This is a genomic window from Streptomyces cavernicola, assembly GCF_029968035.1.
In the GTDB taxonomy this organism is placed as follows: Bacteria; Actinomycetota; Actinomycetes; order Streptomycetales; family Streptomycetaceae; genus Streptomyces; species Streptomyces cavernicola.
Genome location: NZ_JASCIQ010000023.1, coordinates 55,955 through 113,625, shown reverse-complemented (window position 1 = coordinate 113,625; position 57,671 = coordinate 55,955). Strand labels below are relative to the sequence as shown.

Here is a 57,671-nt window from a genome sequence, read left to right as displayed (position 1 = left end):
CGCCTGCGGCTCGACGGCCAGGTCGTGGCCGCCGACGCGGAGCGGTCCCGAGCCGGGGTCGGCGGAGATGAGGGTGGAGAGGATCTTCACCGCGGTGGTCTTGCCCGCGCCGTTGGGGCCGAGCAGGGCGAAGACCGATCCGGCCGGGATGCGCAGGTCGATCCCGTCGAGGACGAGCTTCTCGCCGTACGACTTGCGCAGCGCGATGGCGGAGACGGCGGGCGGCGGCCCGTCGTCGTCGCCTGGTGACCTGGTCGCGGGCATGGCTGAGGTGGGCATGAGGTCTCCCGTTGGTGTTCTCGAAGACGTGCGGGGGCTGTGGACGGGGCAGTGCCGGGCGGGCGGGTCGCGGTGTCAGGAGGCCTTGGCGCGGAGGACGTCGATGTTGCCGTGCCGGGTGCGGGCGCGGACCGTGACGGTCTCCTCGTCGCCGTCGGGGGCGCCGGACTCGGCAAGCATGTTGCGCACCTGTCCGGAGCCGGAGCCGGCGTCGAGCCAGGCGGCGGTGCCCTTGCGGATGCCGACCTCGATGGCGCCGTGCGCGGTCTCCAACTCGACGGTGCCGCGGGCCACTTCGGCGACGCGCAGGGTGCCGTGGGCGGTGGTGGCGGTGACGGAGGCCTCGGCGCGCGTGATGTCGATGTCGCCGTTGGCGCCGCTCACGGTGAGGTCGCCGGTGGCCGCGCCGACGGCCGTGGTGCCGTGCGAGTTCTTCAGGACGGCCGGGCCGTCAACGAGGCCGACGCGCATGCTGCCGGAGCTGGTGCTGATCTCGGCCGGGCCCTCGACCCGGTCCACGGTGATGGAGCCGTGCGAAGCGGTCAGGTGCAGCGGGCCGGTCGCATCGAGGCGGACGTCGCCGGCCGCGGTCTTCACGCGGACGTCCCCGAGCCGGCCCTCGCCGAGTACCTGGGCCCAGGCGCCGGTCATGTCGACGCGCGATCCCGTGGGGAGTTCGACGCTCACGTCGACGGTGCCGGTCCGGCCGAACATGTTGCCCTTCGGCGTCTTCACGGTGAGGGTGCCGCCGGTGTATGTGACCTGGGTCTGGTCGGCGGCGCGGACGTCGAGGTCCTTCTTCGGGTCGCGCGGCAGCACCTCCACGACGGTGTCGGCGCGGTCGCCCGCCGTGAACCGGATGGACCCGGCGGCGACGTAGGCGGTGACGGAGATGGGTGCGGGAGTGTCGAAAGCAGACATGGCTGTGCCGTCCTCTTGAGTCGTCGGAGCGTCCCTGCAGGTGGGACGTGATGGGTGTGCGTGCGTGGGTGGTGCGTGTACGTGTGCGTGTCGGTGGAGCTGTTGTGCGGGGGCGGGTGCGGCTAGCGGACCCAGCCCTCGTGGCGCTGCCCTGCGGGGCGGGTCGGGTCCGTCGTACGCGGCCGGGGCTGGTGCTTCCCGTCCGCGCCGTCCACGCCTGCCGGGCCGACTGCGGCCGAAACCGCCCGTACCAGCCAGGAGTTGACGGAGAGCCCCGCACGGCCCGCGGCTTCTTCGACCCGCCCCTTGAGGCGGGCCGGCAGCCGCAGGTTGATGCGCGCGGTGCCCCCTTCGTCCCCGTCGGCCGTGACGGCTGTGACGGCTGTGACGGCTGTGACGGCCGGAACCGCGAGCGGCTCGGGAGCCGGCACGCCGGACTCGTCGCCGTACGGCAGCGCCACCACGAATTCGGGGTCGAGTCCGCGCAGTCGTACGTCCACCGAGCCGGGGGCGAGTTCACGGGTGATCTCGTCCGTGGCGGCGGTCAGCGCGTCGAGCAGGGTCAGCCGGGCGGCCGACTCCAGCTGTGCGCTCAGCCGCTCGGCGAGCTCCCGAGCACCGCTCCCGCCGGCTTCGGCGGCCACCGCGAGCTCGCGGCGGAAGGTGTCGACGTACGGGGTGAGGTTCATGACGTCACTATGGCATCACTCTGGCACCACACGCAAGCCTTCATGGCACCGAGCTTGACATCCTCACCCGTCAAAGGGGCTTGAGCTGCAGGAATGCGCAGAAATCAGTTCGCGCCGCGGTGACATCAGCGGCGGGAACGCGTCCGCCCGAGAGGACCCAGGCGCCAGAATGCACCACGTGGCACCACATGACGCCACGCGGCGCCACGTGACGTCACTTTCGACATCACGCACAAGGAATCGCGCCCACATCCCCGCCTGAAGCCCGGACGGCGCACGGAAGTTGAGCCCTTCCGCGGCCGGCCCGCTCGCCACATCACCCACCCCCGCGTCAATCCGGGCGAAGCGCACTCGTGGCTGAAATTGACGGCCCCGGCCGGCCCCGCGGGCGCCGATCCCCGGTGCCCCAGCCGTGTGCGCGGCGGCAGGACGCGGCACGTGGCCCATCGCCCTCGGCGCACAACCGCGCGCCCCCGCGTCGAACCCGACTGAATATCGCCGGTACCTGCGCAAACACCCGGCGACCATGATCATCGGATCGAGTTAACCCCTCGGCTCGCCATGGCCCGGCGGGCGGATCGAGCACTAGCGTTCCCACCGATCTCGACACCCCCTCTCGTACTCGCACCCCCCTCCCCCTCTGCTCCCCTTCTCTGCTCCCCCTCTGCTTCTTCGTCTCGCCTCCGTCTCGCCCCGGGCGCTCGCCTGCGCCCAACTCTGTTCTGAACAAGGAGAGTTCGTCCGATGACTGTCGAATCCAGCTCGGAAACGCGCGTTGAGCCACCTCGGCAAAGCAGCCTGGGTACGGCGGCTGCCCGCAACCTCGCCACCACGACGAAGTCCGCGCCGCAGATGCAGGAGATCACCTCCCGCTGGCTGCTGCGGATGCTCCCCTGGGTGGAGACCAAGGGCGGCGCCTACCGCGTGAACCGCCGCCTCAGCTACACCGTCGGCGACGGACGGGTGGAGTTCGTCCAGGACGGCTCCGACGTCCGGGTCATCCCCCGCGAGCTCGGCGAACTGGGGCTGCTCCGCGGCTTCGACGACGTGGACGTGCTGACGGCCATCGCCGACCGGTGCGTGCAGCGCGACTTCGGCAGCGGCGAGACCCTGGTCGTCCGCGGCGCCCCCGCCGACCAGCTGCACCTGATCGCGCACGGCCGCGTCAGCCAGACCTCCGAGGGCAGTTACGGCGACGAGGTCGCCCTCGACGTACTCGCCGACGGCGACCGGTTCGGCGAGCACGCGCTGCTCGACGACGACGCCCGGTGGGAGCACACCGCGATCGCCGAGACCTCCGGCACGCTCCTCACCCTGTCCCGCGCCGACTTCGCCGCCGTACTGTCCTCCGCGCCCCAACTCCAGGCGCACATCGACGAGTTCAGGTCCCGTTCCGACCGGGCGCAGAACCACCGCGGCGAGGCGGAGATCGCCATGTCCGCCGGCCACGTCGGCGAGCACGAACTGCCCGGCGCGTTCGTCGACTACGAGCTGAAGCCGCGCGAGTACGAGCTCTCGGTGGCCCAGACGATCCTGCGCGTCCACACCAGGGTGGCCGACCTCTACAACCACCCGATGAACCAGACGGAGGAGCAACTCCGGCTCACCGTCGAGGCGTTGCGGGAGCGCCAGGAGCACGAGCTGGTCAACAACCGGGAGTTCGGCCTCCTCCACAACGCCGACTTCAAGCAGCGCTTCCAGACCCACTCCGGTCCGCCCACCCCGGACGACCTGGACGAGCTGCTCAGCCGCCGCCGGGGCTCCAAGTTCTTCCTCGCGCACCCCAGGACGATCGCGGCGATCGGGCGCGGCTTCAACGCGCGCGGGCTCTACCCGGACCACGTCGACCTCGGCGGCCAGTCGGTCCCGGCCTGGCGGGGCGTGCCGATCCTGCCGTGCAACAAGATCCCGATCACCAAGGAGCGGACCAGCTCCATCCTCTGCATGCGTACCGGCGAGGACAACCAGGGCGTCATCGGCCTGCACCAGACCGGTCTCCCGGACGAGTTCGAGCCGGGTCTGTCGGTCCGGTTCATGGGCATCAACGAGCAGGCCATCACGTCCTACCTCGTCAGCACGTACTACTCCGCCGCGATCCTCGTGCCGGACGCGGTCGGCGTCCTGGAGAACGTGCAGATCGGCCACTGGCCCAGGTAACGGACCGGGCCCTGGAGGCGCAGTGCCGCGGTCGGCCCTTCCGGACCGGCCGCGCCTGCCCCCCCCCAGGGCCCGCCGCCCAATTCACCAAGGAGCTACGGATGCCTGCGCCTGAGCCGACACCTCCCTCGTCGAGCGTGCCAGCCGCCGCGTCGAACTTCGGGGCGCAACTGCTCACCGACGCGGCGGTCCGCGTCCACGACGTCAGGGCCGTCGCCGGCCGTCCCCCTCATGTGCCTTCGCTGCCCGCCCAACTGAGAGCGGCTCCCGGGGCTCACGCCCACCCTGAGACGCCAGCGCCGCCCGCGCCCGTGCCGGACGTGTCGCCCGCGGATGCGGCACCCGCCGTACCGACCGCCGCACCGGTGGACGCCGTACCGACCACTGCGGTGGTGCCCGACGCGTCGCCCGCTGCGGTGCCTGACGTATCGCCCGTCGATGCGGCCGCGTCGCTCGCGGCGGCCGCGGCCGGCACCGGTCTCGCGCAGCTGTTGCGCGGGCCGAACGGCCTGGGCACGGAGGGCCTGCGCCTGACCCCGCGGGTCCTGCCGCCCGCGGTGCCGGAACCCGCGGTGCGGCCCGCGGAGGGCAGGCCCGTGCCGGGGCTCTACTTCCACCCGGTGCCCGAGCCCGATCCGGCTCGGGTCGAGGAGGTCAGCAGCCGCATCAAGTCCTGGGCCATGGACGAGGTCTCGCTCTATCCGGACGACTGGGAGGAGGAGTTCGACGGCTTCTCCGTGGGCCGCTACATGGTGGCCTGCCACCCGGACGCGCCCACCGTCGACCACCTCATGCTCGCCACCCGCCTGATGGTGGCGGAGAACGCGGTGGACGACTGCTACTGCGAGGACCACGGCGGCTCGCCCGAAGGCCTCGGCGAGCGTCTGCTGCTCGCGCACACCGCGCTCGACCCGCTGTACACGACGCAGGAGTACCAGCCGCAGTGGGCCGAGTCGCTGCACTCGGACGCGCCCCGGCGCGCGTACCGCTCCGCGATGGAGTACTTCGTACAGGCGAGCACCCCCTCCCAGGCGGACCGGTACCGGCACGACATGGCGCGGCTGCACCTCGGCTACCTCGCCGAGGCGGCCTGGGCGCAGGAGGACAAGGTCCCGGAGGTGTGGGAGTACCTGGCGATGCGCCAGTTCAACAACTTCCGCCCCTGCCCGACCATCACCGACACCGTGGGCGGCTACGAACTGCCGGCGGACCTGCACGCCCAGGCCGCGATGCAGAAGGTCATCGCGCTCGCCGGCAACGCGACGACCATCGTGAACGACCTGTACTCGTACACGAAGGAACTCCGCACGCCGGGGCTGCACTTGAACCTGCCCGTGGTGATCGCCGAGCGGGAGGGCCTGTCCGAGCAGGACGGCTATCTGAAGGCGGTCGAGGTCCACAACGAGCTCATGCACGCCTTCGAGACCGAGGCCGCGTCCCTGGCCGCGGCCTGCCCCGTGCCGAGCGTGCTGCGTTTCCTGCGGGGCGTGGCCGCGTGGGTCGACGGCAACCACTACTGGCACCAGACCAACACATACCGCTACAGCCTGCCCGACTTCTGGTAAGAGAACTTCCCGTAAAAGAAATGGATTCATCTGTGACCAGCACGGAACTCACCGCCACCGCCACCGCCAAGCCGCTCATCCCGGGCCCGGCGACGCCCTATCAGGGGGACATCGCCCGCTACTGGGACGGTGAGGCCCGGCCGGTGAACCTGCGTCTCGGCGATGTGGACGGGCTCTACCACCACCACTACGGCATCGGCGCCGTCGACCACGCAGCCCTCGGGGACGCCGAGGACAGCGAGAGCGAGAAGAAGCTGATCGCCGAGCTGCACCGGCTCGAGTCGGCGCAGGCCGAGCTCCTCCTCGGGCACCTCGGGGACATCGGCCGCGGCGACACCCTGGTGGACGCCGGCTGCGGTCGCGGCGGCTCGATGGTCATGGCGCACCAGCGGTTCGGCGCGAAGGTCGAGGGCGTCACGCTCTCCGCCAAGCAGGCCGACTTCGCCAACAACCGCGCCCGTGAGCTCGGCATCGACGACCACGTCCGCGCCCAGGTCTGCAACATGCTGGCCATGCCGTTCGAGACGGGCCGGGCCGCGGCCTCGTGGAACAACGAGTCGACGATGTACGTCGACCTGCACGACCTGTTCGCCGAGCACTCCCGCGTCCTGGAGGTCGGCGGCCGCTATGTGACCATCACGGGCTGCTGGAACCCGCGGTACGGCCAGCCCTCGAAGTGGGTCTCGCAGATCAACGCGCACTTCGAGTGCAACATCCACTCGCGCCGCGAGTACCTGCGCGCCATGGCCGACAACCGCCTGGTGCCGCAGGCCGTCATCGACCTCACGCCCGACACCCTCCCCTACTGGGAGCTGCGCGCCACGTCGTCGCTCGTCACGGGCATCGAGGAGGCGTTCATCAACTCGTACAAGGACGGGTCCTTCCAGTACGTGCTCATCGCCGCGGACCGCGTCTGATCCCGGCGGTAAGCCCTGAGGCGGGGCGTGTGCGAGCCGACTCGGCCGCACACGCCCCGCTGCGTGTGTTCGCCCTGTGCGCTCTCCGTGCGACGTGGCCGTCCGGGCCGGTACGGCGGGTCGGGGTCGGGGTTGCTCGGTTTCGGGGTAACTTTCCTCCCGCTATGTCGACTTAGAGATTCCGTGCCCGTTTCTCGACGTCGGCGACCACCACCGATGCGTACGGAGCCGGAAGCATGAACCGCACGAACCCCACCACGGTGACCGGGAAGTCACGGCCGAAGGCCGCCTTGGCGGTAGGCCTGGCCACCGCCGCCGGGCTCGGCCTGCTCGTGTCGTCGCCCCAGACGGCGAACGCGGCGCTGAGCGGGAGCGAAGGAACCGAGCGTTCCTCGGCGACGCCGTATGTGGTGCAGCGCTCCGGCGAGGAGACGCCCGACGCCCGCGCGGGCGCCCAACGCCGCCCGGAGCGCCTGGTGTTGACGGAGTTCACCAGCATCAGCGGGGTGGACTGGGCGCGGTGGGACGCCCGGGACGCCGTCGGCTCGGGCCTGGTCACCGGCAGCTGGTGTCTCTCCACCTGCCAGGACAAACCGTTGAAGGCGACCCTCCGGCTGTCCGATCCGCGGACCGTCGACGGCAAGCGGGTCTACTCGGCCTTCACGCTGACACTGTCCGACCGGACCGGGACGTACGACTCGGAGGATCTGCGGGGCAAGCGGCCGCTCGCCACGCGCTGAGCCGGGAGCGCACGGCGGTTTCTCTTCGACTGCGGTCAAGTGCCGTTCAGCGATGGGAAATTGCCGTGCGCTGTGCTGTCATGCCGTCCCACGGCCGGTTCCGGTCCCTCACGGAGGCTGACGGCCGGTTCCGGTCCTCACGGAGGCTGATGCTCATGTCTAAGCCCACCCCGCACCAGGCGCCCGACGCCCTCGCCCCGGCCAGGCTCGGCCCGTTGACCTTGCGGAACCGGGTGGTGAAGGCCGCGACGTTCGAGGGCATGACGCCCGACGCGCTGGTCACCGACGAGCTGATCGCGTACCATCGGCGTCCGGCTGCCGGCGGGGTCGGCATGACGACGGTGGCGTACTGCGCGGTGGCACCCGAGGGCCGTACCGAGCGGCGGCAGCTCTGGATGCGGCCGGAGGCGGTGCCGGGTCTTCGCCGGCTGACCGAGGCCGTGCACGCCGAGGGTTCGGCCGTGTCCGCGCAGATCGGGCATGCCGGCCCGGTCGCCGACGCGCGCTCCAACGGGCTGCCGGCACTGTCGCCCGGCCGCCTGTTCAACCCGCTCAGCATGCGGATGACGCGGGCCGCGAGCGAGCAGGACATCGACCGCGTCACCCGGGCCCACGCCGCCGCGGCGCGATTCGCCGTCGAGTCCGGATTCGACGCCGTGGAGATCCACTTCGGCCACAACTACCTGGCCAGTTCCTTCCTCAGCCCGAAGCTCAACCGTCGTACGGACGGCTACGGCGGCAGTGCGGCCAACCGCGCGAAGGTCGCCCGGGGCATCGCCCGAGCGGTACGCGACGAGGTGGGCGACCGGATCGCGATCACCGCCAAGCTGAACATGGAGGACGGGGTTCCGGGTGGGCTCGGCGTGGAGGAGAGCATCCGGTTCGCCCGCCTGCTGCAGGACGACGGCTCGGTGGACGCCCTCGAACTCACTGCGGGGAGTTCGTTGTTGAACCCGATGTACCTCTTCCGCGGGGACGCTCCGGTGCGGGAGTTCGCGGCGCAGTTCCCGCAGCCGCAGCGGCTCGGCATCCGGCTGTTGGGCCGCCAGGTGCTGCGCAGCTACCCGTACGAGGAGGCGTACCTCCTGGACTCCGCGCGGCGTTTCCGCGCCGCGCTCGATCTGCCGTTGATTCTGCTCGGCGGGATCACGCGCCGCGCGACGATGGACCGGGCGATGGCCGAGGGCTTCGACTTCGTGGCCATGGGCCGGGCGCTGCTGCGCGAGCCGGACCTGGTCGCCCGGATCACGGCCGACCGGGACACCGAGTCGCGGTGCATCCACTGCAACCGCTGCATGCCCACGATCTATACGGGCACCCACTGCCCGCTGATCCCCTGAGCCTCCGCACGGGCCGACGGCGCGCAGTCACAGGTACTTGATCAGCTCGAACGCCACCCACACCGCCAGCGCGGCGCCGGCGAGGACGACAACGGCCTGTGCGATCCGGCGCGTTGAGCGACTCATGTCCACAGCCTCCGGCCTTGCGTACGGGCGCACTCCCGCGCCCTTCGTCTCCACCATGTACCCACTCGCACGCCTACCGACGCGGCACCGGGGGCTGGGGCCGGTAGGACGGAAGGGGCTGTTCCACCGCGTCCTGGGCTGCTTGCCGGGCCAGTTGGTCGGAGGCGAGATCCGCGACTCCCCCGTCCTCGCCCTGCCCGCTCACGCAGGGAGGAGCCGAACTACGCCCACCCACGGGAAGTCGCCCGTCCTGTGCGTCGCCCGAACACGCCAGCGCCCTGCGGGCACAGAAACCGGGGCCTGGTCCGGCGGATCTTCCTGGCCCGCGTCCGGGGCCGGGGCCGGTACGGCGAGGTCCGCTCCGGCCACGGCTGAGTCCAGGAGAACCGCCGGTCCGTCGGTCTCCCAGACTCCGCAGTCCTCCCAGTCGGTTGCGGGGTCCTCCAGGACGGCCCTCGCGCTCTCGATCAGCTCGGCGTCCGAGTCAGCTGCGAGCCACCGCACGAAGACGTTCAGCTCGGCGAGGTAGCAGGTTGTGGCCGGCTCGTCGGCCAGCACCAACACCGAGACTCCGGCGTCGAGTTCGACGACCCCGGCCCAGCCCTCCACGTCGCACGCTCGGTCGTAGTCGTCGGGAACGTCACTCCCTCCGACGGTGATCCCGCCCTCCGTGCAGCCACCCCACCGGTCGACGGCGGAGGCCGGGACGGCGACCAACGGGCCGCCCATCGACTGCACCCAGTGGAGGTCGGCGTGGAGGTTTCGGGAACTGTTGCGGGATGCCGTCATGCGATCAGTCTGCCCGCGCCCACCGACAACGGCCGCAGCCCCACACCCTCAACCCCGCACACCCGTGCCCCCGTTCACAGGTTCGGTGGACATGGGGTTCGTAGTCGTCGCGGGCATGATCAAAGGGAGGCATCATGCGCTAACTCGCCCTGAATCATGGAAAGTTACGCCTTCGTGTGCCGTGACTTGTCGAGCGGGCCGCAGTAAGACCTTGTTCCAACCCCCCACGAAAGTGAGGCACCTCACATGCGTGTGACTGTCCTGCCCGCACAGGCGCATCGGGAAGTTCCCCAGAACACCGACGTATCCGATGTCTCCCGGCGGAGATTCATCGCAGGAACCGGTTCCCTTCTGGGCGCCGCGGCGTTAGGCGCCGGCTCCGTGCTCGGCGGGCCGCTGGGTGGGCCGCTGAGTGGTCGTGCTCACGCCGCCGCGCCCCGGTCCGCCGCGCGTCGTGTTCTCGCCGACGGGGACTCCGTACCCGTGCTCGTCATCGGCACCGGGTACGGCGGGTCCGTCGCCGCGCTGCGGCTCGCCGAGGCCGGGGTCGACGTGCACATGGCCGAGATGGGCCAGTCCTGGGACACCCCGGGCCCCGACGGGAACGTCTTCGCCAACACCACTGAGCCGGACTACCGCTCGTTCTGGTTGCGCACCCGCACCAAGCAGCCGTTGAGCAACTTCCTCGGCTTCCCGCTCGACAAGGACGTCCCCCTGCACACCGGCATCCTCGACGCGGAGGACTTCGCCGGGATCACCGTCTACCAGGGCCGGGGCGTCGGCGGCGGCTCCCTCGTCAACGGCGGCATGGCCGTCACGCCACGCCGCGAGAACTTCCCTTCCGTGCTGCCGAGCGTCGACGCGAACGAGATGTACTCCGTCTACTACCCGCGCGCCAACAGCGGGTTGGGCACCGCCGACGTCGACCCCGCCTGGTGGGAGTCCGCGGACTGCTACCAGTACGCGCGCGTGGGCCGTAAGCACGCGGAGCGCTCCGGTTTCCCCTTCGTGTTCGTGCCGAACGTCTACGACTGGGCGTACATGAAGCAGGAGGCCGAAGGCAGCGTGCCGAGGTCCGCGCTCGCCGGGGAGGTGCTCTACGGCAACAACCACGGCAAGAAGACGCTGCGCCAGACCTATCTGGCCCGCGCCGAAGCCACCGGGCGCGTCACCGTCTCACCGCTGCACCGGGTCACCGACGTACGTCCCGCCGAGGGCGGCGGCTACACCGTCAGCCTCGACCAGCTCACCAGCACCGGCACCGTCGCCGCCACCAAGACCGTCACCGCCGCCAGGGTGTTCTTCGCCGCGGGCAGCGTCGGCACCAGCAAACTCCTCACCCGGCTCAAGGCCACCGGCGCGCTCCCCCGGCTCAACTCCGAGATCGGCAAGGGCTGGGGCGACAACGGCAACGTCATGTGCGGCCGCGCCAACCACATGTGGGACCCGACCGGGAAGCTCCAGTCGGCCATGCCCACGGCCGGGATCGACAACTGGTCGGCGGGCGGCGCCTTCGCCGAGGTCGCGCCGCTGCCCACCGGCATCGAGACGTACGCCTCGTTCTACCTGTCCATCACCCGCACCCCGCACCGCGCCGCGTTCACCTGGAACGCCGCCGCGAACCGCGTCGACCTCGACTGGCAGCGGTCCTGGAAGCAGACCTCCATCGACGCCGCGCGCACCATCTTCGACAAGATCAACGCCAAGGAGGGCACGATCTACCGCACCGACCTGTTCGGCGCGAACAAGATCTGGGGCGACCACCTCACGTACCACCCGCTCGGCGGCGCCGTCCTCGACCAGGCCACCGACAACTACGGCCGCCTGCACGGGCATTCGGGCCTGTACGTCATCGACGGCGCGCTGATTCCGGGCTGCGCCACGGTCAACCCGTTCGTCACGATCACGGCGCTCGCCGAGCGCAACATCGAGCGGATCATCACGGCCGATCTGCGCCGCTGATCCGGCAGCCTTCTGTATGAGTTCTGCCGGGCTGCCCCTCAACTCCCTTCAGTGGCCCGGCAGTACGCACACCGAGTCGATGCCGAGCACATGGTTGAGGCGGCCGAACGCCAGCCACGAGCCGATGCACATGCTCAGCTCCACGATCTCCGCCTGGCTGTACCGCGCCGTCATCCGGGACCAGAACTCCTCGTCCAGACCGTGGTGGTCGAGCGCGTACCGCTCCGCGTACTCGGCCGCGAGCCGGGTGCGGGCGTCGAAGGCGTCCGTGGTGCGCCACTCGGTCACGGCGTCGAGGAAGCCGTCCTCGACCTTCTCGCCGTCCCGGTCCGTGCGCCAGTCCAGGCAGAACAGACAGCCGTTGACCTGCGCCACCCGCAGCCGCGCGGCCTCGAACTCGCGCAGCCCCAGGGTGGTGTGGGCGTACACCGCGAGCGAGAAGTCCGCCGCGGCGGCCCCGATGCCGGGCACCATCTCGCCCCACACGTACGAGATCGGTTCCTTGCCCGCAGGAATGTCGATCCTCATCGCTGCTTCCTTCCCATTCGGCCGGCCGCGGGGCGCAGCGGTACGTCGAGTGCGTCGTACAGTCCGGGTTCCGCGTCCACCAGCCAGTCCACGGCGTTGACGAGTCGGCCGACCGCGGTGGCGTTGCCGCCCGCCGAGCGGTTCTCGCCCTCGTCGCTCGCCTCCACCGTCACCTCGATGCGGGGTCTGCCCTCCACGATCACGCGGTGCGCCCCGTCCCCGCCGCCCGGCACGGTGGGCCAGTCCGGGGCGCAGTCGGCGTGGATACGGGTGACGTGCTCGATGACGAGCAGCGGCTCACCGTCGACCAGTCCCTGCACCTCGAAGCGCACCGCGCCCTGCGTGCCGGCGGCGAACTCGCCCATCGTGCGGGTGGTCACCGTCGCGTCGAGCGGGCGGCGCTCCAACTCCTCGCGGATCTCGTCGAGTTGGACGCCGAGCGCCCGCGCGAGCAGGCGTAGCTGTCCGCCCCACACCATCGTCGGCACGCCGGGGGCCAGCATCAGCGGCGCGTACTCCATGGGGTGTCCCATGCCGACGAGGTGGCGTACGGACTCCTCCTGGTCGTACGTGGAGTAGTCGAAGATCTCCTGGCAGCGCACCGCGTCGACGGTGGTGCCGAGGCCGCTCACAAGGAGGGGCAGTACGTCGTTGCCCCAGCCGGGGTCGACGCCGGAGGCGAACAGGGAGCCGCCGCCCTCGGCGACCGCGGCGAGCACCGGGTCGCGGAACTCGGGCGGCGCGCCGCGCCAGTCGTACAGCGGGTACAGGGCGGGGGTCACGACGACCGCGCCGGTCCGCACCGCCCGCACCACGTCGGCGAGGGCCTCGTCGGGGCGGAGGTCGCCGGAGGCCGCGTACACCACGGCGCGCGGTCGGGCGGCGAGCACGGCGTCCACGTCGGTGGTGGCGTGGACGCCCAACTGCCGTCCTGTGTCGGCGAGTTCACCGGCGTCCCGTCCGGTCTTCGCCGGGTCGTGCACGAGCACCGCCGCGAGGTCGAGGGCCGGGTGTGCGGCCACGGCCCGGATCGCGGCGCGTCCGACGTTGCCGGTTCCCCACACTGCCGTCGCAATCATGCGCGGAGGGTAGCGGCGCGGGGCGGAGGTTCCCAGAGGCGTGCGCCGGCCGGTCGAGGCGCTCCTTCAGGCGCGTGCGGCGATACAGCGCCGCGGCCGCCGCCACCGAGGCCGGCAGGGCGAGGAGCCACGAACTGAACAGGAGGACGAGCAGGGTGAAGAGCGTGGCGAGGAGGGCCGCCCACCACAGCGGTCGGCGCCGCGGCAGGAGGGCGACCGCCGCTGCCGTGCCTGCGGCGGTGACGGTGGCGAGGAACGCCGAGGTGATCCGCATCAGCAGGTCGAGTTCTGTGCCCGCTGCCGCGACCGCCGCGAGCAGCGCCCCGGTGAGCACCGCCTGGACGAGGAGGCTGCGGCGTGGCACCTCGCCGGCGGCGCTGCCCTGGGCGAACCAGTCGGGCAGGGCGCCGTCCCGCCCCAGCGCGCCGCCGAGCCGGGCCGCGCCGGCGATGAACGTGTTGACGGCGCCGAAGGTGAGGCACACCGCGGCCGCGGCGGTCACGGCTCGGGCGCCGGGGCCCACGCCTTGCTCGATGAGGAGCATCAGGGGGACGCCGGACCGGTCGGACGCGTCGCCGAGCACGCCGACGGTGACGGTGGCCAGGGACAGGTAGAGGACGCCGACGACGGACAGGGCGATGACGGTGGTGGTCCGCAGATGCCGCTGCGGGTGCCGGAACTCGGCCGAGAGGTGGCTGGCGGCCTCCCAGCCGCTGAAGGCGTAGAACAGCACGACGGCGGCCGTGCCGACGGAGGTCCAGCCCTGCGGCATGAACGGCGAGAAGTTGCCCGGCGACAGGGCCGGCGCGGCGGTGCCGACGGCGATGACCATGAGCAGTACGAGCACCCCGCACAGCAGCACCTGTATCCGCCCCGAGAGGTGGAGCCCCACATGGTTGGCGGCGAAGGCGGCGGCGAGGAGGAGGAGGGCGGCGGCGAGCAGCGCGACGGCCCTGCCCAGGCCGAGGGCCTCGGCGACGTACTGTCCGCCGATCATCGCGCCCGACAAGGTGCCCACGGGGACGGCCGCGTAGAACCACCATCCGACGCAGGCGGCGGCGCGTGCGCCGAAGGCGCGGGCCACGAAGGTCGCGACGCCGCCGCCGTCCGGGAACCGGGCGCCGAGCGCGGCGAACGACAGCGCCACGGGGACGCTGAGGAGCAGCAGCGCCGCCCAGGCGATCAGCGAGGCGGGGCCGGCCTCGGCGGCTGCGAGCGCGGGCAGGGCGAGCACTCCGGGGCCCAGGACCCCGCCGATGTAGAGGGCCGTCCCCTCGATCGGACCGAGTTTCGTTCTCCGCATGCCGTTCCCCTCCTGGCGGCGCACGCCGACGGATGTTCGCCAAATCGCCCTCGACGCTAGGTTGTTGGGCGACTTGTAGGCTCGGCTGCCGAATCAATGTCGGAGGATGAGGGGAGCGGCACGTCGTGGACGAACTTGATTCGGCGATCGTGGCCAGGCTGCAGGCGGATGCACGACAGACCAACCGGGAGCTGGCCCGTTCGCTGGGGATCGCGCCGTCGACCTGTCTGGAGCGCGTACGGCTGCTGCGCAAGCGGGGCGTGATCAACGAGTACACGGTGGAGGTGGACCTGCCGTCCCTGAACCGGAACGTGCAGGCCCTGGTCGCGCTCCAGGTACGGCCGTTGAACCGGCAGGTGATCGAAGAGGTGCGGCGTTCGATGGACGCGCTGCCCGAGGTGATAGCCGTCTACGTGCTGACCGGCGGCGACGACTTCATCATCCATGTCGCCGTCCCGGACGTGGATCAGCTGCACAGCTTCCTGATCGACCGGCTCAGCGACCGGCGCGAGATCGTCAGCTTCCGCAGCTCGGTGATCTTCCAGCACGAACGCAAGCTCGTCGTCCAGCCGCTGCCGTGACGCCCGTGCAGCGGAGACCGCGCCTACGCAGGTAGGCGCGGTTCCTTATTGCAGGTCCGCCTAGCGAGCGTTGCCGTTGTTGAAGTGGTACTCGCCGTTGCCACCCTGGTTGCCGTTCGCGCCGGGGCCGCGGCCGTCGGTGCCGGGCTCGGCGTGGTTGGTCTTGGTGTGCACGATGTCGTAGTACACGCTGGGGTCGTCGGCGTTCGGGAAGACGCGGTAGGTGAACACGTTCTTGTCGAGCTGGATGATCGGAACGGTGCGCTCGAAGAGCACGTTGCCGTTCGCGTCCTTCGCGTTGATCCAGCGCTCGGAGCCGTCGGGGGTGACGGTCCAGTCACCGTTCAGCTTCGGGCTGTCGTCGAGGTTGTACATGGTGTAGGTGCCGTCGGCGTCGAAATACGCCCAGCCCACGTAGTTCGACACGGCCGGGTCGTCGAGGGCGACGCGGTTGCCGTCCTGGTCGACGGCGCCGGTGGTCTTCCACGGGGTCGAGGCGAGCAGGTCGGACGGAGTCGCGTCCTTCAGCGCCGCGGATGTGGGTGCCGGTGCGGCCGGCGCCTCGGCGGCCATGGCCGAGACGGGCACCAGGGCGGACACAGCGATCGCGATCGCTGATGCGGTGAGAACTGGACGACGGGAGATTCGAGTGATGTTCACGTCCTCAACGCTATGGGCGGCACCGGGGCGGGCATGTCATCCGATCGGCTACGGATGGATGCCCTGGATTGCCGATTCGCGAGTCCACCGGACGGCCGTGGCGCACGGATACCCCGGCCCTGAGCAGCCCGATCAGCTCCTGGTGGCGGTCGCGGGGCGGGGCGGGGCGGCGTCCGTCAGGGGTTCTGTCGTACGGGCTGTCCGAGCCGGGAGAGGTATGTGGTCAGCGCACGTAGGCCGAAGTCCCATGGGGGCAGCGCCTCGGTCGGGTGGTCGTGCATCCCGCGCACGAGTCCGCCGGCGCCCTGGGCGACCGACCACACGAGCAGGCCGATCCCCAGGACCGTACGCGCGCCGAAGCGGTCGAGGAGCGGGCCCGCCGGGAGTTGCGCGAAGGCGTAGCTCCAGGAGAACACCGACAGGAGAATCCCCATGGCGGTGGCGCTGAGCCCGAGTTCACCGCTGATCGTGCTGTTGGCGATCGCGAGCGTGGACCGGTCGAGGCAGTTCACGATCCCGATGAGGAGCAGGAGCCCGATCACCAGAACCTGGCGTCTGCTCAGCTGTCTCCCCTGGCTGCGGGAAGGTCTGGCCCGTATAGCTGCGCCGGCCCGACGAGGCCGAGGGGTGAGCGCTCTGGGGCGGTGATGCGGTCTGCGGTCAGCTCTCGATGCGGCGGAGCGTCCCGTCGTACCGCGCCTCGCCTCCCTTGGGCATCGATACGCGGGCGCTCAAGTCGCGGTAGCGCAGCGTGGTTTCGCGGCCGGCGAGGGAACGGACGGTGACCTCGGTGAGGGCACCGTCCGCCCAGGAGACGTCCAGTTCGAAGCCGCCGCGGGCGCGGATGCCGGTGAAGGCGCCGGTCGGCCACTGCGCGGGGAGTGCCTTGAGCAGGTCGATGCGGTCCGACGAGCTTGCGGCGATCGCCTGGACGAAGGCGCGCGCGCCGCCGATGTTGCCGTCGATCTGGAACGGCGGGTGGGCGTCGAACAGGTTGGGGTAGACCCCGCCGTGGTAGTTCATGTCGACCTCTCCGTGGTCGGACGTGACCGGCTGCGTCAGGTTCCGCAGCGCCTGCATCGTCTTGTCCGGGTCGCCGAGGGTCGCCCAGAGGTTGGCGTTCCAGGCGGCCGACCACCCCGTCGGGCCGATGCCCCGCGCGGCCAACGAGACGCGTGCGGCCTCCGCGAGGGCGGGGGAAACGTCGGGGGTGAGCTGACGGCCCGGGAAGAGACCCCACAGGTGGGAGACATGGCGGTGGTGGTTGTCGGGGCTGTCGCGGTCGGGGTACCACTCCTGCAGCTGGCCCCAACTGCCGATCTCCGGGACGTGCAGCCGCTCGCGCAGGCCGGCCACCGTCGCGCGGTAGTCGGCGTCGAGGCCGAGGATGCGGGAGGCCTCCACGAAGTTGCCGAAGGCGTCCCAGGCCAACTCCTGGTCCATGCTCACGCCGTCCTCGTACGGCCTCATCTCCGCTCCGGCCTCGAAGCCGACGCGTGTGACCCGCCAGGGCGCGGCGATGGTCTGCTCCGGCGTCCAGGTCTCGGGCACGACGAGTTTGCCGGCGCCGTCGTCGACGAGCAGGTCCTCCAAGTACTGGCAGACCTCCTTCAGCACCGGGTAGGCACGTTCGCGCAGAAAGGTCTCGTCCAGGGTGTACGTGTAGTGGTCCCACAGGTGCCAGGCGAGCCAGGCGCAGCCTGCGGGCAGCCAGTCCCAGCCCAGCCCGCCGGAGACGTTGCTCGACACCCGGACCGTCCAGCCGCGCACCGGTTCGGTGGTGCCGGGTTTGTGGACGACCGCCCGGGTCGCCTGGCGCCAGGCGGGGATCTGGACGTGCAGGTAGTCCACCAGCGGGTCGATCGTGCCCGGCAGGTTGCCGGGGTCGGAGAGCCAGTAGCACATCTGGATGTTGATGTCGTGGTGGTAGTCCGAGCTCCACGGCGGGGAGTCGGAGACGTTCCACAGCCCTTGGAGGTTGAGGGGCAGTCCGCCGGGGCGCGAGGTCGAGAGCACGAGGTAGCGGGCGAACTGGTAGTAGAGCGCGTACAGCTGCGGGTCCGGTGTCGTCTGGTTGTTCTCCACCCGTTGGAAGGTGGGCGACGCGAGCTGGGCGTCGCTCGACCCGTCGATGGTGAGGGTCTGCCGCGTGAACAGGGCGCGGAAGTCGTCGAGTTGGCGGTCGTGCAAGGACGGCACCCCGCGCGCGAGTGCCCGCGTGGTGTCGCGCGCGGCCTCGGCGAGCGGGTCCGCCGAGGACCGGAAGCCCTTGGCGGCGTCGGGGAGGTAGTCGGTGCGTGCCCCGACGACCACGGTCAGGCTTGTCGCACCGGCGAACGACGTCGAGGCGGTCGCCTGCTCCGCGGCGATCGTGCGCGCCCCGGGCGCGTCCACCAGCGCCTGCCACCCGTACCGCACGCCGCCGCCCCCGATCGCGCCCGCTACGGACAGTCGCCCCGGCCGGGCCGCGGTGGCTCCCGTCGTGCGGCCGCCGCCGTCGACGACCCTGACGGTCCCCGACAGGGCGTGGCTCGCGGAGGTCGTGACGGTCGTGATGACGACCTGGTCCGGGTGGCTGGCGAAGGTCTCCCGGACGTACTCACGGTTCTGGTACGTGTACCTGACGGTGACGACACCGGTCTCCAGGTCGAGTTCGCGCCGGTAGCCCTCGATCTGCGCGGGGTCGTGGCCGAGGTCGATGTAGACGTGGCCCAGCGACTTGTAGCTGCCCATCGAGCCGTAGTCGCCGCTGGGGTTCTGGCCTCCGCTCCACAGGGAGCCCTCGTTGAGGGCGAGGTGTTCGCGGGCGCCGCCGCCGACCAGGGCCGCGAGGCGACCGTTGCCGACCGGGAGCCCCTCCATGAGGATCCGGTCGCTGTCGGCCGCTCCCGCCATGGCGACCCGCAGGTCCCCCGCTGCCGCCGCCGCTCCCGCTGCCGCCGCGCTCGTCGCGACGTCCCCGGGAGGCTGCGCGGCCGCCGCCTCGGCTCCACCGACGTACGTCGCGATCACGGGCGCGGCGGCTACGAGACCTCCCAGCTTGAGGAACGTACGTCGGTCGGGTCCCGGTGTCCGGGCGTCGTTCATGAGGGCGTCCTCTCCGGTCCAACTGCGGTGTATGGACGACTACTTGAGCGGTTGCCACGGGCGTCACGGCCCGCCCGACGGGAGCCGTCGGCGCGCTGCCCGCGCATCGGTCAGGGCTCGACCAGTCCGAACACCTGGGCCCGGTGCCCGTCCGGAACCTGCTGGACCAGACCGTTGCCGTCGAGGACGGCGACCATCCTGGTGACGGCGTTGGCCAGGGTCACGTCGCTGCCGGACACGGCGACCTCCCAGCGCTGCAGGCGGTTGCTCGCGGCACAGTCCTGCAGGGTGATCGCGGACAGCGGCTCCAGGGGCGTGTTGAGCTGCCGCTCGCCGCGCCGCGTCTCCAGACAGCGGCCGGTCTGCGGGTCCTCGACGGTGTAGTAACCGTCCTGGGTGGGCGTGAACTTCAGCGGAGTGCCCTCGGAGCCGAGCACGACGCGCGCTCCGTCCGCGGAGCTGTCGCCGGTCAGGAAGTCCTTGCCGGCCGACAGGCGGTACTCGCCGGGACGGATCGGTGTGCGGTCCACGTTGTCGAACCCGGGGGCGCGGCCGACAGCTTCGGCGCGCTCCTCGAACGCGGCGTACGTCGCGTCCGGGGTGGAATCGCCCCATGTGGCCTGCGCGATGAAGCGCAGCGGCATCCGGACCTCGTCCTCGACCTCGTTCTCGGTGTTGCCCGAGGCGTTGTCGGGCCACATGGTGATCTTGGCGCCGGGGATCCCGTCCGCGCTCGCCACCTTCTCGCCCTCGAAGGACTGCGGCGTCCAGCCCTCGTCGTACAGGCGCGCCGTGTTGATCGGGTACGTGCCCCGCACGTGGTAGAGCGAGTTCGCCGCGTTCATCACCTGATGGCCGTCGGCGATCAACTGCGACGGCTTCACCTCGTCGTTGAGCCAGTGCTCGACGAGGATGTCCCGGTCGAGGGACACGGTCGCCTTCGGGGAGATCCCGTCGTTCCAGATCCGCAGTCGCTTGCCCTTGGCCTTGACGTAGGCGTTGACCCGGTTGATGAAGTCGTTGAAGGCGTCCTCCGGCACGGCGTCCGGGCCGAACTTCTCCTTCGCGTAGGCCTCCATCTGCGGGAAGTCGGCGTACTCCAGGCCGCCGAGCAGGTACTCGTCGGCGCCCATGTGCCAGTACGGGGAGTCGAAGACCTGGAAGTACTCGTCGATGATCGAGGTGACGAAGTCGAACGCCTCGGGCTTGGTGATGTCGAGGCCCGACGGGTGCTTGACGCCGTCGGCATCGGTGAGCTGGAGGTCGGGGCGGTTGCGGATCCACGGGTCGATGTGGCCCGGGGAGTTGACCTCCGGCACCAGCTGGACGTGGTACTGGTCGGCCAGCTTCTGCAGCCGTTCGATCTGCTGGGGCGTGTAGTAGCCCCACTCGTTGGCCTCGGGGTGGGCGGCGCTCTTCACCTTGAGCTCCAGCCAGAGCTGGTTGAGCTTGAGGTAGGAGGCGTCCTTGATCAGGCGCTCCAGCCACGGCATCGACACATGGATGTAGCAGGCGCAGACGCCGACGCCGCGCTCGGCGTACTTCGGTACGTCGACGGCCTCCCCGGCGGGCACCGCGTTCCCCGAGCGGAGCAGCTGGAGCGCGGTCCGCGTACCGAGGAACGCGCCGTCCCCGGTGCGCCCGGTGACGCTGATCGCGCTGCCGACTCCCAACTCGTAGCCCTCCCGCCCGAGTTCGGCGCGGTCCGGGTCGACATCGAGCACGATGTCGCCCTCCTTCGGCGCCACCGTGGTGGTCCTGACCGGAAGGGTGCGTCCGAGCTCGTCGGCCAGGTCGGCCACGAAGGTGGCCGCGTCGTCGGCCAGCGCGTCGTCGCGGACCAGGACGCGGCTGCTCTGGGTCAGGGAGAAGCTGCCCTCCGCCGGCTTCCAGCCCGAAAGGGCGGGCACTGTCGCCGGGTTGCCGGCTTCGGTCGGCGCGGCCGGCGCCGCTGCTGCCGGCGCGGGCGCCGACGGCGCGGCGGCTGCGGCGGTGCCCAGGGCCAGGGGTAACACGCCGAGCAGCAGGAGTGCTGCGGTGCGTATGCCGTGTGTGCGGCGCATGTTGTTCCTCTCGGTCCGTGGCGATGACGAGGACGTGCACGGCAGCGGAGCCCGCGACTGCTCCCTGGCCGAGGTTCGGCGACGTCACCGACGTGACCGACTCGGTCGAGGGGACGGGAGGGGAGACCGGAGGGTGTTGGTCTCGGCCGTCAGGATCAGGGGCTTGAACCCGGCAGAACCATAGGGCGGGAGACATCCGAGGTCTACCCTTCCGGGCGACATTGTTCGGATGTATCCGGATGGGCGGGGGCAGAGGGAGGCGAACAGAGGCGGATGAGAGCCGCAAAATGGGCTCAGCAAGGCCGCCAGGAACTCCCGGAGACTCCATAAGGTGGGATGTTTCCTGGCGGCCTCACCGGTCCGGTCGAGACGCGCCCCGTCACCTCGGCGGTGGGCTGTCGAGCGTGGAGGTGAGGTGCTCGGCGCCGGGGCCGACGCCGAGGCGGCGCACGCCGGCCATGAACTCCTCGTAGGTCTGCCCGGGTTGGACGCCGCGCCACATCTTCTGGGCGAGCAGGCCGAAGGTCGGCTCGACCAGGCCGTGGACGACCTCGCCGTCGTAGTCCGCGTGGACCAGGTCGTTCCACACCGCCGACATGGCTCCCTCCAGGCCGGGGGCCATCGGCTCGACCCGCTCCGTGCGGGAGACGTTGGGCTCCCAGTTCTGGTAGAGCCAGGCCCCGTCGAGGCCGGTCCTGCCGTGGTAGTAGTCCGCGAGCGGCACGATGTAGAGGTTGGTGTCGTCGGTGTTGACGTAGTGGTAGCCGTCCTCGAGCGCCATGGTCGGGGTGTACCAGTCCTCGCTCCACATGTTGAGCAGCACGTCGCGGTCGTACCCCTCGGCCGTCCCGGTCATCCACTTCATCGAGCCCCACGCCATCGGCCGCGCGCCGAGCGAACGCAGGTGGGCGGCGATGGTGTTGAAGTAGGTCCGGTACTGCTCGGCGTACTCCTTGGGGTACTCGTCGGCGCCGAAGTGGACGATCGGGCTGCGGAACCAGGGCACGAACTCGTCGTACAGCGACTTCATGAACTCGGTGGTCCCGGGCTTGGTCAGGTCGAGGTGGTCGGAGTTCCCGCCGTGGAGCCCTAGTTCGGGCTTGAACTCGATGAAGGCGCGGGCGTGGGCCGGTGCGTCGATCTCGGGGATCACCTGCACGCAGTGGTCGGCTGCGACGTCCTCGAGCTCGTCCCACATCGGCCGGGTGTAGACGCCGTCCTCGGCGGCCAGTCCGGCCAACTCGGGGGCGTCGGAGGCCAGTCGGAACGCCGAGTAGGCCTTGCTCCAGTCTCCGTCGGGCGCGGTGATCTCGTTGTCGTTGAGGTGGATCTGGAAGGTGTTGTACTTGAACCAGCTCATGTAGCGGACGTAGTCACGCACGAACGACGGCTCGAACCAGCGCCGTCCGACGTCGAGCATGAACCCGCGCCGGGCATAGCCGGGCCAGTCGACGGCTGTCCCGGCGGGGAGCGCGCGGCGGCCCTCGCCCACCAGGATCTGCAGCAGGCTGCGGGTGGCGTAGAACGCGCCGGCGTAGGCGGGGGCGGTGATGATCACATGCGCGGGGCCGACGACGATCCGGGAGCCTTCGGTGCGATAGCGCTCGCCGCCGGCCGGGTGGCTGTCCGCCGAATCGACCCTGATGTGGATCTCGCCGTCGTGCGGTGCGCTGTCGCTGAACCCGGGTGTACGGAGACGGACACCGGTCAGTTCCGCTATCTCGGCGGTGACCTTTCGGGCGAGGCGCAGCAGCCGGTCGCTTCCGGCGGGCACGGTGATGCGACCGGCCCCGCTGAGCCTGAACTCCCCTTCCCCACCGGCCCATTCACGCAGTGCCGGTACAACGAAGGGGGCGCCCGAGGCGGCTGCCCCTGCGGGGTGCGGGGCTGTGGCGAGTGGGCCGGCGAGTGGGGTTGCGGCGGCCCGGCCGGGCAGTCCGACCAGGCCGGTCGCCGCGGCGGCCAGGGCGGCGGCGGTGAGGTGACGTCGGGTGAGCCGGTGCTTGTTGTCTTCGCTCATACCAGCACTCCTGCAGGAAGCGGGGGTCAACTCCAGTCCGAGCAGTGGTGTATACCACTGCTCGTGCCGCCTCCGACACCGTTGCGGCAGGACTTCCTCGAACGCACCGCTCCGCGAGCGCGGCCGGTCGACGAGGCTCCGGCTCGGTGTAACGCGGTCGCGCAGGGTACTCGGCGAGCAGGCGCGGCGACGCCGCCCACGGCCTGACCACCTCCACGGATTCCCTCGGAACCCTGGACTGTCGCGAGGAGGAACCATGACCCGGCAGGTGCGCGAGATCATGACGACGGACCTGGTCGTCGTCGCCCCGCTGACCTCGGTCATCGACATCGCCCAGCTGATGCGCCGGGACGACGTCGGCGACGTGCTGGTGGTCGACGACGGCCGGCTGCGCGGGGTGGTGACCGACCGGGACCTCGTCGTCCGGGTGATGGCCGAGGGCGGCTCCATCAACGATCGGACCGCTGCCACCGCCTGCAGTAGCGATGTGGCCACCGTCTCGCCGGACGACGACGTCGACCGGGTCATCGACCTGATGCGGGAGCGGTCGGTACGCCGGATACCCGTCGTCGAGGGCGAACGCCCCGTCGGGATCGTCTCGTTGGGCGATCTGGCCGTCGAACGCGACCCGCACTCCGCGCTCGGCGACATCAGCGCGGCCCGGCCCAACGAATGAGGCCGCACGCATGAGGCCGCACGCACGAGGCCGCCCGCATGAGGACGGAGGGACGTGAAGCCGTCCCCCACCGAGCCGTGCCTCCGGGCGACGTGGTGCCGGAACCGGCGCAAGAGCCTAGATTCAGGCGTAGCGGGTGGGGACTGCGAATCGACTCCGAACCACATCGTGGAGCTGACATGCCCGAGACCATCGCCGGCTACGACTACGGCGCTTCCGACCTCGCCCCGTCCCCGGTCACCCCTCAGGAGCTACGCGACCTGGAGGCGAGTGTGCTGTGGACGGACGACGACGCGGCCTCCCTGGCCAGAGCAGCCCAGGTGCTCGACGGCCAGATCGAGGACGTGCTCGACGTCTGGTACGGGTTCGTGGGCGCGAACCCGCATCTGCTCGCCGCGTTCGCGAGCCCGGACGGCACGCCTGTCGACCAGTACCTGGCCCGCGTACGGGGGCGCTTCGGCCAGTGGATCCGCGACACCTGCACCCGTCCGCACGACGGCCAGTGGCTGGACTACGCGCAGGAGATCGCTCTGCGCCACACACGCGCGAAGAAGAACACCACCGACGACGTCCGGTCCACGCCGTACGTTCCCCTGCGCCACGTGATCGCACTGATCTACCCGATCACGGCGACGATGCGGCCGTTCCTGGCCAAGGGCGGCGACGACGAGGACACGGTCGACAAGATGCACCAGGCCTGGTGCAAGGCGGTCACTCTCCAGGTCGCGCTCTGGGCGCAGCCGTACGCGGGAAACGACTGGTAGCCCTTCCGGGCCTGCCGGACAGGGCCTGGGCGGCGGGCGGTACCGAGGATGAAGGGGGGTGCTGCTGTGTACGAGGGAGAGGCATGAGCGAGGCCGAAACCGGGACCGAGACCAAGGGCGAGACCGGGACCGAGACCGAGCACGGGGCCGAGTCCGAGGCCGACGGCGACCTGCGGCGTGTCGGGGCGAACCCGGACTTCTGGTACCCGGTCGCGCTGGCCAGGCGCGTGCGCCCCATGCGGGTGGTAGCCGCCGTCTTCGCCGACCAGCGCATCGCGCTGTACCGCGGCCGAAGCGGCGCCGTCCACGCCCTGGAGGACCGGTGCGCCCACCGGCAGGTGCCGCTGAGCATGGGGGTGGTGGAGGGCGACACGCTCCGCTGCTGCTATCACGCCTGGGCGTACCGGGGCGACGGTCGCATCTCGCAGATCCCGTATCTGTCCAAGGGGGACGGCCGGCCGCCGCGGGGAGTGCGCGGATATCCCGTCCGCGAGGCGTACGGCCTGGTCTTCGTGTTCCCGGGCGACCCGGAGAAGGCGGAGGACACCCCGCTGCCCGAGCTGCCCGCGTTCAGCTCTACGACGTACAAGACCATGACGTTCTCCCGGACCGTGCGCTGCCACTACTCGTTCATGCACGAGAACCTGCTCGACATGAACCACCAGTTCCTCCACCGGGGCGTCGTCGGCAAGCTGCACCCCCAGCTCCTCGGCTACGAGACCAGCCCGCGGTCGGTGGAGGCCCGCTACCTGTTCACCCACGCCGGCGGGAAGCGGAACCCCGGCGCCGGCCTGCTGGCCGCCGAGGGCATCAGGGGCGGCGACAGCGCCGACGTCATGACCATCCGTACCGAATACCCGTACCAGACACTGGACTTGGTCCCGGAGAACGCCGACCACCCGGCGTTCCGCCTCTGGGCCGTCTACGTGCCCGTGGACGCCGAGCAGCGCACCTGTCACGCCTACGGCCTGCTCATGATCGAGAAACCCCGGGTCTCCGCCGCCCTTCAGCTGGCCTGGCCGCTCATCAGGCGCTTCACCGAACGCGTCTTCGCCGAGGACCGCAAGGCCGTCGAAGCCGAGCAGCGGGCCTGGGAGGAACAGGGCGAGGACCGCAACCACGAGGTCTTCCCCCTGATCCTGGACGTCCGCAAGGTGCTGCGCACCAACGGGGTCCCCGTCCGCGGCCGGCGTTGATCACGCCACGCGCCCTGCCCTCCCCGGTACGGCGTCGGTCGTACGCCTGTGTTCAGGCCTGGCGGCCGTTCCCGCAGAACACCGTCGCGAGCAGCTCGCCCAGGGCCTTCGGGAAGGCTTCTGCCGGATCCGTGTCCGAGTCGCCCGTCGTCAGTCCCGCGGTGAGCAGCGGCCGTCGGGTGTGCTGACCATCAGGGAGCCGTAGCCGCCCGGCGCGCCGCCGTTGTGGGGGACCACGGTGATGCCGCGGTCGGGGTCCGACTCCTGTACCCACAGGCCGAGTCCGGGGTTCGGGCAGGTCGGGCGAGTCCGCGGCGGGGGCGAGGGTGCCGGTCAGGCCGAGTGGCCGCACGATGCGCTGCTCCAGTGCCTCGGCGTGCCCGTCGACCGGCGGCTCGGCGGCCTCCCCGGAGGCGCGCACCCCCGCGCTGCCGGCCCACTGCCCCTGCTCGTCGTGCACCCGCAGCTGCATCCCGCCGAACCCGGCGTCGACGAACACCTGGGCGGCTGCGCGGAGTTCGGGCCGACGCTCCTCGACGCCCGCTCCTCCGCCCGCCCCCTGCGGCAACGCTTCCTCCGCCGGAAGGCTGCGTCTCAGCAGGTTCATCGCCTCCGTCAGCGCCGGCAGTACGCGATCGGCGATCTCGGCGACGGAGGAGCCCGTGAGGTCATTGACCGGGTCCGGTTCAGCAGGGCCGCGGCGCGCAGCGGCATCAACAGCCAAGTCCGCAAGGCTGTGTTGCTCGCCCGAGCAAACGGCGACGGAACGCGCCGGTCGGCCGGTGACTGCTTCCCGTAGTCGTCACACCCGAGACTCCGTCTGAGGAGAGATCCCGAGTGGGGGGCGGTCCGGCCTTTCCCGAGAGGCTTTGCTCAGCGTGCGCGTCGTACGGCGAGGCGACGAGCGATCCGTGGCACAGCGGTGCCGGCAAGGAGCGCGGCCAGCGGCATCACAACATCCCCCCAGGGGGCCCTGATGGGCTTGTAGGTGGCCGAGCCGTCCTTGATCTCGATGAAGCCGCAGGGCCTGCCCCGCACTCCGCCGCCGCCTCCGCCGCCTTCGCCGGTCTTGGCTGATCCCCTCTCACGGCCCGCACCGCCGCCGAAACCGAAGGCGACTTCGGCGACCGGGATGACCGTGACACCGTCCCTGGTGACGGACTCGCCGTAGACCGCCGTCACCGAGGCCCGTGCGCCGAGCTTGTCGGCGAGCCGTTCCAGCAGGGCGAGGGAGGCGTGTGCGGCGTCCCCGTCGGGCGGCGGCGCCGGCCGGTCCGTGCCGTCTGCGGTGGTCATGAAGCGCCTCCCGGTTCGGCGGAGCCCCGAACTCGGCTCCGCCACGAGTGCTCCCAGCATCACTCCCGAAGGCCCACCCCCGCCCCTTGACGACCGTCCCGCCGGCACCGGGGAAGCGCTGCCGTTCGGGGCCGTTCGGGGCTGTACCGGGCCGTTCCGGGCAGACGCTGCCGACACCCGTTCGGCCCACCTTCTGGCGCGCGCGAGAGGCGGCCTTCCTCGGTTCGAGAGGTGGCGCCGCCGCATCGCCCGAGCCCGTCGGCCCGACCGCGACGCCCACCCGTGACGCCCGCCGCCTCACCCGCGCCGCTCAGCCCGACGGTGATGCCCAGCCGTGGCGCCCGGGGCGGAGTGGGCAGCACAGCAGCGGGCCCGAGCGATATCGACACCGGCGTGGGCATCGTCCTCACGGCCGGCGCGACTGCCGGCCTCGCATACGTCGTCCTGCAACGACGACGCCGCACAAAACATGGCCGCCCGTAGAGGGCCTCAGTCCGGCGGCGCGCTCAGCCGCTGTTCCAGATCCCGCAGGTCCTTGACCAGCGAGGAACGCACCTTGCGTCCCATGAGCGGCGCGGCGAGACCGTACAGGCCGGACGCGTCGCCCCGTACCCGGATCCGGGCGAGCGTGCCGCCGCCGGGGGCCGCCTCGAAGGTGTACGTGACGTGCATGGGCATCGGGCCCGCGACCGACACCATGTCGAGGAGCCGCGGCGGATCGTGGGCGGCGACGCGCAGCACGTAGTCGATTCGCTTGCCCAGGAAGTACGCGGTCCGGGTCACCTCGGCACCGACTCCGAAGCCGCCCCCGTCGGCCTCGCGCGTCAGCTCCGCCGTACGGATGCCCTGCGTCCACTCCGCGTCGTGGCACCAGTCCATCGCGTAGGCGGCCACCTGTTCAGGGGGCAGCGGGATCGTCCGCTCCACGGTCACGTCGATGCCCATCGCTGCCCGTTCCCTCGTCCCGATCATGCGCCCCCTCCATGGACTCACCCGGGCCCACCAGCGGCAACTGGACCCGGCGAGGCGACCGTGTCCCCTTCGCGTGCCGTGGGGGCGGGTTGGCCAGGGCGTTGCAGGGATCGGCGGCGCGGCTGATGGCCGACTCGACCGCGGCCAGCCGGTCGGCGACCAGGTCCAGGGCGGCCACCGCGTGGAACACCGGGTCGTCGCCCTGGCCGCCGAGGCGTGCCGCTCGTACGTGGGCGGCCTTGATCTCGGCCCAGCGTGCCGCGCCCTGCGGGGTGAGGGTGGAGCGGAGTTCGGCGAGTTTGAGCAGGTTGGCCTCGGCGTCGGTGGTGAGGGTCTGGGCCTCGGCCGCGTAGTGGTCGTCGACGGCCGCGGCGAGCTCGGCGTCGTTCATCGCCGGGTCGATGCGGGCCGCGATCTTGTTCATGTCGCGGTACGAGCCCTGGAGCCTGAACGGCGGTTCGGTGCGGGCCTCGTCGGACTGTGCGGCGGAGGCGATGTAGGCGGCGTTGACCGCGAGGACCGTCGCCCGTGCGGCGAGCAGGTGGCGGAGTACGGCGATGATGCGGTCCAGCTCGGCGGGCGCGTACGGGTGGGCCAGCCGGTCGCGGCGCGCGCCCGGGTCGCCCTCGGCGAGACGGAGCAGCAGGTCGAGGTCGGCGCGGTCGCGGCCGGCGAGCGGGGCGAGGACCGGGTTGGCGGTCAGGGCGTTCTCGACGAAGCTGACGGCGAACGCGTCCTCCTTGCCGGTGAGGACCTCGCCGAGGTTCCACACGTCGGCGCGGTTGGCGAGCATGTCGGGGATGCGGAAGCGGGCGCCGGACTCGGTGTAGGGGTTGCCGGCCATGCAGACGGCGAAGCGTTTGCCGCGCAGGTCGTACGTGCGTGAGGCGCCGTTCCACACGCCCTCCATGCGGCGTTGGGCGTCGCACAACGAGATGAACTTCTGCAGGAGTTCGGGTGAGGTGTGCTGGATGTCGTCCAGGTAGAGGAGGACGTTATTGCCTGCTTCCAGGGCGAAGTTGATCCTCTCGATCTCCTGGCGGGCGGTGGCGTTGGGTGCCTCGGCCGGGTCGAGGGAGGTGGCGTCGTGGCCGAGGGCGGGGCCGTTGACCTTCACCAGGATCATGCCGAGCCGGTCGGCGACGTACTCCATGAGCGTCGTTTTGCCGTAGCCGGGCGGGGAGACGAGGAGCAACAGGCCGCCCGCGGTGCCGAGTTGCTTGTTCAGGTTGTCGCCGATGAGGGGCAGGTAGACCTCGTCGATGAGGCGGTTACGGACGAAGGCGGACATGACCTTGGGGCGGTACTCGTCGAGGCGCAGCCGGGCGCGTTCGGCGGCGGCGAGTTCCGTGCGCAGGGTCTGGTAGGCGCGGAAGCGCGGGACGCTCCTCGTGCGGAACTGCCGTGTGCGGTCGAGGAGTTCGTCGATGCGGACGGTGAGGGCGCGGCCCTCGATGTGCGGGTGTGTGCCGAGGAGGCCGTCGACCGTGGCGGTCAGCGGTGCGGCGCTGTCGTAGCGCGGCAGGTCGCGGCAGAGTTCGACGGCGACCGCCTCGTCCAGGTCGCCGCTCTCCCCCGTGGCCGTCAGGTAGGAGCCGAGCCAGGCCTCGACGAGCTGGCGGCGGGCGTGCGGGTCGGTGACGGCGGCCAGGTCGTCCTCGTACGCCGCACTGTCCGTCGCGTGGCGGAACTTGTCGAGGAGGGTGCGGGTGGCCGTGGCGGTGACGAAGCCGTCGGGGCCGGTGGTGAGCTCGTCGAAGAGGTACGCGGCGGCGTCCCAGTCACCGATTCTGTCCGCGAGTTCGGCGCGGAAGGCGTCGATGGCGGGCGCGAGGCCGAACGTGTCGCGGGCGCGGGCCAGGGACACGGCGCGGCGGGTGAGCAGGGCGCGCTCGTCCGGCGTGGTGGCGTGCGCCCAGTGGAACTGGGCGGTGGCGCGGGCGCGCGGCGTGTGCCGCAGCAGTCCCGCGTCGCCGTGCAGCCGCAGGAGCGCGCGCAGGATCTGCGTCGCGTCGTGGTCGTGGACACCCCGCTCGTACCCCTCGTCGTACGCGGTCTCGGTGGCCGCCCGCACGAAGGCGGGCAGGTCGTCCACGGCGAGCAGGGGCTCCGCGCCGTGCTCGTCCAGGAGGCGGGCGGCGAGGTGTTCGGCCCGGTAGACCTCCGCGTTCTCGGACGGCAGGGTCTGGTTCCAGTAGGGGCGCAGTTCGGCGAAGGCCGGGTCGGTGAGGGGCGCGCGGTAGTCGGTGCCGGTCAGGGCGAAGGCCATGCCGTCGCCGTGCGGGACGACGGTGAGGTCGAGGGGCTGGGTGTTGACGGCGAAGCGGTGGCGGCCGAGCCGGAGGGTGTCGCCGCCGTCCGCGTACAGCTCGGTGCGGTCGCGCAGGGACCGCGCGGCCTCCTGACGCGCGGCGGCGACGCGTGCCTCCAGCTCGTCGGCCCTCACCTGGTCGCCGAGTTCGCGGAGTTCGGCGACGGTGCGGCGGACCTTGCCGAGCATCGGGTCGGAGGCGAAGTACGTGTTGATGTCGTCGGCGGAGCCGAGGCCGGCGAGGCGCCGGGCGATGGTGTCGAGGACGCGGCCCGCGGAGGTCGCCAGGCGTTCGGCGTGCCGGGCGCGAGTGTCGGCGAGGGTCTGCTTGCGGGCGGCGAGCGCCTCGTACACCTCGGTGCGCCGGGTGTCGATCTCGGCGAGGAACGCGTCCGAGTCCGCGAACCTGGCCTCCAGGTTCTCCAGTTGAAGCAGGAGCCGGGCCAGCTGGTCGTCGCAGCTCTCCGGGGTGGTCGCGGCGGCGAGTGCGCCCGTGACGGCCTGGCCGAGCAGGGCGAGTTCGGCCGCGAACTCGGCCCGGTCTTCGTGCACGGTGAGTTCACGCCGTCGTGCGTCCAGTCCGGCGCGGGCCCGGTTGGCGTCCGCGAGGACCTCGGCGATCCGCTCCAGGACGGCGGTACGCACGGTCGCGTCGCCGACGTCGAGCCCCGCGACGACCTCGGTGACGGCCTGCAGCCGTTCGGTGCGCTGCCGAAGTTGGTCGGCGAGCGCGTCGGCCTCGGCGACGGTGGTGAGCGCCTCCGCGTCGGCGGCCAGTCGCCCGATGTCGGCGTGGTGGGCGGCGAACGCGTCGGGCCGCTGCAGGAAGGCGACGGCGCGCCGCCCGGCGGAGGCGAGGTCGTCCGCGAGGTCGGCGGCGAGTGCGTCGATGCGGTCGGTGTCCGCGTACCGCAGGTCCTTGAGGGTGAGCAACTGGCCCTGGGCGGACCGGAGTTCGGTGAGCCGGTCGACCCATTCGGCGGCGTCCTGCGGGCTCTCGCCACGGATCCGCCGGACGAGCGCGGTGCTGCGTACGGCCGCCTCCTCCAGGGCGTCCGCGGCCTGCCGGGTGAGGGTCTGGACGGTCGCGAACTCGGCCAGGACCTGCTCGGCGGTCGCGCGCAACTCCTCCAACGGCCCGCGCAGGTCGCCGACTTCGGGCTCGCCGAGCCAGTGGTGGGCGTCGGCGGTACGCACGCACGAAGCGAGCAGCGCCTCGTACACGCCCGTGGTGGGCTCGGTCTCGGTGACGGCGCGGGCGACGGACAGGCAGTCGGAGATGCCGCGTACGAGGTCGGCGTTGCCGATGCGGGCCAGCGGACCGTCACCCGCCGACTGGGTTGCGGCGTGCGTGTCGGCGGCGAACGGGGACCGCCAGATCTGCACGGGATGCACCCGCGCGGGCTCGGCGGAACCGGCGCGCAGCACGCTCAGGGTGCCGTCGTCGAGCAGCGCGTACCCGTGGCAGACCAGCGGGTTGGCGACCTCCTTGCGGATCAGGTTGTACGGGAGGAGCAGGCTGCGGCCGTCCTCGCGGGCGCGGAAGGCGTAGAGGACGTCCTCGCCGTTGGGCGAGCGCACCGTGCGCTCGAACTCCAGGCCGTCGGTGTCGATGCCGTCGAAGGTCTTGTGCGTGCCGTCGGCCAGGCAGTAGCCGCCGGGGAAGACGATCCCCTGCTCCTCGGGCAGCCGGCGGCACGCCTGCCCGATCCCGTCCAGGCGCACCACGGTCCGGGTCAGGGTGTGGAGGACCAGGTGCCGCCAGGCGGTCTCCTTGTAGGGGCGGACGCGCAGGAGGATGAGCGGGCCCACGCGCGCGTGCTCCACGTCGGCGTCCGCGAGGGACTGCAGGGGTTCCTGCACCGGTTCGGCGTGGATGCCGCGCCCGGTCTCGGTGTCGTCCTCGACCTTGACGGCGAGCTGCCCGCCGACCGTCGACACGAACACCTCGCCGCCGACGGAGACGTGCGGGTGGCGGCCCGGCCGGTGGTTTTCGCGGGTCGCGGCCGTCCACGTGACGTCGTGGGCCGGGGGCGCGGTGTGGTCCTTGTCGCCGCGCGCGTCCAGGAACTCGGCGCGGCCGTCGGCGGTGAGCGCCCAGCGCAACACCCGTATGTCCTCGGCCCGTTCACCGGTCTGGAAGACGGCGAGCAGCTTGCCGTCGACGTGCCGCAGGCGGAGCAGGCGGGCCTGGCGGTAGTAGCGGAACAGGGCGTCGAACTCGCGGATGAACGCCGGGTCGTCGAGGAGCCCCCGGACCGTGTCGTCGGGCTGCCGGTCCAGGTCCCGGTCGACGAGCGCGAAGACGTCCGCGCCCGAGGGCTGCGACTCCGTACCGGGAGCGCCGCTGTGGCTGCCGAGGAGCAGGATGTCGCCGAGCGCGACGACGTCACGCAAGGTGCACGGCTGCTCCGTGTGCAGGCTCCTGGTGTCGGCGAGGGCCAGTTCGGTGGAGCCGAAGGCCGCGGCGCGCTGTTCGTTGAGGGCGGTGGCGCGGTCGGCCAACCGGCGTGCCTGCTCGGTCAGTCGAGCACGCAGCAGCTCGTACGTTCCGGAGTCCATGCCGGTCGCCTCGGCTGCAGTCCCGGCCTCGGGCTCGGCCTCGCTTCCGTTCCTGGTCTCCATGGTGTCCGGTGTCCTTCCGTGTCGTGCCGTGAGGTGCCCCGTGCTTGCGGGGTGGCCCGTGCTGATGGGGTGCGGCGGAGGTGTGAAGGGCCGGGACCGCTGCCTCCCCCCGTGCAGCGGCCCCGGCCGGTCTGGATCAGCCCGCGGCCGGGCTCTTGCGGGCGGCGCCGTTCAGCTCGACGATCGGCATGTCGGCGATGCCCAACTGCCCTGCCTTGTCGAGCAGTTCACGCACCGGACCGGACTGGCCGCCCTTCATGAGCTTCATCAGGAGCGCGGACACCGTGAGGTTCTGCACGTCGGCCGTGGAGACCGAGCCGAGCACCTTCGCCAGGTCGTCCGTGAAGCTCGCGGTGCCGTCCAGCCAGGGGCCCGCGAGGGTCTGCGCGGTGTCGGAGTTCTGGACGAAGGCGTCGACGCCCTTGCCGAGCGCGACCGACGACACGAGCCGGTCGAAGAACACGGACTCGCCCCCGACGATGTTGATGTCGGCGTTCTCCAGGCCGGTGGCGAGCACGGTGGCCTGCGCCTCCGCGACCTGCCGCTGCACGTCGATGCCGGCCAGGCGGATGTCCTTCTCGGCCTCCAGGCGCAGCCGGTACTCCTCGTGCGTACGGGACGCCTCGTCGAGAGCCGCCATGGCGGCCGCCTTCTCGGTGAGGCCCGCGGCCTCCGCCTTCAGCTTCGCCTCGACGCCCTCGGCCTCCGCGCGCATCCGCGCCTCGGTGGCCTGCGCCTCGGCACGGCCCGCCTTCTCGATCGCGTCGGCCTCCTTCTCCCGTACCTGCACGGCCGCGAGGCCCTCCGCGGCCCGCTCGGCCTGAACGCCCTCTGCGAGGCGGAGCTTGGCCCGCGCGTCCAGGTCGGAGGCCTTCAACCGGGCCTCGGCCAGGGTGAGTTCCTCCGCGGCACGGTGGGTTGCCGCCTGCTCGGCGGCCTCCGCGGCCTTGATGCTCTTGACCAGGCCCTCCTGCGCCTCGGCCTCCGCGGCGATGACGATCGCCTGCCGTTCCCGCTCCGCCTCCTCCACGGCCCGCAGCTTCTTTATCGACTCCTCCTGCTCGGCGACCGTACGGTCCACGGCGACGCGCTCCCGGATGACGTCGGCGATCTCCCGCTTCTCCGCCTCCACCTCCTTCTCGGCGGCGATGCGGGTCAGTTGGGTCTCGCGGTCGCGGGCGATGACTTCGAGGAGGCGGTCCTTCTCGATGCGTTCGCTCTCGACGGCGATGACCCGCTCGCGGTTCTTCTGCGCGACGGCGACCTCACGCGCCTGGTTCTCGCGCTGCACGCCGAGCTTCTCCTCGGTGGCGAGGAACGCGCTCTGCGCCCGCAGCCGTTCCTCCTCCACCACTCGCGCGGTCTCGGCCTCCTCCCGGGCCCGTACGGTGTCGACCTCGCGCTTCTGCTTGATCTCGGCGTCCGCCTGGCGGCGCTCCAGCTCCAGGATCGCCTCCCGGGCGTCGACGTTCTGCCGGGTGATCCCCTTCTCCTCGTGCCGGGTGAACTCGTTGGTGCGTACGTGCTCGACGGCCGTCAGCTCGGTGATCTTCCGGATGCCCTGGGCGTCCAGGATGTTGGACGGGTCGAGCTGGCTCAGCGGCGTCTGCTCCAGGTGGTCGATCGCCGCGTCCTCCAGGCTGTAGCCGTTCAGGTCGGTGCCGATCAACTGGATGATGCGGTCGCGGAGTTCATCGCGCTTGGTGTAGAGGTCGGCGAAGTCCATCTGCTTGCCGACCGTCTTCAGCGCCTCGGAGAACTTGGCGTTGAAAAGTTCCTGCAGCGTGTTCTGGTCGCTGGCGCGGGCGGTGCCGATGGCCTGCGCCACCCGGATAACGTCCTCCACGGTCTTGTTGACCCGTACGAAGAACGAGATGCGGATGTCGGCACGAATGTTGTCCCGGCAGATCAGCCCGTCCCGGCCGGCGCGGACGATGTCGATGGTCTTCACCGAGATGTCCATGACCTCGGCCTTGTGCAGGACGGGCAGCACGACCTGCCCGGTGAAGGTCACGTCGACCTTGCGCATCTTGGAGACGATCAGCGCCTTGCCCTGCTCGACCTTGCGGAAGAGCCGGGTGACCACGAGCAGCAGAGCGACGACGATGAGGAGGACAACGGCGACGGACACGCCGATGCCCAAGGTGATGGCATCCATGTGAAGTCCTAGAGAGCAGTGGCGAGTTGAGACGGCGTGCAGCCGTGAAGTGACGTGCGTGCGTGCGGGAGAGGGGCTCGGTCCCTCAGGCGCGACGGGGGCGCGAGGCTCCGTCCGGCGGCGCGGAACCGAGCTCGGCGCCATGGGCGGCCACCCAGAAGAACTCGCCGTCGTCGTCGTACGCGTACAGCAGACCGGTGCTGCCGGCCGACAGCGCGTCGGTCCCGAACTGCCGGACCTGGACGATCGCGGTGGACCCGTCCCGCGCGGCGACCTCGGCCTGCCCGAAGTCCGCGTCCACCCGCCCCGTGCGGATGGTGCAGAACGAGCCGATGAAGTCCTGCCGGGACGGCCCGGGTTCATCGGGGAACAGCTGGGCCAGCGGGCGTACGAGGCCACGCGCCGCGCACCAGGCGACGGCGAGGGACACCGGGAACACCGCCCCGTCGGCGGCGACTTGGGCGGCGCCGCCCAGACCGGTCCGCCCGACGAGCACCGACCCGGTCACGGCGGAGAGCCAGCCGACCACGACCATCAGCGACGCGACGACCGCGACGGGCACACCGCCGAGCCCCAGAGCGCCCAGATCGACATCCGCGTCGAAGCCGTCCGCGTCGAAGCCGCCGAGCAGCACCAGCAGCCAGAAGGCGACGACGACCAGGAGTGCGGAACTGAAGACGACGCCAGGAAAACCCACAGCCGCACCAAGAAGCTCCCCCATGCCGCCCCCTCCCCCATGCACTCGGTTGCATCGGGAGCGTGTCCGGGTGCCGGGATCCGCTTCGGGAACCCGGCACCCGGACTCTCCCCCGTTTCCGCCCACAGCCATCTTGACGCGCCGCATATGCCCACCGCATTGCCGGAACCCGGCAGTCTTTACGGGCTGTTAATGCCGGGAATCGGCCCCGGAACGCCGCCAGGGCGGCCGCCGCACCCTCCGAGGCGGCACCCCGATCGCGTCGCCGCCCCGGGGACACCGCGGCGGGCAGCAAGCCCCGCCCGTCGGCCCTCGCCTGGATAGGGTGACGGCCGACGAGATCTTGGAGCGTTACCGATCCTCTGCCTGCGCACCTCCATGAAAGGGCGGTGATGTGATGGCGCGCGCGACGCGGGTGTGGCATTCGCTGTTCACCCTTCACCCGGCTCGCACCGTCGTCATGGCCTTCGCGCTCGTGATCGCCATCGGCGCCGGGCTGCTCTCGCTGCCCTTCGCGGCCGAGAGCGGGACAGCGACCGGCCTGGTCACCTCCCTTTTCACGGCCACCTCGGCGGTGTGCGTGACCGGCCTCGCCGTCGTGGACACCGGAACGCACTGGAGCGGCTTCGGCGAGGGCGTGATCCTCGCGCTCATCCAGGTCGGCGGCTTCGGCATCATGACGATGGCCTCCCTGCTCGCCCTGCTCGTCTCCGGCAAACTGCGCCTGCGCATGCAGTTGACCGCCCAGGCCGAGACGAAGAGCTTCGGCATCGGAGACGTACGACGTGTGCTGCTCGGCGTCGCCGGGTGCACGGTGATCGTGGAACTCGCGGTGGGCGCGCTGCTCGCCCTGCGCTTCCGGTTCGGGTACGGGGAAACCGTCAGGGACGCCGCGTACCTCGGGTTCTTCCATTCCGTTTCGGCCTTCAACAACGCCGGCTTCGGCCTGCACCCCGACAACCTCACCCGCTACGCGCAGGACCCCTGGGTGACCCTGCCCGTCTCCGCCGCCGTGATCCTCGGCGGCCTCGGCTTCCCCGTACTGCTCGAACTCCTGCGCCACCGGCACCGCCGTACGTCGACGGGGCGCCGCAACTGGACCCTGCACACCAAGCTCACCCTGCTCACCACGGCAGCCCTGCTCCTGATCGGCACTCTGCTCACCTGCGTCCTGGAGTGGACCAACAAGGGCACGCTCGGTCCGCTCGACTGGCCGGGGAAACTCCTCAACGGCTTCTTCCACTCCGCGATGTCCCGCACCGCCGGGTTCAACAGCCTGGACATCGGGGCCCTGCAGGCGTCGACGCTCCTGGTGACCTGCATCCTGATGTTCATCGGCGGCGGCAGCGCGGGCACCGCCGGCGGCATCAAGGTCACCACGTTCGCCGTACTGGCCGCGGCCATCGCCGCCGAGGTGCGCGGCGAGCCCGACGCCTCCGTGATGGGCCGCAGGATCGCCCCGCACGTCCTGCGTCAGGCCCTCACCGTGGCTCTGCTCGGCGTCGGCCTGGTCATCGCGGCGACGCTCGCGCTCTCCAGCATCGCCCGGCACCCCTTCGAGAACATCCTCTTCGAGGCCGTCTCCGCGTTCGCCACGGTGGGGCTGTCCACCGGCATCACCGCCGACCTGCCCGACACCGGACAGCTGATCCTGATCCTGCTCATGTTCGTGGGCCGGCTCGGCCCGATCACCCTGGTCTCGGCCCTCGCCCTGCGCGAGCGCACACGCCGCTACCACCTGCCCGAAGAGCGACCCGTCATTGGCTGACCACCTGCCCGAGGAGCGACCCGTTGGCTAACTACCTGCACAACCTCCGCCGCCGGCGCCGCAAGCGCCTCGCCCACCAGTACGCCGCCAAGGCCCCGGCCGACCAGCGTCTCGCCGTCATCGGCCTCGGTCGCTTCGGCAGCTCGCTGGCCAACGAACTCACCCAGCGCGGCTGGGACGTCCTCGGCATCGACACCGACGACCGGCTCGTGCAGAAGCACAGCGACGGCCTCGCCCACGCCGCGGTCGCGGACTGCACCGACCCCGAGGTGCTGCGGCAGCTCGGCGTGCACGAATTCACCAGCGCGGTCGTCGCGATCGGCACCGACATCGAGGCGTCGATACTGGTCACCTCCAACCTCCTGGAGGCCGAGGTCCCCAACATCTGGGCCAAGGCCATCAGCCGCCAGCACGGCCAGATCCTCGAACGCCTCGGCGCCCACCACGTCGTGCTGCCCGAGTACGAGATGGGTGAGCGCGTCGCCCACCTGGTCACCGGCCGGATGCTGGACTTCATCGAGTTCGACGACGACTTCGCCCTGGTCAAGACCGTCGCCCCCGAACTCGTCACCGGCGTCCCGCTGGGCCGGAGCCAGGTGCGCAGCAAATACGGCGTGACCGTCGTCGGCATCAAACGCCCCGGGGAGGACTTCACGTACGCCACGGCCGAGACCGTCATCGAGAAGGGCGACGTCATCATCGTCACCGGCAAGACCCATGCCGTGGAGACCTTCGCCGACCTCAGTTGACGCCCCGGACATGGCTGGTCCGCCTGATCACGGCGGGCCGGTGCGGTGTCGCCGACGCATCAGCGCCGCATCAGCGTCGCGTCAAGCGCCCTCGCCGCCGGCCCTGCGCGTGTCTGGCGTCTACGTCATGGCACCTCACGAGGGCACTGTCCACGATCGGCACTGGGGCCATGCCTGCCGGAGCGCGCTCGTCCACGCGGCCTGCCTGCTGGGCGTCCTGCTGCTGACCGACGCAGGTTCCGGAGGCCTGGATCCGCCGCGCGCCGCGCTCTGGACCGGCCTGTCCGTGCTGCTCTTCGGCATCCTCACGCCGCCGCGAGTCAGCGCGGGCCACGGGTGGCCGGCCGCGCGTGGACTGCTCCGGGAGCGGCGGGTCCGTACGGATCGACTGGTGTCGGTGCGGTGGGTCGACGGCGTCGCGCAGCGACTGGTGCTGCGTGAGCTGTCCCGGCGGGTCGACAGCGAGACCGCACGCCTGCTCTTCAAGATCTCCGACATGAAGTAGCCGAGGGAACCGCCACGGTGGCGGCGCGCACCACGACAGACGTACGACATCGGGTCGGGCGGCCCGAACTCGTCCACGCAGACGACGAGTTCGGGCTCGCCGTCCTCGCCGAGGCAGGCGTCACGGACGGCGGGCACGGCGGGCACGGCGGGCACGGCGGGCCCGTCCAGGGACCGTCGCCATCACCGTGGCCGGTGTGCGGGATTCCGGCCGAGGAGTTCCGCGAGGCCCTGGCGGGTGGCGGCCAGGACGACCCGGTCCTGTGCCTTGAGTACGTAGCGAGGGTCGGTGTTCCAGACCAGGCCCGGCGCGTGCTCGTCGTCGGGGGAAGGCGTGGTGGCCAGGTCGGGCATGCGCTCGACGGGGTCGGTGACGTCGAGGGCCAGGACCCGCCAGTGGCCGGGGCGGAACGCCTCGGCGACGGTACGGCCCTCCAACTGCGGGTGCCCGGCGACCTGGAGTGCGGCGAACACCAGGACGCGGCGTTCGACGGGGATCGCGCCGAGGATCTGGCGGCCCATCATCGCGCCGGCGAACGCGGGTGCGGCGAGGGAGGTGACGCTGCGGCTGCGGGTGAGGGCCTGGGGGTGGGCGCTGCGCAGGGTGCGGTAGACGGCGGTGGCGAAGTCGTCGTCGTACAGGCGCAGCGCAACCCGGAGGTCGGGTTTCACCGAGCGGGCGTACAGCGCTGCTTCCAGGTTGGTGGTGTCGGTGCTGGTGAGGGCGAGGAGGGCGTGCGCGCGGTGGACCTTGGCGGCTTCGAGGACGCCTTCGTCGGTGACGTCGCCGAGGACGACGGGCACGCGCAGGCGGCGGGCGAGGGTGATGCCGCGGGCTTCGGGGTCTTCCTCGACGCAGACGACGGGGATGTCGAGTTCACACAGCCGGTGCAGTACGCGGGTGCCGATCTTGCCGAGGCCGAGCAGGACGACGTGGCCGGACAGGCCGCGGGGCGGGCGGCGCAGGGCGGACGCGCTGCGGAAGGTGCCGAGTGCTTCGAGGGCGGCCGCGAACAGGACCGGCAGAAGCAGCAACCCGGCGAATCCGGCGAGGAGTTGGAGGATCTGGCGGCCTGCTTCGGCGTCGGTCGCGGGGTCGTTGATGGCGAAGAGGTCGAGGAGCGTGATGTAGGCGGCCCGGATGGGCGGGGCGTCGGTGGTGATCCAGGTGGCGACGGCCAGAGCCAGTACGCAGGCCGACAGGCCGAGGAGCGTCCAGCGCAGCCGGCGGGAGAACAGCTGGCCGAGGGGCGCGGTCCGGCGGGCGAGTCGGCCCGGCGGGAGGGTAGGGCCGGTGTGGGTCACGTTCTCCAGGACGATGGTTCCGCGTCCGGTTGCCATCGTCACGGCCCGGTCGTCCGGCAGGAGTTGGGGCCCTTCCTCGCCGCTGCCGTCCGAACCCTCGCTGCCGGCCGGGTCGTTGCTGGTGGCGGAGAGCAGCGCGAGGGTGCACAGGCCCGGCTCGGGGACCTCGCCACGACCGGCCGGCATGCGCTCGACGGCCCGCAGCAGGAGCCCGTCGGCCTGAACCACCTTGCTGGTACCGGCGATTGCGGTCGCGGCGAGGGCCGGTGCGGCGGTGTCGGCGTCCGACAGGACTGTGGTGGAGGCATCGAGGGTGGCGAGGTCCATGTCCGGTGCGGCGACGACGGCGGCCTGGTCGAGCAGCTCTTCGAGGTGTTGTCCGAGCTTGCGGTTGTAGAGCCTGATGACCAGGCGAAGGCGGGGGTTGAGGCGGCGGGCCGCGAGGGCGACGCGGATGTTGGTCTCGTCGTCGTCATGGACGAGCGCGAGCGCCGCCGCGTGCGGGACGCCGACCTCGCGCAGCACCTCACCGCTGAGTTCCGGCGCCTCCAGCACTCGCGGCGGAACGGGCCCCGCGCCCTGCCCGGCAGGGGCGGTGCGTCCCATGAGGTTCGACGACATACGGCCGAGGAGCGCGGCGGCTCTCCCCGCGCCGGCCACCGGTCGGGACAGACCTCCGCCCGAGGACGGCAGCACGAGAGTCACACGCTCGCCGTAGACCTCGTGCAGCTCCGTGGCGAGACGTTCGGCCAAGGCATCGTCCCCGCAGACAACCATGTGGCCTGCGGCGGGACTTGACTGTGGTTGACGCGGGAGTGCTGACACGGACACGAAGAGTGCCTGAAGTGGGCGGCTGGTTCCAAGTGGACGGCTCCTGGGCCCATTGGGCGGACTGTTCGCCGTGCTCTTCACCGACGGCATGCATGGCGCGGTCGTCCTGGCCATCGTCCTGATCCGCCCCGCTTCGCTCCTGATCTCCCTGGCCGGCACCCGCTTCGAGCCCGCGAAAAGCTCGTCGCCGCATGGTTCGGCCCGAAGGGCTTCGCCTCCGTGGTGTACGGGCTGCTCGTCCTGCAGGCCGGGATCGCCCGCCGCTGCGCAAAAGAGCAGCGGCGAGTCGAATACGTGAGCCGGCACAGCCAGGTCCTCCGGTCAAAGGCGTCTGCTACCTCCGCAACTGGGGTGCCGAAAGGCCCTAAGCATGCAATTACTTGGCCTTCACATTGCCGGGATCCGGAATTGTGCAGGCTCATGGCCGGACATACGGTTCGCGAGACCAGAATGGCTGGCGTTCGGGCCAAGACCGCAGGTGAAGCAGGTTTCGCCCGGCTCCGTGGCGATCGGGCACACCCGGCATGGGCGTCGCCCGACCCCGGCCGTTCTGGCAATGATGGAGCGGGCCGCACTCGACCGTGCGGCTCGCTGGTACAGGGGGGTTCGTGAGTTCCAACGACGATGCAGTGCGTCCGATTTCAGCGCCCAACACAGGCCCGGACCCGCGGAACATGCATCAAATGCCGCCGCCGGACGAGCCGTTGGACGTGCGCGATCTGACGTCGGCGCCTGAGGTTGCCGATCCCGGTTTCCAGTACGGCACCGGTGGTCTGCAGCCCATGTCCGCGGCGGACGCGGACCGCGTTCCGACTGTCCGCCTCCCTCCCCCGGACCGGTCCACCGACGTACGCGACCTCGACCCCGCGCCTGGCACACCGGCCGGCCCAGGGGCCGCGACCGGTGGGCTGCAGCCGATGTCCGCGTCCTCGGAGGCCGGGCAGAGCGCGCCCATCGGGGCGGCGGAACGCACGGCGGACGTGCGTGACCGGGACCCCGCCCCGGGCGCTGCCGTCGACCCCGGCTTCCATTACAACGGGATCCAGACCATGGCCGGCGGCAGCGGCGGCGGCTCCGGTGGCGTGCAGTCCAACGGCTTCAGCGGGGTGAACGACCCTGCCGCCCTGAACCGCGCCGGTGAGAACGCCAAGGAACTGGCCAGCCTGGTGCACTCCAAGGGCGATGTCGGCGACGACCTGGAGATCACGGCCGCTGCGGGGTCCTTGTCCGGTGACCTGTGGGGCGGTGACCTGGGCGTGGCCCTCCTGAAGTCCATGGAGACGTGGGACAAGCAGGCCAGACGCCTCACCCTGATCTGCGCCGACATCGGCGAGAAGTGCACCACCACCGCGCAGAACCAGACCCGTACGGAATCGGCGAACGAGGCCGAGATGAACTCCGTTCGCGCAACCCTTTCCGACTTCGGGTGACAGGAGAATTCCCGTGAGCACCATCGCCTACGAGCAGCTCTACCACCTCGACGTCGAATCGATCAGCACCGCCGTGGACCGCTGGAGCGATGTCATACGTCGCTATCAGGGGTGGGACCAGAGGTACGGCGACGATGTGGTGAAGCCCTTCGCCCAGGCCGGCTGGACCAGCATCGACGGCACCTCCATGTACGCGCAGGTCCAAGTCGCAGGCGCCAACAAGGAGTTCAGCGACGCCGTCATCGAGGCCAAGGGCATCCGAGCCGTCCTGCAGGACGCGTACGAGGAGCTGCGCAAGTACAAGGCGGACCTGCACCAGGTGACCGCGGACGCGAAGAAGGCCGGCGTCGTCATCAGCAGCACCGGAAAGGTGACACTGCGCGACCCGGACGAGAAGGGCGATGAGAGGCGCGGGCCTGGCGGGGTGCTGCCGTCCGAGAACGAGGAGAAGGTCCTGCGCTGGCAGGCGAAGATCAGCTTCATCCTGGTCGCCGCCGCCAACGCCGACCAGTCCGCCGCCATCGCCCTGAAGCGCAACACCGGCAAGGGCGGCGACGAAGGCTTCAACGACAAGACCGTGAAGTCCGTCGACCAGGACGAGTCGCAGCGCGCCACCAAGCTCCTCGACAAGGTCGAGAAGGGCGACAAGCTCTCCCCCGCCGAGCTCAAGGAGCTCGAACGCTTGATGAGCCACAACCAGAAGGACCCCGAGTTCAGCAAGATGCTGCTCGACAAGGTCGGTCCGGAGAACGCCGTCAAGCTCACGAACCAGCTCAACGAGCTCGCGTACGACACGGACAAGGGAAACCAGCAGCGGTACACGGGCATTCAGCAGGGCCTCGCCAACGCCATCGCCACCGGGACCCGCGATCCGGATTCGGCCACGTACAAGAAGTGGCGGGCCGGCATGGAAGAGGTCGGCATGAAGCGCTACGAGTGGCAGGGCGAGGAGGTCCGCGGATATCAGTCCCTGGTCACGCTCATGCAGCACGGAGACGGGTATTCGGACCGATTCCTGCACGATCTCGGGGACGGCATCATCGCCGCCGAGAAGGCGGACGACGGGGACGACAACTGGGACAAGCACAAGTGGTGGATCAACAAGCACGACGGCTATTTCGCCAACGACCCGATGGACGGGCTCCTTAAGGTCATGAGCCGCGACCCCGATGCCGCGGCCGCGTTCCTCGACCCGAAGAGCGACCCGAACCCCGACGACGACAAGAAGCAGACCAACGACAGGCTCGAATACCTGACTCGCGAACGAGACTGGAACGTCGTCGACGGCAACGTGGCGATACGCAATCCGCATGACCCGGACAGCATTTTCGGGGATCCCCTCAAGGGCAGCGACATCGAGGACCCGCACACGAGGGAGGGCCTCGCAGCGGCTCTCACCGCCGGAGCCACCGGCATCGACCCCGCCAACGCCGAAGGCGGGTACGTCGAGCACTCGGCCGCCAACCGCCGCGTCTTCGAAGCCTCGTTGAAGCACCTCTCCGACGAGGGCAACGACTTCCCGCCGCAGCTGCGCACCCCCATGGCGCAGGTCATGGGCAACTGGGGCGACGACGTGCACCAGACAACCAGCGCGCACAACGACGGCGAGGCCCCGCTGAAGCGAGGCGATGTGCTGGAGGTGGCAAAACAGATCTCCAGGGACCCGCACGCGTACGGCACGCTCCAGGACGGCATCAACCGCGAGATCGTCCACGACATCAACGTCCATGAGGGCGGGTCCGAGGAATCCTTGCGGCGAGCGGGAAACACGATCGGCTTCCTCGAGGAGGCCCGCTACCAAGCCCTCAAGATGGACGCGGACGACGAGAAGAGCAAAGCCATGTGGGAGGCCAAATGGGACTACCACACATGGGGCGGCGTCGTGAACTTCGTCCCATACGCGGGTGACGCGGCACAGCGAGGTGTGGACGTGATCACAGCCAAGTGGCTCGATGAGGAGAACGAGCGCATCGACGCCGGGCTCGCGCGCGAGAACATGGCAACAAACCAGGGCGGGGAAGGCCGATTGAAGGCCCTGGCACAACATTGGCGAAGGGCCAATCCCGATGCCTCAGAGGGCGAGTCTCAATGGCTGACCGTTGACAGATTCGTCGATGCGGCAAACAACGGCAACGCGGCGGCACGCAGCCTGTCAGGCGGTGGATCATGAGAAGCAATCGTTGCCGTGCCACGGCAGCCGTCGGCACCCTGGCGGCTCTGCTCGTCGGCTGCTCCGGCGAGGCTTCGGACTGGGGCTATCCCATTCCGAAGGAATTCTGCGGCGTCGAGACAACACAGTCCACGCTCAAGCCCTTGATGCCCTACGGCGATGCCGTGGAGGAGTTCATCCGCGCTGACGTAGGAGTAGGGCCGGATGTCGGCAAGCGGTGCTACCTGTACATCGACAGAGAGCAGTACGGCAATGCCAAACACGTGTCGATCAGGCAGGCTCGGGAAACTGAGAAGACCGATGCTGTCGTCGAAGCCGATCGCGGTCTGCACTACAGGAATCTTGACTCGGTGAATTTGGGCGGGCCTGTCATCAGCGCTGCCACCGGGGACGAGGGGGCACTCGTCGTGATGCGGTGCAAGTCTCCGAACGCCGCCTCTGCGAAGTACCCCTACCTGGTCACCGAAGTCACGTTCGGCAAGTGGGCGGACAAACCCAAGGATCCGACCGCCAGGCGTGACCACCTCCAAGCCTTCCTGCGCGACTACATACCGGCGACAGAGGCCGCCAGGTGCACGCAGTAGTGGGTTCTGACCAGCGGCACTCGTCGCGCACACGTATCGCCCACATCGCCGTCGGTTCGACCGTTGCCCTGGCTGTCGTCGTCGGCGCTCTCTACTTCTCCGGTGCGTACGACAGTTGGACCGGGAAGGCGACTTCGTCAGCGCCGTGCGACGGACTCGTCCCCATCAGGCAGGCCGAGGAGTTGCTGGGTGCCCGTGAGCTGACCTCCGACGCCCCGTCCTGGGACGGTGACTTCTCCCAGCCCAAGCAGTGCTGGCTGGACCCGAAGAAGCATGAGCCCGACGGGGAGGAGCACTCCCTGACCGTCAGCGCCAGCCGAACCGCCGGCAGCCGCGAACTGCTCCTGGATCTGGACCGATTCATGTCGGACTCCGACACGCAGACCGTGTCCCCCATCGGGCACGGCTGGCGCGGCCTCCTCAACACGTACACCACCGACCCCAGGGCCACGGTGGTCATGGCGTGCGACACCGGCGACCGGTCCGACCTCACCGTCAATCTGCGGGCCCGGTATCCCGTCCTTGCGGAGCCTCTCACCGAGCGTCAGCGCGTTGAGCTGGCCCGCCTCGCCACGGAGACGGCTGCCAACGTCGCCGAACGCGCCGGCTGCCGGGCCACGGAGGGCGACACGGTCGACAGCGTCGCCGCGCCGATTCCTCCCCGCTTCGACAACACCACGGCCGTCGCACCGGGGAAGGCCACCGGCACCTGTGCGAACGTGCAAGCCCCCACCAGGGAGACCGCGACCGACCCGCTCGCCCCCGTCGAGGACTGCATCGTCGTCGACGCCTCCCACACACCCTCCTTCCGCCTCGCCGCTTACTACGGCTCCTACGTCGAGGACGGCCACGTCGCGACGTACAAGCGCGGCGACGACGGGCTGTTCCGCGGGCGGTCCGGGGAGGCGGAAGGGGTGCAGTGGGCCACCGCCACGTGTCCCGCCCAGGGCGGCACCGCGTTCTTCACCGCGGAGCCGTTCCACGCCAGACAGGCCCCGGAGCCTTTCCTGCGTCGATCCGCTTTCCGCGCCTTCGCCACGCGTTCGGCGAAGGAACACGGCTGCGAGGCCCCAGAGTTCGACGACCCGAGAAGTGAGTGATCGATGCCCGAGCAGCCCACCCCCAAGCGCCCGCCCCGGACCCGCACAGTGATCGGCGCGTGCGCAGTCGCCCTGAGTCTCGCGGCAGCCGGGGCGCTCTACGTCACCGGCGCATTCGGCCCCACGGGCAACTCCTCGGACCAGGCCCGCCTCCCGTGCGACGGCATCGTGCCGCAGCAGCAGGCGGAGCAGTTCCTGGACGCCCGTGGCGTAGCGATGGTCGACCGGATCGACCGCATGGACGACGAGCCTCAGAAGTGCAACCTCACTCCGCGCAAGGCGTCGAAGGCCGCGGCGTACGACGAGTTGGACGTGGTCGTGAACCGCTCCGCGTCCGCGTCGAGCGGGGATCTGCTGCGGGAGTTGAAGCGCAGGCAGTCGGACACGGCCGGCTATCTGGTCTCGCCGATCGGCAACGGGTGGCGCGGTGTCCTGGCCACGGACGAGTCGGAGGCGCGGGCGACTTTGGTCATGCTCTGCGGCGACGGTGACGTCTCGGACAGCCTGAGCGTCAACGTGACGGCCTGGAACCCGGACAACCCCGGTGGCCCGCCCACGGACGGGCAACGGGCCCGGTTCGCTCAACTCGCCGCCGACACAGCGGCGAACGCCGCCGAGCGCGCCGACTGCAAAGCCGATCCAGGCAGGAAGATCGAGCGCGTCGCTGCCCCGATACCTGACCCGCTCAGCAGCGGCAGCAGCGAGGGAGCAACCCCGGCAGGCGCCGCTGACGGGACCTGCCAGGGCATCGACGCACCCACACGCGAGACCGAGGCCGACCCGCTCGCGCCCATCGAGGACTGCCTCGTCCTGGACGAGACCGGCGCGCCCTCCTTCCGCGTCGCCGCCTACTACGGTCCCTTCGTCGAGGACGGGCACGTGTCCACGTACAAACGCGGCGACGCCGGCCTCTTCGAAGGCCCCTCGGGCGGAGCGGACGGTGTGTACTGGGCGAGTGCCGACTGCCCGGCGCAGGGCGGAACGGCCTTCTTCACCTCGGAGACCCTCCACCTGGACGAACCGCTTCACCACTCCTGCCCCACGGCTCCAGAAGGCAGCCCTCAGGAAACTCGCACAACGCTCCGCCGAGCAACACGACTGCTCAGCACCGGAGTTGGACGACTGATACTCCCCTGGGCCTCTGCCCAGGGCCGATTCCGACATCTGCACGGCTGACGCCTGCATCAGTCTTCCCGGGCGCCCCGGCCGAGCACGAATGCGGTGAGGGCTCCGACGAGTACCGCCCAGGCGACGACGGCCCAGAAAACCGCGGGAACGATCAGTGCGCACGGAGGGAACTGCTCTGCACTGGCGGGCGAGCCCCCGGGGCAGCAGGCCCCGGGAGCTCGCGCCGCGGCACCCGGGCTACTTCCGGGCCGCCGCCCCCGTACCGATCGGGGCCGACGCCTCGCTCAGCTTCAGGCCCGTTGTCTCCGGCGCCAGGAAGTGGGAGACGACGCCGCCGATCAGGCTGATCGCGGCGGCGCAGAGCATCGCGGTGGCGACGCCGAACTCGCTCATCGCGAGCGGGAGCAGGAAGGTGCCCGCCGCGGCGCCGACGCGGGAGGCCGCGGTGGCGAAGCCGACGCCCGCGCCCCGGATCTCGGTCGGGAACACCTCGCCCGGGTACACGCCGGTCAGCGCCGTGGAGATGGCGTTGGCCACGGAGAACACGATGAAGCAGGAGATGACGAGGAGGGGCGAGACGTCCGCCCACAGGCCGACGACGACCAGTGCCACGGCCGAGATCCAGAACGGCGGAATGGCCAGCTTGCGCCGCCCGACCCGCTCGATCAGGACCACCGAGGCGATGGCGCCCGCGACCACCAGGCCGTTGAGGAGGAAGGCCCCCGACAGGCCGTCCTTCATGCCGAACTCCTCGAGGACGATGGGTGCGAAGGCGCCGATGGCGAAGTACGGGGTGACGTTGCAGACCCAGAACACGCTGCAGAAGATCGTCGCCTTGCGGTAGTCGCGGGAGAAGAGTGCGCCGAGGCCCCGGCCCTTGCCGCTGTCGGGGGTCTGCTCGGCGAGGTCCCGCTGGTCCTCCTCGTCCATGAACTCGGCGGCTACGCGGCGGGCCTCCTCCGTACGCCCCTTGGACATCAGCCAGCGCGGCGACTCCGGCGTGCCGAGGCGCAAGGCGAGGACGATCAGGGTGGGCACGGTGGAGAGGCCGAGGATGAGGTTCCAGTCGGCCGAGGTGGAGACGGCGAGGCCGTAGCCGACGGCGTACGCGAGCAGGTAGCCGACGTACCAGGCGACCTCCTGGATGGCGAGCAGCTTGCCCCGCAGGCGGGCCGGTGCGAACTCGGCCAGGAGGGGCCAGCCGATCGCGTAGTCGGCGCCGATGGCCACGCCCATCACGACGCGGACGAGGAACAGCTGGATCGCGTCGGTGACGAAGAACTGCGCGACGGAGCCTGCCAGGAACATCAGCAGAGTCGCGGTGAACATGGGGCGGCGGCCGAGGCGGTCGGCGAGGTAGCCGCCGACCGGGCCGCCGAGAAAGATGCCGATGAGGGCCGAGGCACCGATCAGGCCTTCCCAGGTGGCACTCAGGTGCAGGTCCTCGGAGATGGCGGGCATGACGACGCCGATGCCGCCGAGGATGAACCCGTCGATGAACATCCCGCCGGCGATCACGATGCTGAGCTTCATCAGGAAGCGGCGTTTCGCGGCCGACAGCGGCACCGGCGGACGGTTGCTGGGCAGGGTCGAGCTCGTGCTGATCTGAGTCACGGGTGTTTCCCTCGTCGGGGGCAAGAAGACGCCGCTGCGGCACCGGGCGGTCCAGAAGACGGGACGCAGGCCTGGTTCATTTTTCGAACGGCATGTTCATGAATCTTTGGGCGGCGCCTCCGCGGGGGTCAAGAGTCATGCACGGAGAAATCTCGTTTCTTGACCGCACAAAATCCGTGCATAACGCAGGCACCTAGCGGGGTGCCGGCGGGATCTCCACCCTGGGGACCTTGACGTACGGGCCCCCAGTTTCTAATTTTGAGCAAGACGTTCATAAAACGAACACCTTGACTCCGGTCGCTCCGGATGTGCCCGCAAACCACATCCGGCCGCCCGCACGCCCACACGTCCCGCCTCCGCAAGCAGAGGAACCACGATGCCCACCCGCGCCCACAGCACTCTCGAACAGGCCGACCAGCAGATCGTGGCCGCAAACGCCGCGTACGAGCAGGCCCGCGACGTCCCCCCGGCCACACGCGCCGGCTGGCTCCGGGCGATCGCCGACGCGCTCACCGCCTCCGCGGAGCAGCTGATCCCCCTGGCCCAGGCCGAGACCAACCTGCCCCAGGCCCGCCTCGAAGGGGAGCTGAAGCGGACCGTCTTCCAACTCCGGCTCTTCGCCGAGGAGATCACCGGCGGCGAGCACCTGGACGCCGTCATCGACCACGCCGACGCCGACTGGGGCATGGGCCCGCGCCCCGACCTGCGCCGGGTCAACGTCCCCCTCGGCGTCGTCGGCGTCTTCGGCGCCTCCAACTTCCCCTTCGCGTTCAGCGTCATCGGCGGCGACTCGGCCTCCGCGCTCGCCGCGGGCTGCGCCGTCGTGCACAAGATCCACGACGGACACCGGGAGCTGGCCGAGCTCACCTCCCGGATCGTGGCCGACGCCCTGACCGAGGCCGGCGCCCCGGCCGGTCTTTTCTCCTCCGTCACCGGGCGGGACGGCGCCGTGACCCTGGTCGACCACCCGCTGGTGCGGGCCATCGGCTTCACCGGGTCCACCGCGGGCGGCCGCGCCCTGTTCGACCGGGCCATGGCGCGCCCCACCCCGATCCCCTTCTTCGGTGAACTCGGTTCCCTCAACCCGGTGTTCGTCACCGAGCGCGCCTGGGCTCAGCGCCGCGAGGAGATCCTCACGGGCCTCGCCGACGCCGCCACCGGCAGCATGGGGCAGCTGTGCACCAAGCCCGGCCTGGTCTTCGTACCCGCCTTCGACACCGAGGCCGTCACCGCCGTTCTCCGCGACCACTTGGCCGGACGGGCGTACACCGCGCTGCTCACGCCGCGCCTGCGCGAGGGGTACGGCAGCGCACTCGCCGAGGTGACCGACCTGCCCGGCGTGGAGGTGCTGCTCGCGGGCGACGACGCGGAGGCCCCGGCCCCGACCGTCCTGCACACCACCGCCGCAGCCGTCCGCAAGGACCCGACCGCCCTGGAGCGCGAGGTCTTCGGGCCGACCACGGTCCTCGTCACGTACACCGACGAGGCCGAACTGCCCGAGCTGGCATCCCTGTTGGAGGGCCAGCTGACCGCCACCGTGCACGCCGAGCCCGGCGAACAGCTCGCCCCGCTCCTCGACCGGCTGCGCGAGATCGCCGGCCGCGTGCTGTGGAACGGCTGGCCCACCGGCGTCAGCGTCACGTACGCCCAGACCCACGGCGGCCCGTACCCGGCCACCACCGCCCCCGCCACCACGTCCGTCGGCACCGCGTCCATCACCCGGTTCCTGCGCCCGGTGACGTTCCAGTCCTTCCCGGACGAGCAGCTTCCGCCCGCTCTGCGGGAGGGCAACCCGTGGGGCGTCTCCCGGCGCGTCGACGGGGTCCGCGAGGCGCGGGCCGAGGGCTGATCCGGCCCGGGGACTCACACCCGGTGACCTGCCGCCACAACCGACACCTCCCGTAGACCGCCTGAGGACCACCATGACCGACCGCCCGTACGGCCCTCCGGTCGCGCCGCCGCCGCTTCCGGCAGTCGGCCCGCGCCCGCCCGTACGGGGATCCGTCGTCGCCGTGGTCCTCGGGTGGCGCGGGCGGATCGGTCTGTTCAAGCGCAGCGCACACGTCGGGCACGACGCGGGCCGCTGGCATTGCATCACCGGCTACCTCGACGAGGAGAGCACGGCCCCCGCACAGGCGCTGCGCGAGCTGTACGAGGAGACCGGGCTCTCGGCCGCCGACCTGGTGGACCTCAGACCGGGCCCCGTACTGGAATTGGCCGACCCACGCGGCGGCCACTGGCGCGTGCACACCTTCCACGCCGAGACCGAACGCCGCAGGCTCAGCCTGAACTGGGAGCACGACGCATACCGCTGGGTGGCGCCGCAGTCGGTGTCCCGGTTCGACGGCCAAGTCCCTTGGCTGCACGAGGTGTTGCGGCACCTGAACGGTTAGGACCCACTGCTCGGCGGGGCTGCTGACCGGCCCCGCCCGCCCCGCCGTACGCTGGAAGTGGACGTTTAAGGTTCAACAGCCAGTTGCTCGGAGGGCGTCATGGACGTGTTGGTACTCATCGGCCGCATCCTCTTCGCGGCACTCTTCCTCGGCTCGGCCGTCGGCCATCTCACCCGGACGACATACATGGCCGGCTATGCCGCCTCACGCGGCGTACCCGCCTCCACGCCGGCCACCGTCGGCAGCGGGCTGCTGATACTCGCCGGCGGCCTGAGCGTGCTCCTCGGCGTCTGGGCCGACCTGGGCGCCCTACTCCTTGCCGTCTTCCTGGTGCCGACCGCGCTGCTCATGCACGCCTTCTGGACGGAGACCGATCCGCAGGCCCGGCAGATGGAGCAGATCCACTTCCAGAAAGACCTCGCGCTGGCCGGAGCGTCCCTGATGCTCTTGGCCTTCTTCGCGTACGCGGGCAGCGATCTGGGCCTCACTGTAACGGGCCCGCTGTTCGACCTCGGCTGAGGTCGCCGTCAGACCGCGTTTCCCCGTGTCACGGCGACGGCAGTACCTCCGCCGCCGTCGCCGTGATCGTTTCGAGGGCCTGGGCGAGGACGGGGTTCTCGCGAGCTCCGGGACGGGTGACCGACAGGATGCGGCGCGAAGGGGCCGGCTCGCCGCTCAACGGGATGCGGGCGACCGAGACGTCCTCCCGCAGCCGGGCCAGACGCGGCACCAGGATCACGCCGAAACCGTGCGCGACGAGCGCCACGCCTGTGTCCCACTCGTCGGCATGGTGCGCGAGGTCAGGAGTGAAGCCCGCGCTGAGGCAGGCGGACAGGACGAGCTGGTGGTACGTCGAGTCCGGGCGGCCGAGGATCCACGGCTCGCGCGCGGCGTCGGCCAGCGTGACGCGGTTCTGTCGGGTCAGCGGGTGGTTCTGGGCGACGACCAGGTCGAGGGGGTCGTCGAGGAGTGGACGCTGGTCGAAGCGGCCGTCCGTCATCGGCGGGGAGTCCGCCGTCACGACGAGCAGGGCGAGGTCGGCTTCCTGGGCGAGCAGCAGGTCGTAGCAGCGGTCGGGCTCGGCCTCGATGATGCGCACCGTGAGGCGGGAGTGGCGGTCGCGCAGGTCGGCCGCGGCCGGCGGGAGCAGGCGACTGGCCGCGGTGGAGAAACCGCACAGGGTGATGCGGCCGGTCGGCTCGGAACTGGCGGCGGCCAGGTCGGCTCGGGCCCGTTCCCACTGTTCCTGGAGCAGTTCCGTGTGGTGCAGCAGGATGTACGCCGCTTCCGTGAGACGCAGTCCTCGGCCCTGGTGGACGACCAGTTCCTGGTCGACCTCGGCGGCCAGCTGGCGCAGTTGGTAGGAGACGGCGGACGGCGTGAAGTGGAGTGCGCGGGCCGCGGCGGTCACGGTGCCGTGCTCGGCCACCATCTGCAGGACGCGGAGCCGGGAATCGATCATGCGAGCATTTTGCACGGAAGGCGCAGAAGCATGTGATTTTCCTTGTGATTGATCGGCCACAGCGCGCTTGTAGAACGCGGGGACCTCGGAGGACGGCCCCCCGCCCCTGGCGTGGACACGCCCTGGGTGCAGTCAGGGAGCGTCCTCACTGCGGGCCGGCCGTCCTCCGAGGTGATCGGCGTCGCTACGCGGCCACCAGTCCGTGCGGGTCGATGACGTACTTCTTGGCGGCACCCCGGTCGAAGTCCTGATAGGCGTCGGGGGCCTGGTCCAGGGTGATGGTGGTGGCGTTGACGGCCTTCGCGATCTGCGCCTTGCCGCTCAGGATCAGGTTCATCAGCTGGCGGTTGTACCGCTTCACCGGGCACTGTCCGGTGGCGAACGAGTGCGACTTGGCCCAGCCGAGGCCGAGACGCACGCCGACCTGGCCGATCTTGGCCTGCTCGTCGACGCCGCCGGGGTCCCCGGTGACGTACAGGCCGGGAATGCCGAGGGAGGCGCCGGCGCGGGCGATGGCCATCATGTCGTTGAGCACCGTGGCGGGTGCCTCGCCCGCGTCGGGGCCGTGGCCGCGGGCCTCGAAGCCGACCGCGTCGACCGCCGCGTCGACCTCCGGCTCGCCGAGCAACTGCTCGATCATGTCGGGCAGTTCGGCGCCCTGGCTCAGGTCGACGGTCTCGCAGCCGAAGCTGCGGGCCTGCTCCAGACGGGCCGGGTTCATGTCGCCGACGACAACCACCGAGGCGCCGAGCAGCTGCGCCGCGTGGGCCGCGGCGAGACCGACAGGGCCGGCCCCGGCGACGTACACCGTGGAGCCGGTCGTGACCCCTGCCGTGTACGCGCCGTGGTAGCCGGTGGGGAAGATGTCCGACAGCATCGTCAGGTCGCGGATCTTCTCCAACGCCTGGTCGCGGTCGGGGAACTTGAGCAGGTTGAAGTCGGCGAACGGCACCATCACGTACTCGGCCTGTCCGCCGATCCAGCCGCCCATGTCGACATAGCCGTAGGCGGCGCCGGGGCGGGCCGGGTTGACGTTGAGGCAGATGCCGGTCTTGCCCTCGTCGCACATGCGGCAGCGGCCGCAGGCGATGTTGAACGGCACCGAGCAGATGTCGCCGGGCTTGACGAACAGCACGTCGTCACCGACCTCGACCACCTCTCCGGTGATCTCGTGGCCGAGGGTCTGGCCGAGCTCGGCGGTGGTGCGGCCGCGGACCATGTGCTGGTCGCTGCCGCAGATGTTGGTGGAGACGAGTTTGAGGATGACGGCGTGCGGCGCCGCCTTCTTCAGGCCCAGACCGTTCGCCACGTCGGCGGGCAATTCGAGCTTGGGGTAGTCGGTGGTCTCGACGCTGACCTTGCCGGGCTCCTGGTAGACCACAACACGGTTTCCGGACATGCGATACCGCCTCTTCATTGAGGGATGTGATGGTTGTACGGGCAGGCGACGGGGGTCAGATCACGCCGAGGTCGAGCATGGTGTCGGCCACCTTCAGGAAGCCCGCGATATTGGCGCCGACCACGTAGTCGCCCGGAGCGCCGTACTCCTCGGCGGTGGTCAGGCAGGTGGTGTGGACGTCGGCCATGATCTGCGCGAGCCGCCGGTCGGTGTCCTCGAAGGACCAGGCCGCGCGCGTGGCGTTCTGCTGCATCTCCAGGGCCGAAGTGGCCACCCCGCCGGCGTTGACCGCCTTGCCGGGGCCGAAGGCGACGCCCGCCTCCTGCAGGAGCCTAACGGCCTCGGGTGTGGTGGGCATGTTGGCGCCCTCCGCCACCGCTTCCACTCCCCCGGCGAGGAGACTGCGGGCCGCCTTCTCGTCGAGCTCGTTCTGGGTGGCGCAGGGCAGGGCGACCGCGCAGGGCACGTCCCAGATGGAGCCGCCCTCGATGTAGCGGGCCCGGGTCACGGTCTGCGCGTACTCCTTGATGCGCGTACGGCGAAGTTCCTTGATCTCCTTGACCAGTTCGACGTCGATGCCGTCGTCGTCGACGATGTATCCGCTGGAGTCCGACATCGCGACGACCTGCGCGCCGAGCTCCTGTGCCTTCTGCGCGGCGTAGATCGCGACGTTGCCGGAGCCGGACACGACGACGCGTCGGCCGTCGAGGACCTGGCCTCGTTCGGCGAGCATCTCGGAGACGAAGTAGACGGTGCCGTAGCCGGTGGCCTCCGTGCGGACGTGGGAGCCGCCCCAGCGCAGGCCCTTGCCGGTGAGGACACCGGACTCGTAGCGGTTGGTGATCCGCTTGTACTGGCCGAAGAGGTAGCCGATCTCACGGCCGCCGACGCCGATGTCACCGGCCGGCACATCGGTGTGCTCGCCGAGGTGCCGGTGGAGCTCGGTCATGAAGGACTGGCAGAACCGCATGATCTCGCCGTCCGAGCGACCCTTGGGGTCGAAGTCGGCGCCGCCCTTGCCGCCGCCGATGGGCAGCCCGGTCAGGGCGTTCTTGAAGATCTGCTCGAAACCGAGGAACTTCACGATGCCGAGGTTGACGCTGGGGTGGAAGCGCAGGCCGCCCTTGTACGGGCCGAGCGCGGAGTTGAACTCCACCCGGAAGCCCCGGTTGACCTGCACCTGCCCGGCGTCGTCGACCCACGGGACGCGGAAGACAAGCTGCCGCTCGGGCTCACACAGGCGCTCAACGACGCGGTGGCGTGCGTATTCGGGGTGCCGGGCGAGTACGGGCTCGAGGGATTCGAGCACCTCGCGTGCTGCCTGGTGGAACTCGGACTGTGCGGGGTCCCGGGCCTGCAGGGCGGCGTAGACGTCCGCCGTCAGGCGCAGGTCAGGGGCCGGGGCGGGCGCGTGCTGCACGGTCATGAACGTCCGTCCTTTATAAGTGCGTTGGCCTCGTTCACGCGTCGATGACGAGGTCTTCCAAGGGCGTCGAGCAGCACAGCAGGATCTTGCCCTGGGCACGCTGCCGGGGGCGCAGGCCGCCGTTGTCCCGCATGTCGACCGTGCCCTTGCTGAGCGGGGAGACGCAGGAGCCGCACATGCCCTGTCCGCAGGACGACGGGAGGGTGAGGCCGGCCTCGGCGGCAGCCTGGAGCAGCGTGGTGGTCGCGCCGCACTCGACGGTGGTGCCGGTGCGCGAGAACTCGACCGCGTACGTCGCCTGGGCTGTGCCGGTGTCCGCTGGAGTCGCGGGCACGGCGGTCGCGCCGTCGAAGCTCTCCTGGTGGTAGCGCTCCTCGGGCAGACCGGCCTCGGTCAGCATCGCGTGGACGGCCCGCATGTAGCCGGCCGGGCCGCAGACGAAGACCTCGCGTTCACGGAAGTCCGGGGCGATCTCCTCAAGGGCCTCCAGGGTGAGGCGGCCGCGGTGGCCCTCCCACTGCTCGGCCTCCCCGTCGGCCTCGCAGACGTGCGTGACGCGGATGTTCCGCGACGTCACGTCGAACAGCTCCAGCTCCGCGCGGAACGGGATGTCGTCGGGCGTACGGGCGCTGTGCACGAAGGCGATGTCCGCCGGTGCGCCGTGGTCGTACATCGTCCTGGTCATGGACATCAGCGGCGTGACACCACTGCCGCCGGACAGGAAGAGGTAGGCGGGCGCCGGGTGGTGGACGTTCGAGAAGTCACCGAACGGGCCGCGGGCGCTGACCGTGCTGCCCACCGTGAAGTTGTCGTGCAGCCAGTTGGAGACGCGCCCGCCGGGCACCCGCTTGACCGTGATGGTGACCGCGTGCGGGCGGGTGGGCGCCGACGAGATGGTGTAGCAGCGGCCCACCTCCTCGCCGTCGATGTCGAAGGTGAACGCGAGGTACTGGCCCGGCTCGTACGTGATCGTCCCCGGCCCCGCCGGTTCGAGCACGAACGTCTTCATGTCCGCGGTGACGTCCTCGACGCGGGTGCAGGCGAAGACGTGGTCCAGGTCGTCCTGCGGGTACTCCTGCGGGAGTTCCGGTTCGGGGAGCGGCGCGGTGGCGGCGTGGACGGATTCGCTCACGTAGCCGGCCCCGTAACCGTCGGAAGGGATCTCTGTCATCGCTTCAGTTCCTCCTCGAGCCGGGTGATGTACCAGTTGACGAAGGCCTCGACCTGGTGCTCGCTGGGCGCGTACGGGCCGGGGACGTAGGCCGGGTTGGTGACACCCTGCTGGCCACGGGCGACCAGAGCCGCGTCCTGGTCGTTGGTGGCCGTCCACACCTTCGTCATCGCGCCGAGGTCGTAGTCCGCGCCCTCCTCGGCGTCGGGGTGGACCAGCCACGTGGTGCGCACCAGGGTCTTGTCCGGGGAGATCGGCAGCGCGCTGAAGGTGATCGCGTGGTCGCCCACGACGTGGAACCAGCTGTTGGGCTGCATGTGCATGGACAGATAGCCGAGGCGCTTCTCGGGCAGGTCGCCCAGTGTCCTGGTGCAGGCGGCCGTGCCGTCCAGGGTGTAGGACTCGCCGGCCCCGTCCAGCGCGTCACGCTGCACACGGAAGCCGGTGGTGCGGGTGTCCACCTCCCGGATGTGCTCGTAGGGCAGCCCGAGCCGGTCGTAGACCTCGTACATCTCCGCCAGAGTCTTGCGGTAACGCTCGTACGTGGTACGGAGGTTGGGCGGGACGTCCTCATCGTCGTCGATGGCGAAGACGGGGAAGTAGGCTCCGATCAGCTCGGGGTGGCCGTCGCAGTGGTAGCACTCGCGGTTGTTCTCCAGGACCAGCTTCCAGTTGCCGTTCTCCACCAGGTCGGTGCGGTGGGCGAGCTTCGCGCCCTTCAGCGCGTGCGGCGCGAAGTACGGCTCGATCACCGCGGCGACCTCGTCGAAGTCGGCCGGCGGCTCCTCGGCCAGGCAGATGAAGATCAGACCCGCGACACTGCGCACGTGCACGGTGCGCAGCCCGAAGCTGCTGCGGTCGAAGTCCGGCGCCTGGGCCGGAGCGTGCATCAGCTCGCCGTCGGTGTTGTACGTCCACTTGTGATACGGGCACACCAGGTTGCCGATCTCGGCGCAACCCGCGTCCAGGAGACGGGCACCGCGGTGCCGGCAGACGTTGTGGAAGGCCCGCAGCTCCTCGTCGTCGTCGCGCACCACGATGACCGAGTAAGGACCGAAGTCGATGGTGGTGGTGTCACCCGGTTCGGGGATCTCCGCGTCGACGGCGACGAACAGCCAGTGGCGGCCGAAGATCGC

At 70.6% G+C, this 57,671-nt stretch carries 45 protein-coding genes and 2 pseudogenes (2 of these 47 running past the window's edge); 22 read left to right on the top strand and 25 right to left on the bottom strand.

What is annotated here, in order from left to right; translation table 11 throughout:
- The 3 genes and pseudogenes from QIS96_RS22140 to QIS96_RS22130 form a co-directional block, all read right to left on the bottom strand.
- Positions 1-279: pseudogene (locus QIS96_RS22140) on the bottom strand (ATP-binding cassette domain-containing protein); it reaches 739 nt to the left of the window's first position.
- A gap of 75 nt (positions 280-354) precedes the next feature.
- Positions 355-1,200, bottom strand: coding sequence for a DUF4097 family beta strand repeat-containing protein (locus tag QIS96_RS22135; protein WP_282544428.1), 846 nt, complete (start codon positions 1,198-1,200; stop codon positions 355-357).
- Positions 1,201-1,322: 122 nt separating this feature from the next.
- Positions 1,323-1,889: a hypothetical protein gene (locus tag QIS96_RS22130; protein ID WP_282544427.1), complete on the bottom strand. Its 567-nt coding sequence runs from the start codon at positions 1,887-1,889 to the stop codon at positions 1,323-1,325.
- Between the two features lie 744 nt (positions 1,890-2,633).
- Here QIS96_RS22130 and QIS96_RS22125 point away from each other — a divergent pair.
- The 5 genes from QIS96_RS22125 to QIS96_RS22105 all read left to right on the top strand — a co-directional run bounded on the left by QIS96_RS22125 (position 2,634) and on the right by QIS96_RS22105 (position 8,608).
- Positions 2,634-4,046 carry a family 2B encapsulin nanocompartment shell protein gene (locus QIS96_RS22125; RefSeq protein ID WP_282544426.1) on the top strand — a complete coding sequence of 471 codons (1,413 nt, stop codon included), beginning with the start codon at positions 2,634-2,636 and terminating at the stop codon, positions 4,044-4,046.
- Between the two features lie 101 nt (positions 4,047-4,147).
- Positions 4,148-5,611, top strand: a complete 1,464-nt coding sequence (locus QIS96_RS22120; RefSeq protein ID WP_282544425.1) for a family 2 encapsulin nanocompartment cargo protein terpene cyclase — start codon at positions 4,148-4,150, stop codon at positions 5,609-5,611.
- A 32-nt stretch (positions 5,612-5,643) separates the two neighbouring features.
- Positions 5,644-6,528: a geranyl diphosphate 2-C-methyltransferase gene (locus QIS96_RS22115; protein ID WP_282544424.1), complete on the top strand. Its 885-nt coding sequence runs from the start codon at positions 5,644-5,646 to the stop codon at positions 6,526-6,528.
- 236 nt (positions 6,529-6,764) lie between these two features.
- Entirely contained in the window at positions 6,765-7,268 is a 504-nt protein-coding gene (locus tag QIS96_RS22110; RefSeq protein WP_282544423.1) for a hypothetical protein, read from the top strand.
- A 155-nt stretch (positions 7,269-7,423) separates the two neighbouring features.
- Entirely contained in the window at positions 7,424-8,608 is a 1,185-nt protein-coding gene (locus QIS96_RS22105) for an NADH:flavin oxidoreductase (RefSeq protein WP_282544422.1), read from the top strand.
- Positions 8,609-8,935: 327 nt separating this feature from the next.
- Here QIS96_RS22105 and QIS96_RS22100 read toward each other — a convergent pair whose 3' ends face one another.
- The gene (locus QIS96_RS22100) at positions 8,936-9,523 is read right to left on the bottom strand and encodes an Imm21 family immunity protein (protein ID WP_282544421.1); all 588 of its coding nucleotides are present in this window, start codon (positions 9,521-9,523) and stop codon (positions 8,936-8,938) included.
- Positions 9,524-9,769: 246 nt separating this feature from the next.
- Between QIS96_RS22100 and QIS96_RS22095 the strand changes: the two genes are divergently transcribed.
- Complete coding sequence (locus QIS96_RS22095; protein ID WP_282544420.1) at positions 9,770-11,485, top strand: GMC oxidoreductase; 1,716 nt, start codon at positions 9,770-9,772, stop codon at positions 11,483-11,485.
- 48 nt (positions 11,486-11,533) lie between these two features.
- On the opposite strand, the gene QIS96_RS22090 is transcribed toward QIS96_RS22095, so the two are convergent.
- Genes QIS96_RS22090 through QIS96_RS22080 form a run of 3 tightly spaced genes read right to left on the bottom strand, consistent with a single transcriptional unit; the run spans position 11,534 to position 14,395 of the window.
- Entirely contained in the window at positions 11,534-12,013 is a 480-nt protein-coding gene (locus tag QIS96_RS22090) for a carboxymuconolactone decarboxylase family protein (RefSeq protein WP_282544419.1), read from the bottom strand.
- A complete protein-coding gene (locus QIS96_RS22085; protein ID WP_282544418.1) occupies positions 12,010-13,035 on the bottom strand; it encodes an NAD(P)H-dependent amine dehydrogenase family protein in 1,026 nt (341 codons plus the stop codon). Before QIS96_RS22085 ends, QIS96_RS22090 begins: the two co-directional genes overlap by 4 nt.
- Positions 12,959-14,395, bottom strand: coding sequence for an APC family permease (locus QIS96_RS22080; RefSeq protein WP_282544417.1), 1,437 nt, complete (start codon positions 14,393-14,395; stop codon positions 12,959-12,961). Before QIS96_RS22080 ends, QIS96_RS22085 begins: the two co-directional genes overlap by 77 nt.
- 125 nt (positions 14,396-14,520) lie before the next feature.
- Here QIS96_RS22080 and QIS96_RS22075 point away from each other — a divergent pair, with 125 nt between their 5' ends.
- A complete protein-coding gene (locus QIS96_RS22075; protein WP_282544416.1) occupies positions 14,521-14,976 on the top strand; it encodes an Lrp/AsnC family transcriptional regulator in 456 nt (151 codons plus the stop codon).
- A 60-nt stretch (positions 14,977-15,036) separates the two neighbouring features.
- On the opposite strand, the gene QIS96_RS22070 is transcribed toward QIS96_RS22075, so the two are convergent.
- The 5 genes from QIS96_RS22070 to QIS96_RS22050 all read right to left on the bottom strand — a co-directional run bounded on the left by QIS96_RS22070 (position 15,037) and on the right by QIS96_RS22050 (position 22,806).
- Positions 15,037-15,636, bottom strand: a complete 600-nt coding sequence (locus QIS96_RS22070) for a DUF4822 domain-containing protein (protein ID WP_282544415.1) — start codon at positions 15,634-15,636, stop codon at positions 15,037-15,039.
- Positions 15,637-15,812: 176 nt separating this feature from the next.
- On the bottom strand, positions 15,813-16,178 hold the full coding sequence (locus QIS96_RS22065) for an MFS transporter (protein WP_282544414.1): 366 nt from the start codon (positions 16,176-16,178) through the stop codon (positions 15,813-15,815).
- A 118-nt stretch (positions 16,179-16,296) separates the two neighbouring features.
- Complete coding sequence (locus QIS96_RS22060) at positions 16,297-18,723, bottom strand: glycosyl hydrolase family 95 catalytic domain-containing protein (protein ID WP_282544413.1); 2,427 nt, start codon at positions 18,721-18,723, stop codon at positions 16,297-16,299.
- A gap of 110 nt (positions 18,724-18,833) precedes the next feature.
- Positions 18,834-20,786, bottom strand: coding sequence for a family 20 glycosylhydrolase (locus tag QIS96_RS22055; protein ID WP_282544412.1), 1,953 nt, complete (start codon positions 20,784-20,786; stop codon positions 18,834-18,836).
- A gap of 379 nt (positions 20,787-21,165) precedes the next feature.
- The gene (locus tag QIS96_RS22050) at positions 21,166-22,806 is read right to left on the bottom strand and encodes a family 20 glycosylhydrolase (RefSeq protein WP_282544411.1); all 1,641 of its coding nucleotides are present in this window, start codon (positions 22,804-22,806) and stop codon (positions 21,166-21,168) included.
- 256 nt (positions 22,807-23,062) lie between these two features.
- On the opposite strand from QIS96_RS22050, the gene QIS96_RS22045 reads away from it, so the two are divergent.
- The 3 genes from QIS96_RS22045 to QIS96_RS22035 all read left to right on the top strand — a co-directional run bounded on the left by QIS96_RS22045 (position 23,063) and on the right by QIS96_RS22035 (position 25,442).
- A complete protein-coding gene (locus QIS96_RS22045; protein ID WP_282544410.1) occupies positions 23,063-23,482 on the top strand; it encodes a CBS domain-containing protein in 420 nt (139 codons plus the stop codon).
- A 179-nt stretch (positions 23,483-23,661) separates the two neighbouring features.
- Positions 23,662-24,246: a protoglobin domain-containing protein gene (locus QIS96_RS22040; RefSeq protein WP_282544409.1), complete on the top strand. Its 585-nt coding sequence runs from the start codon at positions 23,662-23,664 to the stop codon at positions 24,244-24,246.
- An 83-nt stretch (positions 24,247-24,329) separates the two neighbouring features.
- Positions 24,330-25,442 carry an aromatic ring-hydroxylating oxygenase subunit alpha gene (locus QIS96_RS22035; protein ID WP_282544408.1) on the top strand — a complete coding sequence of 371 codons (1,113 nt, stop codon included), beginning with the start codon at positions 24,330-24,332 and terminating at the stop codon, positions 25,440-25,442.
- 52 nt (positions 25,443-25,494) lie between these two features.
- On the opposite strand, the gene QIS96_RS22030 is transcribed toward QIS96_RS22035, so the two are convergent.
- From QIS96_RS22030 to QIS96_RS22005, 6 genes are all read right to left on the bottom strand, one after another.
- Entirely contained in the window at positions 25,495-26,166 is a 672-nt protein-coding gene (locus QIS96_RS22030; protein WP_282544407.1) for a hypothetical protein, read from the bottom strand.
- Positions 26,167-26,315: 149 nt separating this feature from the next.
- Complete coding sequence (locus QIS96_RS22025) at positions 26,316-26,738, bottom strand: spore germination protein GerW family protein (protein ID WP_282544406.1); 423 nt, start codon at positions 26,736-26,738, stop codon at positions 26,316-26,318.
- Positions 26,739-27,227: 489 nt separating this feature from the next.
- The gene (locus tag QIS96_RS22020; RefSeq protein ID WP_282544405.1) at positions 27,228-27,683 is read right to left on the bottom strand and encodes an SRPBCC family protein; all 456 of its coding nucleotides are present in this window, start codon (positions 27,681-27,683) and stop codon (positions 27,228-27,230) included.
- Positions 27,637-32,646 carry a DNA repair ATPase gene (locus tag QIS96_RS22015; RefSeq protein ID WP_408907234.1) on the bottom strand — a complete coding sequence of 1,670 codons (5,010 nt, stop codon included), beginning with the start codon at positions 32,644-32,646 and terminating at the stop codon, positions 27,637-27,639. The genes QIS96_RS22020 and QIS96_RS22015 overlap by 47 nt, the downstream gene beginning before the upstream one ends.
- Before the next feature lie 136 nt (positions 32,647-32,782).
- Positions 32,783-34,804, bottom strand: a complete 2,022-nt coding sequence (locus QIS96_RS22010; protein WP_282544404.1) for an SPFH domain-containing protein — start codon at positions 34,802-34,804, stop codon at positions 32,783-32,785.
- Between the two features lie 85 nt (positions 34,805-34,889).
- Positions 34,890-35,525, bottom strand: a complete 636-nt coding sequence (locus QIS96_RS22005) for a hypothetical protein (RefSeq protein ID WP_282544403.1) — start codon at positions 35,523-35,525, stop codon at positions 34,890-34,892.
- A 373-nt stretch (positions 35,526-35,898) separates the two neighbouring features.
- Between QIS96_RS22005 and QIS96_RS22000 the strand changes: the two genes are divergently transcribed.
- The 3 genes from QIS96_RS22000 to QIS96_RS21990 all read left to right on the top strand — a co-directional run bounded on the left by QIS96_RS22000 (position 35,899) and on the right by QIS96_RS21990 (position 38,523).
- Positions 35,899-37,269: a TrkH family potassium uptake protein gene (locus tag QIS96_RS22000; protein WP_282544402.1), complete on the top strand. Its 1,371-nt coding sequence runs from the start codon at positions 35,899-35,901 to the stop codon at positions 37,267-37,269.
- A gap of 23 nt (positions 37,270-37,292) precedes the next feature.
- Positions 37,293-38,018 carry a potassium channel family protein gene (locus tag QIS96_RS21995; protein ID WP_282544401.1) on the top strand — a complete coding sequence of 242 codons (726 nt, stop codon included), beginning with the start codon at positions 37,293-37,295 and terminating at the stop codon, positions 38,016-38,018.
- A 127-nt stretch (positions 38,019-38,145) separates the two neighbouring features.
- Positions 38,146-38,523 carry a hypothetical protein gene (locus QIS96_RS21990; RefSeq protein WP_282544400.1) on the top strand — a complete coding sequence of 126 codons (378 nt, stop codon included), beginning with the start codon at positions 38,146-38,148 and terminating at the stop codon, positions 38,521-38,523.
- A 182-nt stretch (positions 38,524-38,705) separates the two neighbouring features.
- On the opposite strand, the gene QIS96_RS21985 is transcribed toward QIS96_RS21990, so the two are convergent.
- Positions 38,706-40,604, bottom strand: a complete 1,899-nt coding sequence (locus tag QIS96_RS21985) for a potassium channel family protein (RefSeq protein WP_282544399.1) — start codon at positions 40,602-40,604, stop codon at positions 38,706-38,708.
- 76 nt (positions 40,605-40,680) lie between these two features.
- Between QIS96_RS21985 and QIS96_RS21980 the strand changes: the two are divergent.
- The 6 genes and pseudogenes from QIS96_RS21980 to QIS96_RS21955 all read left to right on the top strand — a co-directional run.
- A pseudogene (locus QIS96_RS21980) lies at positions 40,681-40,913 on the top strand (cation:proton antiporter); the annotation flags it as partial.
- Positions 40,914-41,341: 428 nt separating this feature from the next.
- On the top strand, positions 41,342-42,088 hold the full coding sequence (locus tag QIS96_RS21975; RefSeq protein WP_282544398.1) for a hypothetical protein: 747 nt from the start codon (positions 41,342-41,344) through the stop codon (positions 42,086-42,088).
- Positions 42,089-42,101: 13 nt separating this feature from the next.
- Positions 42,102-44,258, top strand: a complete 2,157-nt coding sequence (locus QIS96_RS21970; RefSeq protein WP_282544397.1) for a DUF6571 family protein — start codon at positions 42,102-42,104, stop codon at positions 44,256-44,258.
- Positions 44,255-44,842 carry a hypothetical protein gene (locus QIS96_RS21965; protein ID WP_282544396.1) on the top strand — a complete coding sequence of 196 codons (588 nt, stop codon included), beginning with the start codon at positions 44,255-44,257 and terminating at the stop codon, positions 44,840-44,842. The genes QIS96_RS21970 and QIS96_RS21965 overlap by 4 nt, the downstream gene beginning before the upstream one ends.
- Entirely contained in the window at positions 44,842-45,942 is a 1,101-nt protein-coding gene (locus QIS96_RS21960; protein WP_282544395.1) for a hypothetical protein, read from the top strand. Before QIS96_RS21965 ends, QIS96_RS21960 begins: the two co-directional genes overlap by 1 nt.
- Before the next feature lie 3 nt (positions 45,943-45,945).
- Entirely contained in the window at positions 45,946-47,118 is a 1,173-nt protein-coding gene (locus tag QIS96_RS21955; RefSeq protein ID WP_282544394.1) for a hypothetical protein, read from the top strand.
- 189 nt (positions 47,119-47,307) lie between these two features.
- Here the strand turns inward: QIS96_RS21955 and QIS96_RS21950 are convergent, their stop codons facing one another.
- Complete coding sequence (locus QIS96_RS21950) at positions 47,308-48,684, bottom strand: MFS transporter (protein ID WP_282544393.1); 1,377 nt, start codon at positions 48,682-48,684, stop codon at positions 47,308-47,310.
- Positions 48,685-49,060: 376 nt separating this feature from the next.
- On the opposite strand from QIS96_RS21950, the gene QIS96_RS21945 reads away from it, so the two are divergent.
- The 3 genes from QIS96_RS21945 to QIS96_RS21935 all read left to right on the top strand — a co-directional run bounded on the left by QIS96_RS21945 (position 49,061) and on the right by QIS96_RS21935 (position 51,596).
- On the top strand, positions 49,061-50,533 hold the full coding sequence (locus QIS96_RS21945; protein WP_282544392.1) for an aldehyde dehydrogenase (NADP(+)): 1,473 nt from the start codon (positions 49,061-49,063) through the stop codon (positions 50,531-50,533).
- Positions 50,534-50,606: 73 nt separating this feature from the next.
- The gene (locus tag QIS96_RS21940; protein WP_282544391.1) at positions 50,607-51,077 is read left to right on the top strand and encodes an NUDIX domain-containing protein; all 471 of its coding nucleotides are present in this window, start codon (positions 50,607-50,609) and stop codon (positions 51,075-51,077) included.
- A gap of 99 nt (positions 51,078-51,176) precedes the next feature.
- Positions 51,177-51,596: a DoxX family protein gene (locus tag QIS96_RS21935; RefSeq protein WP_282544390.1), complete on the top strand. Its 420-nt coding sequence runs from the start codon at positions 51,177-51,179 to the stop codon at positions 51,594-51,596.
- Positions 51,597-51,624: 28 nt separating this feature from the next.
- Here the strand turns inward: QIS96_RS21935 and QIS96_RS21930 are convergent, their stop codons facing one another.
- The 5 genes from QIS96_RS21930 to QIS96_RS21910 all read right to left on the bottom strand — a co-directional run.
- A complete protein-coding gene (locus tag QIS96_RS21930) occupies positions 51,625-52,539 on the bottom strand; it encodes a LysR family transcriptional regulator (RefSeq protein ID WP_282544389.1) in 915 nt (304 codons plus the stop codon).
- Positions 52,540-52,723: 184 nt separating this feature from the next.
- The gene (gene fdhA, locus QIS96_RS21925) at positions 52,724-53,938 is read right to left on the bottom strand and encodes a formaldehyde dehydrogenase, glutathione-independent (protein WP_282544388.1); all 1,215 of its coding nucleotides are present in this window, start codon (positions 53,936-53,938) and stop codon (positions 52,724-52,726) included.
- A 55-nt stretch (positions 53,939-53,993) separates the two neighbouring features.
- Positions 53,994-55,364 carry an NADP-specific glutamate dehydrogenase gene (gdhA, locus tag QIS96_RS21920; protein ID WP_282544387.1) on the bottom strand — a complete coding sequence of 457 codons (1,371 nt, stop codon included), beginning with the start codon at positions 55,362-55,364 and terminating at the stop codon, positions 53,994-53,996.
- 34 nt (positions 55,365-55,398) lie between these two features.
- On the bottom strand, positions 55,399-56,535 hold the full coding sequence (locus QIS96_RS21915) for a hybrid-cluster NAD(P)-dependent oxidoreductase (RefSeq protein WP_282544386.1): 1,137 nt from the start codon (positions 56,533-56,535) through the stop codon (positions 55,399-55,401).
- Positions 56,532-57,671: the 3' portion of an aromatic ring-hydroxylating oxygenase subunit alpha gene (locus tag QIS96_RS21910; RefSeq protein ID WP_282544385.1), read on the bottom strand. It continues 156 nt past the right edge of the window; only the last 1,140 of its 1,296 coding nucleotides appear in the window; its start codon lies beyond the right edge, outside the window; the stop codon is at positions 56,532-56,534. Before QIS96_RS21910 ends, QIS96_RS21915 begins: the two co-directional genes overlap by 4 nt.

Bases quoted from the DNA above. Each gene is read 5' to 3' on its own strand.
- QIS96_RS22000 (WP_282544402.1), top strand. From the start codon at position 35,899: ATGGCGCGCGCGACGCGGGTGTGGCATTCGCTGTTCACCCTTCACCCG.
- fdhA (WP_282544388.1), bottom strand. From the start codon at position 53,938: ATGTCCGGAAACCGTGTTGTGGTCTACCAGGAGCCCGGCAAGGTCAGC.
- QIS96_RS22125 (WP_282544426.1), top strand. From the start codon at position 2,634: ATGACTGTCGAATCCAGCTCGGAAACGCGCGTTGAGCCACCTCGGCAA.
- QIS96_RS22110 (WP_282544423.1), top strand. From the start codon at position 6,765: ATGAACCGCACGAACCCCACCACGGTGACCGGGAAGTCACGGCCGAAG.
- QIS96_RS22080 (WP_282544417.1), bottom strand. From the start codon at position 14,395: ATGCGGAGAACGAAACTCGGTCCGATCGAGGGGACGGCCCTCTACATC.
- QIS96_RS21965 (WP_282544396.1), top strand. From the start codon at position 44,255: ATGAGAAGCAATCGTTGCCGTGCCACGGCAGCCGTCGGCACCCTGGCG.
- QIS96_RS21915 (WP_282544386.1), bottom strand. From the start codon at position 56,535: ATGACAGAGATCCCTTCCGACGGTTACGGGGCCGGCTACGTGAGCGAA.
- QIS96_RS21940 (WP_282544391.1), top strand. From the start codon at position 50,607: ATGACCGACCGCCCGTACGGCCCTCCGGTCGCGCCGCCGCCGCTTCCG.
- QIS96_RS22105 (WP_282544422.1), top strand. From the start codon at position 7,424: ATGTCTAAGCCCACCCCGCACCAGGCGCCCGACGCCCTCGCCCCGGCC.
- QIS96_RS22090 (WP_282544419.1), bottom strand. From the start codon at position 12,013: ATGAGGATCGACATTCCTGCGGGCAAGGAACCGATCTCGTACGTGTGG.
- QIS96_RS21945 (WP_282544392.1), top strand. From the start codon at position 49,061: ATGCCCACCCGCGCCCACAGCACTCTCGAACAGGCCGACCAGCAGATC.
- QIS96_RS22005 (WP_282544403.1), bottom strand. From the start codon at position 35,525: ATGGGGGAGCTTCTTGGTGCGGCTGTGGGTTTTCCTGGCGTCGTCTTC.
- QIS96_RS22020 (WP_282544405.1), bottom strand. From the start codon at position 27,683: ATGGGCATCGACGTGACCGTGGAGCGGACGATCCCGCTGCCCCCTGAA.
- QIS96_RS22050 (WP_282544411.1), bottom strand. From the start codon at position 22,806: ATGAGCGAAGACAACAAGCACCGGCTCACCCGACGTCACCTCACCGCC.
- QIS96_RS21990 (WP_282544400.1), top strand. From the start codon at position 38,146: ATGGCACCTCACGAGGGCACTGTCCACGATCGGCACTGGGGCCATGCC.
- QIS96_RS22010 (WP_282544404.1), bottom strand. From the start codon at position 34,804: ATGGATGCCATCACCTTGGGCATCGGCGTGTCCGTCGCCGTTGTCCTC.
- QIS96_RS21975 (WP_282544398.1), top strand. From the start codon at position 41,342: ATGCCGCCGCCGGACGAGCCGTTGGACGTGCGCGATCTGACGTCGGCG.
- QIS96_RS22045 (WP_282544410.1), top strand. From the start codon at position 23,063: ATGACCCGGCAGGTGCGCGAGATCATGACGACGGACCTGGTCGTCGTC.
- QIS96_RS22120 (WP_282544425.1), top strand. From the start codon at position 4,148: ATGCCTGCGCCTGAGCCGACACCTCCCTCGTCGAGCGTGCCAGCCGCC.
- QIS96_RS22025 (WP_282544406.1), bottom strand. From the start codon at position 26,738: ATGACCACCGCAGACGGCACGGACCGGCCGGCGCCGCCGCCCGACGGG.
- QIS96_RS22135 (WP_282544428.1), bottom strand. From the start codon at position 1,200: ATGTCTGCTTTCGACACTCCCGCACCCATCTCCGTCACCGCCTACGTC.
- QIS96_RS22015 (WP_408907234.1), bottom strand. From the start codon at position 32,646: ATGGAGACCAGGAACGGAAGCGAGGCCGAGCCCGAGGCCGGGACTGCA.
- QIS96_RS21930 (WP_282544389.1), bottom strand. From the start codon at position 52,539: ATGATCGATTCCCGGCTCCGCGTCCTGCAGATGGTGGCCGAGCACGGC.
- QIS96_RS21985 (WP_282544399.1), bottom strand. From the start codon at position 40,604: ATGGTTGTCTGCGGGGACGATGCCTTGGCCGAACGTCTCGCCACGGAG.
- QIS96_RS22035 (WP_282544408.1), top strand. From the start codon at position 24,330: ATGAGCGAGGCCGAAACCGGGACCGAGACCAAGGGCGAGACCGGGACC.
- QIS96_RS22040 (WP_282544409.1), top strand. From the start codon at position 23,662: ATGCCCGAGACCATCGCCGGCTACGACTACGGCGCTTCCGACCTCGCC.
- QIS96_RS22055 (WP_282544412.1), bottom strand. From the start codon at position 20,786: ATGCGCCGCACACACGGCATACGCACCGCAGCACTCCTGCTGCTCGGC.
- QIS96_RS22095 (WP_282544420.1), top strand. From the start codon at position 9,770: ATGCGTGTGACTGTCCTGCCCGCACAGGCGCATCGGGAAGTTCCCCAG.
- QIS96_RS22060 (WP_282544413.1), bottom strand. From the start codon at position 18,723: ATGAACGACGCCCGGACACCGGGACCCGACCGACGTACGTTCCTCAAG.
- QIS96_RS21935 (WP_282544390.1), top strand. From the start codon at position 51,177: ATGGACGTGTTGGTACTCATCGGCCGCATCCTCTTCGCGGCACTCTTC.
- QIS96_RS22130 (WP_282544427.1), bottom strand. From the start codon at position 1,889: ATGAACCTCACCCCGTACGTCGACACCTTCCGCCGCGAGCTCGCGGTG.
- gdhA (WP_282544387.1), bottom strand. From the start codon at position 55,364: ATGACCGTGCAGCACGCGCCCGCCCCGGCCCCTGACCTGCGCCTGACG.
- QIS96_RS21955 (WP_282544394.1), top strand. From the start codon at position 45,946: ATGCCCGAGCAGCCCACCCCCAAGCGCCCGCCCCGGACCCGCACAGTG.
- QIS96_RS22100 (WP_282544421.1), bottom strand. From the start codon at position 9,523: ATGACGGCATCCCGCAACAGTTCCCGAAACCTCCACGCCGACCTCCAC.